This window comes from Streptomyces sp. GS7, from assembly GCF_009834125.1.
Taxonomy (GTDB): domain Bacteria; phylum Actinomycetota; class Actinomycetes; order Streptomycetales; family Streptomycetaceae; genus Streptomyces.
The window spans coordinates 8,191,124-8,248,604 of record NZ_CP047146.1 but is presented as its reverse complement, the minus strand read 5'-3'; the positions used below and the strand labels follow the sequence as shown (position 1 = coordinate 8,248,604).

General features: G+C 73.0%; 46 protein-coding genes (2 of these 46 cut by a window edge). 24 read left to right on the top strand and 22 right to left on the bottom strand.

The window, feature by feature from the left end:
- From GR130_RS35740 to GR130_RS35725, 4 genes are all read right to left on the bottom strand, one after another.
- Nucleotides 1–836: the 5' portion of a 1,4-dihydroxy-6-naphthoate synthase gene (locus GR130_RS35740; protein WP_159508543.1), read on the bottom strand. It extends 16 nt beyond the left edge of the window; the window shows 836 of its 852 coding nt (coding positions 1–836); it begins with the start codon at nucleotides 834–836; its stop codon lies beyond the left edge, outside the window.
- Nucleotides 833–1,579: a futalosine hydrolase gene (locus GR130_RS35735; protein ID WP_159508542.1), complete on the bottom strand. Its 747-nt coding sequence runs from the start codon at nucleotides 1,577–1,579 to the stop codon at nucleotides 833–835. The genes GR130_RS35740 and GR130_RS35735 overlap by 4 nt, the downstream gene beginning before the upstream one ends.
- A gap of 43 nt (nucleotides 1,580–1,622) precedes the next feature.
- Nucleotides 1,623–2,126 (bottom strand): hypothetical protein, encoded by a 504-nt coding sequence (locus GR130_RS35730; RefSeq protein WP_159508541.1) that lies wholly within the window; start codon nucleotides 2,124–2,126, stop codon nucleotides 1,623–1,625.
- Nucleotides 2,127–2,218: 92 nt separating this feature from the next.
- Nucleotides 2,219–3,601, bottom strand: coding sequence for an MFS transporter (locus GR130_RS35725; protein ID WP_159508540.1), 1,383 nt, complete (start codon nucleotides 3,599–3,601; stop codon nucleotides 2,219–2,221).
- Between the two features lie 379 nt (nucleotides 3,602–3,980).
- On the opposite strand from GR130_RS35725, the gene GR130_RS35720 reads away from it, so the two are divergent.
- The 3 genes from GR130_RS35720 to GR130_RS35710 all read left to right on the top strand — a co-directional run bounded on the left by GR130_RS35720 (nucleotide 3,981) and on the right by GR130_RS35710 (nucleotide 9,549).
- Nucleotides 3,981–4,886, top strand: a complete 906-nt coding sequence (locus tag GR130_RS35720) for a DUF3027 domain-containing protein (RefSeq protein ID WP_159508539.1) — start codon at nucleotides 3,981–3,983, stop codon at nucleotides 4,884–4,886.
- 541 nt (nucleotides 4,887–5,427) lie between these two features.
- Nucleotides 5,428–8,730, top strand: a complete 3,303-nt coding sequence (locus GR130_RS35715; protein WP_443043723.1) for a sacsin N-terminal ATP-binding-like domain-containing protein — start codon at nucleotides 5,428–5,430, stop codon at nucleotides 8,728–8,730.
- A gap of 531 nt (nucleotides 8,731–9,261) precedes the next feature.
- Nucleotides 9,262–9,549, top strand: a complete 288-nt coding sequence (locus tag GR130_RS35710) for a hypothetical protein (protein WP_159508538.1) — start codon at nucleotides 9,262–9,264, stop codon at nucleotides 9,547–9,549.
- A 163-nt stretch (nucleotides 9,550–9,712) separates the two neighbouring features.
- Here the strand turns inward: GR130_RS35710 and GR130_RS35705 are convergent, their stop codons facing one another.
- Together GR130_RS35705 and GR130_RS35700 are read right to left on the bottom strand one after the other, a co-directional pair.
- Complete coding sequence (locus tag GR130_RS35705; RefSeq protein WP_159508537.1) at nucleotides 9,713–12,130, bottom strand: HAD-IC family P-type ATPase; 2,418 nt, start codon at nucleotides 12,128–12,130, stop codon at nucleotides 9,713–9,715.
- An 81-nt stretch (nucleotides 12,131–12,211) separates the two neighbouring features.
- Complete coding sequence (locus GR130_RS35700; protein WP_159508536.1) at nucleotides 12,212–12,478, bottom strand: DUF2530 domain-containing protein; 267 nt, start codon at nucleotides 12,476–12,478, stop codon at nucleotides 12,212–12,214.
- Between the two features lie 261 nt (nucleotides 12,479–12,739).
- Here GR130_RS35700 and GR130_RS35695 point away from each other — a divergent pair, with 261 nt between their 5' ends.
- Nucleotides 12,740–14,212 carry an NCS2 family permease gene (locus GR130_RS35695; protein ID WP_159508535.1) on the top strand — a complete coding sequence of 491 codons (1,473 nt, stop codon included), beginning with the start codon at nucleotides 12,740–12,742 and terminating at the stop codon, nucleotides 14,210–14,212.
- A gap of 33 nt (nucleotides 14,213–14,245) precedes the next feature.
- Here the strand turns inward: GR130_RS35695 and GR130_RS35690 are convergent, their stop codons facing one another.
- Nucleotides 14,246–14,446 (bottom strand): ribbon-helix-helix protein, CopG family, encoded by a 201-nt coding sequence (locus GR130_RS35690; RefSeq protein WP_159508534.1) that lies wholly within the window; start codon nucleotides 14,444–14,446, stop codon nucleotides 14,246–14,248.
- A gap of 141 nt (nucleotides 14,447–14,587) precedes the next feature.
- Here GR130_RS35690 and GR130_RS35685 point away from each other — a divergent pair, with 141 nt between their 5' ends.
- The 3 genes from GR130_RS35685 to thpR all read left to right on the top strand — a co-directional run bounded on the left by GR130_RS35685 (nucleotide 14,588) and on the right by thpR (nucleotide 17,124).
- Complete coding sequence (locus tag GR130_RS35685) at nucleotides 14,588–15,025, top strand: MarR family winged helix-turn-helix transcriptional regulator (RefSeq protein ID WP_159508533.1); 438 nt, start codon at nucleotides 14,588–14,590, stop codon at nucleotides 15,023–15,025.
- A gap of 28 nt (nucleotides 15,026–15,053) precedes the next feature.
- Complete coding sequence (locus GR130_RS35680; protein ID WP_159508532.1) at nucleotides 15,054–16,490, top strand: MFS transporter; 1,437 nt, start codon at nucleotides 15,054–15,056, stop codon at nucleotides 16,488–16,490.
- A gap of 70 nt (nucleotides 16,491–16,560) precedes the next feature.
- Nucleotides 16,561–17,124, top strand: a complete 564-nt coding sequence (thpR, locus tag GR130_RS35675) for an RNA 2',3'-cyclic phosphodiesterase (RefSeq protein WP_159508531.1) — start codon at nucleotides 16,561–16,563, stop codon at nucleotides 17,122–17,124.
- Nucleotides 17,125–17,345: 221 nt separating this feature from the next.
- Here the strand turns inward: thpR and GR130_RS35670 are convergent, their stop codons facing one another.
- The 5 genes from GR130_RS35670 to GR130_RS35650 form a co-directional block, all read right to left on the bottom strand.
- Complete coding sequence (locus tag GR130_RS35670; protein WP_159508530.1) at nucleotides 17,346–18,344, bottom strand: aldo/keto reductase; 999 nt, start codon at nucleotides 18,342–18,344, stop codon at nucleotides 17,346–17,348.
- A 79-nt stretch (nucleotides 18,345–18,423) separates the two neighbouring features.
- On the bottom strand, nucleotides 18,424–19,095 hold the full coding sequence (locus GR130_RS35665) for a GDSL-type esterase/lipase family protein (RefSeq protein WP_159510433.1): 672 nt from the start codon (nucleotides 19,093–19,095) through the stop codon (nucleotides 18,424–18,426).
- 31 nt (nucleotides 19,096–19,126) lie between these two features.
- On the bottom strand, nucleotides 19,127–19,561 hold the full coding sequence (locus tag GR130_RS35660) for a PPOX class F420-dependent oxidoreductase (protein WP_159508529.1): 435 nt from the start codon (nucleotides 19,559–19,561) through the stop codon (nucleotides 19,127–19,129).
- A gap of 172 nt (nucleotides 19,562–19,733) precedes the next feature.
- Nucleotides 19,734–20,852 carry a phosphoserine transaminase gene (gene serC / locus GR130_RS35655; protein WP_159508528.1) on the bottom strand — a complete coding sequence of 373 codons (1,119 nt, stop codon included), beginning with the start codon at nucleotides 20,850–20,852 and terminating at the stop codon, nucleotides 19,734–19,736.
- Nucleotides 20,853–20,955: 103 nt separating this feature from the next.
- Nucleotides 20,956–21,936 carry a helix-turn-helix transcriptional regulator gene (locus tag GR130_RS35650; RefSeq protein ID WP_159508527.1) on the bottom strand — a complete coding sequence of 327 codons (981 nt, stop codon included), beginning with the start codon at nucleotides 21,934–21,936 and terminating at the stop codon, nucleotides 20,956–20,958.
- Nucleotides 21,937–22,082: 146 nt separating this feature from the next.
- Between GR130_RS35650 and GR130_RS35645 the strand changes: the two genes are divergently transcribed.
- The gene (locus GR130_RS35645) at nucleotides 22,083–23,528 is read left to right on the top strand and encodes an FAD-binding oxidoreductase (RefSeq protein ID WP_159508526.1); all 1,446 of its coding nucleotides are present in this window, start codon (nucleotides 22,083–22,085) and stop codon (nucleotides 23,526–23,528) included.
- 115 nt (nucleotides 23,529–23,643) lie between these two features.
- Here GR130_RS35645 and GR130_RS35640 read toward each other — a convergent pair whose 3' ends face one another.
- Entirely contained in the window at nucleotides 23,644–23,844 is a 201-nt protein-coding gene (locus GR130_RS35640) for a hypothetical protein (RefSeq protein ID WP_159508525.1), read from the bottom strand.
- Between the two features lie 94 nt (nucleotides 23,845–23,938).
- Between GR130_RS35640 and GR130_RS35635 the strand changes: the two genes are divergently transcribed.
- The gene (locus GR130_RS35635) at nucleotides 23,939–26,980 is read left to right on the top strand and encodes an FAD-binding and (Fe-S)-binding domain-containing protein (RefSeq protein WP_159508524.1); all 3,042 of its coding nucleotides are present in this window, start codon (nucleotides 23,939–23,941) and stop codon (nucleotides 26,978–26,980) included.
- On the opposite strand, the gene GR130_RS35630 is transcribed toward GR130_RS35635, so the two are convergent.
- Complete coding sequence (locus GR130_RS35630; protein WP_159508523.1) at nucleotides 26,977–27,855, bottom strand: LysR family transcriptional regulator; 879 nt, start codon at nucleotides 27,853–27,855, stop codon at nucleotides 26,977–26,979. The genes GR130_RS35635 and GR130_RS35630 overlap by 4 nt on opposite strands.
- Nucleotides 27,856–28,058: 203 nt before the next feature.
- Here GR130_RS35630 and GR130_RS35625 point away from each other — a divergent pair, with 203 nt between their 5' ends.
- The gene (locus tag GR130_RS35625; protein WP_443043787.1) at nucleotides 28,059–28,976 is read left to right on the top strand and encodes an EamA family transporter; all 918 of its coding nucleotides are present in this window, start codon (nucleotides 28,059–28,061) and stop codon (nucleotides 28,974–28,976) included.
- Between the two features lie 250 nt (nucleotides 28,977–29,226).
- Here the strand turns inward: GR130_RS35625 and GR130_RS35620 are convergent, their stop codons facing one another.
- Complete coding sequence (locus GR130_RS35620; RefSeq protein WP_159508522.1) at nucleotides 29,227–29,814, bottom strand: hypothetical protein; 588 nt, start codon at nucleotides 29,812–29,814, stop codon at nucleotides 29,227–29,229.
- 938 nt (nucleotides 29,815–30,752) lie between these two features.
- Between GR130_RS35620 and GR130_RS35615 the strand changes: the two genes are divergently transcribed.
- The 10 genes from GR130_RS35615 (at nucleotide 30,753) to GR130_RS35570 (ending at nucleotide 41,812) form a co-directional block, all read left to right on the top strand.
- The gene (locus GR130_RS35615; RefSeq protein WP_159508521.1) at nucleotides 30,753–31,025 is read left to right on the top strand and encodes a Scr1 family TA system antitoxin-like transcriptional regulator; all 273 of its coding nucleotides are present in this window, start codon (nucleotides 30,753–30,755) and stop codon (nucleotides 31,023–31,025) included.
- Nucleotides 31,026–31,027: 2 nt separating this feature from the next.
- Nucleotides 31,028–31,219 (top strand): DUF397 domain-containing protein, encoded by a 192-nt coding sequence (locus GR130_RS35610; protein WP_159508520.1) that lies wholly within the window; start codon nucleotides 31,028–31,030, stop codon nucleotides 31,217–31,219.
- A 244-nt stretch (nucleotides 31,220–31,463) separates the two neighbouring features.
- Entirely contained in the window at nucleotides 31,464–32,267 is an 804-nt protein-coding gene (locus GR130_RS35605) for a TIGR03084 family metal-binding protein (RefSeq protein WP_159508519.1), read from the top strand.
- Complete coding sequence (locus GR130_RS35600; protein ID WP_236573811.1) at nucleotides 32,264–33,973, top strand: acyclic terpene utilization AtuA family protein; 1,710 nt, start codon at nucleotides 32,264–32,266, stop codon at nucleotides 33,971–33,973. Before GR130_RS35605 ends, GR130_RS35600 begins: the two co-directional genes overlap by 4 nt.
- On the top strand, nucleotides 33,970–35,568 hold the full coding sequence (locus GR130_RS35595) for an acyl-CoA carboxylase subunit beta (RefSeq protein ID WP_159508518.1): 1,599 nt from the start codon (nucleotides 33,970–33,972) through the stop codon (nucleotides 35,566–35,568). Before GR130_RS35600 ends, GR130_RS35595 begins: the two co-directional genes overlap by 4 nt.
- A gap of 43 nt (nucleotides 35,569–35,611) precedes the next feature.
- Entirely contained in the window at nucleotides 35,612–37,516 is a 1,905-nt protein-coding gene (locus GR130_RS35590; RefSeq protein WP_201305248.1) for an acetyl/propionyl/methylcrotonyl-CoA carboxylase subunit alpha, read from the top strand.
- 50 nt (nucleotides 37,517–37,566) lie between these two features.
- The gene (locus tag GR130_RS35585; RefSeq protein ID WP_159508516.1) at nucleotides 37,567–38,754 is read left to right on the top strand and encodes an acyl-CoA dehydrogenase family protein; all 1,188 of its coding nucleotides are present in this window, start codon (nucleotides 37,567–37,569) and stop codon (nucleotides 38,752–38,754) included.
- 45 nt (nucleotides 38,755–38,799) lie between these two features.
- Entirely contained in the window at nucleotides 38,800–40,395 is a 1,596-nt protein-coding gene (locus GR130_RS35580) for a 4-coumarate--CoA ligase family protein (protein ID WP_201305092.1), read from the top strand.
- Nucleotides 40,392–41,195: an enoyl-CoA hydratase family protein gene (locus GR130_RS35575; RefSeq protein ID WP_159508515.1), complete on the top strand. Its 804-nt coding sequence runs from the start codon at nucleotides 40,392–40,394 to the stop codon at nucleotides 41,193–41,195. The genes GR130_RS35580 and GR130_RS35575 overlap by 4 nt, the downstream gene beginning before the upstream one ends.
- Nucleotides 41,183–41,812, top strand: coding sequence for a TetR/AcrR family transcriptional regulator (locus GR130_RS35570; RefSeq protein ID WP_159508514.1), 630 nt, complete (start codon nucleotides 41,183–41,185; stop codon nucleotides 41,810–41,812). Before GR130_RS35575 ends, GR130_RS35570 begins: the two co-directional genes overlap by 13 nt.
- 478 nt (nucleotides 41,813–42,290) lie before the next feature.
- Here the strand turns inward: GR130_RS35570 and GR130_RS35565 are convergent, their stop codons facing one another.
- Nucleotides 42,291–43,385, bottom strand: coding sequence for a citrate synthase 2 (locus tag GR130_RS35565; protein ID WP_201305091.1), 1,095 nt, complete (start codon nucleotides 43,383–43,385; stop codon nucleotides 42,291–42,293).
- A gap of 405 nt (nucleotides 43,386–43,790) precedes the next feature.
- Between GR130_RS35565 and pdxH the strand changes: the two genes are divergently transcribed.
- Together pdxH and GR130_RS35555 are read left to right on the top strand one after the other, a co-directional pair.
- A complete protein-coding gene (gene pdxH / locus GR130_RS35560; protein WP_236573810.1) occupies nucleotides 43,791–44,492 on the top strand; it encodes a pyridoxamine 5'-phosphate oxidase in 702 nt (233 codons plus the stop codon).
- 635 nt (nucleotides 44,493–45,127) lie between these two features.
- Nucleotides 45,128–46,489: a PAS domain-containing protein gene (locus tag GR130_RS35555; protein ID WP_443043786.1), complete on the top strand. Its 1,362-nt coding sequence runs from the start codon at nucleotides 45,128–45,130 to the stop codon at nucleotides 46,487–46,489.
- A gap of 79 nt (nucleotides 46,490–46,568) precedes the next feature.
- On the opposite strand, the gene GR130_RS35550 is transcribed toward GR130_RS35555, so the two are convergent.
- Nucleotides 46,569–47,336 (bottom strand): SIS domain-containing protein, encoded by a 768-nt coding sequence (locus tag GR130_RS35550; RefSeq protein ID WP_159508511.1) that lies wholly within the window; start codon nucleotides 47,334–47,336, stop codon nucleotides 46,569–46,571.
- A gap of 255 nt (nucleotides 47,337–47,591) precedes the next feature.
- Here GR130_RS35550 and GR130_RS35545 point away from each other — a divergent pair, with 255 nt between their 5' ends.
- Both GR130_RS35545 and GR130_RS35540 read left to right on the top strand, forming a co-directional pair.
- Nucleotides 47,592–48,284 (top strand): metal-dependent transcriptional regulator, encoded by a 693-nt coding sequence (locus GR130_RS35545; RefSeq protein ID WP_043265676.1) that lies wholly within the window; start codon nucleotides 47,592–47,594, stop codon nucleotides 48,282–48,284.
- A 553-nt stretch (nucleotides 48,285–48,837) separates the two neighbouring features.
- Nucleotides 48,838–49,713 carry an alpha/beta fold hydrolase gene (locus GR130_RS35540; protein ID WP_159508510.1) on the top strand — a complete coding sequence of 292 codons (876 nt, stop codon included), beginning with the start codon at nucleotides 48,838–48,840 and terminating at the stop codon, nucleotides 49,711–49,713.
- A gap of 701 nt (nucleotides 49,714–50,414) precedes the next feature.
- Here the strand turns inward: GR130_RS35540 and GR130_RS35535 are convergent.
- The 5 genes from GR130_RS35535 to GR130_RS35515 all read right to left on the bottom strand — a co-directional run.
- A complete protein-coding gene (locus GR130_RS35535; RefSeq protein WP_159508509.1) occupies nucleotides 50,415–51,677 on the bottom strand; it encodes a hypothetical protein in 1,263 nt (420 codons plus the stop codon).
- Nucleotides 51,667–53,943, bottom strand: a complete 2,277-nt coding sequence (locus tag GR130_RS40095) for a hypothetical protein (RefSeq protein ID WP_201305090.1) — start codon at nucleotides 53,941–53,943, stop codon at nucleotides 51,667–51,669. The genes GR130_RS35535 and GR130_RS40095 overlap by 11 nt, the downstream gene beginning before the upstream one ends.
- A gap of 609 nt (nucleotides 53,944–54,552) precedes the next feature.
- Nucleotides 54,553–56,172 (bottom strand): transporter, encoded by a 1,620-nt coding sequence (locus tag GR130_RS35525; RefSeq protein ID WP_159508508.1) that lies wholly within the window; start codon nucleotides 56,170–56,172, stop codon nucleotides 54,553–54,555.
- Entirely contained in the window at nucleotides 56,169–57,005 is an 837-nt protein-coding gene (locus tag GR130_RS35520) for an ABC transporter ATP-binding protein (protein WP_159508507.1), read from the bottom strand. Before GR130_RS35520 ends, GR130_RS35525 begins: the two co-directional genes overlap by 4 nt.
- Nucleotides 57,006–57,102: 97 nt before the next feature.
- Nucleotides 57,103–57,481, bottom strand: the 3' portion of a protein-coding gene (locus tag GR130_RS35515; RefSeq protein WP_159508506.1) for a bifunctional DNA primase/polymerase. 293 nt of this gene lie beyond the right edge of the window; the window shows 379 of its 672 coding nt (coding positions 294–672); its start codon lies beyond the right edge, outside the window; its stop codon occupies nucleotides 57,103–57,105.

Below are 57,481 nucleotides of genomic sequence, written 5' to 3'. Positions count from 1 at the left end.
GCATCGCGGCCGAGGGGCGGCACCAGCCCCTCGGCCGCGGCGCGGGTGAGCAGCCCGCGCACCGCGGCATAGCCGTCCTCGCCGAGGTCGGCGGTGAATTCGTTGACGTACAGCCCGATGTGCTGGTCGGTGACCTTCGGGTCCATCTCCTGGGCGTGCTCCAGCACGTAGGGACGGGAGGCTTCCGGGTCGTCCCAGGCCATCAGGACGGACGAGCGGATCGCCGCCGCCAGCCTGCGCAGCGCCGGCTCGCCCAGCGAGCGCTTGGCGATGATCGCGCCGAGCGGGATCGGCAGACCGGTGGTGTGCTCCCAGTGCTCGCCCATGTCGGCGAGGCAGCTCAGCCCGTAGTCCTGGTACGTGAACCGGGCTTCGTGGATGACCAGTCCGGCGTCGACCCTGCCGTCCCGGACGGCCGGCATGATCTCGTGGAACGGCAGCACCACGACCTCGCCGACCCCGCCCGGCACCTCGGCGGCGACCCACAGCCGGAACAGCAGATACGCCGTCGACCGCTCGCTGGGCACCGCCACCGTCTTGCCCGCCAGATCCGCCGCCGTCCCCGGCTCGCGGGTCAGCACCAGGGGGCCGCAGCCGCGCCCCAGCGCCCCACCGCAGGGCAGCAGCGCATAGTCGTCGAGCACCCACGGCAGCACCGCGTACGACACCTTCAGCACGTCGAACTCACCGCGCTCGGCCATGCCGTTGGTGAGGTCGATGTCGGCGAAGGTGACCGCCAGCTCCGGCGCGTCCGGGACCCGGCCGTGCGCCAGGGCGTCGAACACGAAGGTGTCGTTCGGGCACGGCGAGTAGGCGATGTTCAGCGGCCGGGTCACGGGGTCCTCCTCGGGGACGGAGCCGTCCCCGGCGCCGGTCCGGCGGCGGCCGTCAGGGCGTCGGGGAACGTACGGAAGGCGCCGGTCAGCGCGGCGAGCGCGGGACCGATCCGCCAGGCGGCGCGGTCGCGGGGGCCGACGGCGTTGGAGACCGTACGGATCTCCAGCACGGGCAGGCCGTGCGCGGCGGCGGCCTCGGCGACGCCGAACCCCTCCATCGCCTCGGCCAGCACCCCCGGGTGACGGGCCGCCAGCTCGGCGGCGCGGGCGGCGCTGCCGGTGACCGTGGAGACCGTGACGACGGGGCCGGCCGCTGCGCCGGCCGCCGCCGCGACGGCCCGGACCAGCGCCGGGTCGGGCCGGTGCGCCACGGTCCCGAAGCCGAGTTCGGTGACCGGGACGAAGCCGTCGGGGGTCTCGGCGCCCAGGTCGGCGGCGACGATCGCGTCCGCGACCACCACCGAGCCCAGCGGCGCGGCGGGTGCGAACCCGCCGCCGATGCCCGCCGAGACCACCAGCCCGTACGGCTCGCCGGCGAGTGCGGCGGCGGTCAGCGCGGTGGCCGTACCGGCGGACGCGGCGGCCGGGCCGACGCCGGCGGCCAGCACGTCCGGGGCCGGCGAACCGCCGGGCGCGCGGCGCAGCTCGTAGCCGCCGGGCAGCGTCCGGGACCCGTACGCCTCCCCGGCGCCGCACACCGCGTCGCGTTCGGCGGCCACCGCGGTGACGACCAGCACCCGCATCAGGCGGTCCCCGCCACGGGCCGCCGGTCCACGGTCAGCGCGCTCAGTCCTTGTTCTTCAGGTTGAAGTGCCAGATGGCGGTGGGGCCCTGGCCGGGGCCGACCTGGGCGACCATCAGCGTGACCTCGTCGAGGTAGCCGGTCTGGCCGGTCTGCGGGTTGGTCTGCTTGAAGAGGTCGTCCGCGTCGAAGGTGCGGTACGTCTCCGTGCTGGGCGCGCGCATGATGGGCTGCCCGCCGATCACGAACCAACCGGCCTTGGCGACCTTCGGGTCGACGCCGACGCCGACCTTCTCGCCCGGGTGCACCGTGATGGTCTCGGTGCCCTTCTTGGTGATGCAGTCCTGGAGGGCCTGCTTGTCGAGGACCTTGCCGTTGCCGTCGCAGCCGGGGGTCACCTCGGCCTTCACCGTCGTCGAACCGACGGTCACGGTCGCCAGCGATGTCGGCTGCTGGCAGGCGGAGAGGGTGAGCAGGCCCAGGGACACGGCACCGAGGGCGGCGGCGGCGCGGCGGCCCTTGCCCCGGGAGATCAACGCAGCGGTCATACGGGCAGGCTATCGGGCGCCCCCGCGCGCGCCACGCGCGGGTGCGGCGCGCCGCACCCGCGCCCGCCACACGGGGCGCCGGGCGGGGCGCCTCACACCACCCGCGGTGCCGCCCGGCCGCCCCGCCGGGCCGCGCCCAGCAGCCCCCGTACGGCCAGTGCGGCACCCAGCCCCACCAGGCCCGCGGCCACCGTCATGCCCAGCATCCCGAACAGCGGCAGCGAGATCCCGATCGCGCCGCCCACCACCCAGGACATCTGGAGCACGGTCTCTGACCGGGCGAACGCGGAGGTCCGTACCGCCTCCGGGACATCGCGCTGGATCATCGCGTCCAGCGACAGCTTCGCCAGCGCCTGGCACAGCCCCGCGGTGGCCGCCGCCGCGGTCACCACGACGATCGCCAGCACCGCGTAGAAGAGCGCCGCGACGACCATGGCGCCCAGCGCCAGCCCCAGCATCGACGCGACGATCGCCTCCGGGGCACGCGCCTTGAGCCAGGCGCCGAGCGCCGTGCCCAGGGCGTTGCCGGTGCCGGCGGCCACCGCGACCAGCCCCAGCGAGACCGCCGCGTCGAGGCCGCCCAGCGGGTGCTCGCGCAGCAGGAAGGCCAGGAAGAAGGTCAGGAAACCGGAGAGCGAACGGAGCGCGGCGTTGGCCTGGAGGCCGTGCAGCACCGACGGGCCGACCGTCCGCAGACCCGGCTTGGGCCGGGGGCCGCGCACGGGGCCCGCCGCGGCGTCCCGGGAGGCCAGCCGGGCCCGGGTCTCGCCCTTCCCGGAATCGACCTTGTGCGGCAGCGAGAACGACAGGAACGTTCCGCCCACGAACACCGCGAACGCCCCGTACAGCGGCCAGCTCGGCCCGATCAGCTCCAGCCCGGCCCCGATCGGCGCCGCCGCTCCCGTGGCCAGCAGCCCCGACAGCGTCACCCGCGAATTGGCCTTCACCAGGGAGATCCGCGGCGGCAGCAGCCGCGGCACCACGGCGCTGCGCACCACCCCGTACGCCTTCGACGACACCAGCACCCCCAGCGCCGCCGGATACAGCTCCAGCCCGCCGCCGGCCACCGCGCCGGACATCATCACGGCCAGCACCGCCCGGGCCAGCATGGAGCCGGCCATCGCCGCCCGGCGGCCGTGCGGCACCCGGTCCAGCAGCGGCCCGACCACCGGCGCGAGCAGCGCGAACGGCGCCAGCGTGACCGCCAGGTAGAGCGCCACCCGGCCCCGCGCCTCATGGGTCGGCACCGAGAAGAACACCGTCGAGGCCAGCGCGACCGTGATCATCATGTCGCCCGCGGAGTTCACCGCGTGCAGCTCGATCAGCTTGGCCAGCCCCGATTCGCCGGCGCCGTGGGCGTGGGTGGCGCGGCGCAGCCCGCGGGCCGCGCCGGTGAACGGCCGATGCAGCGCACGCCCGGCCGACCGGCCCGCCCGGCGGGCCCTCGACTCCCTCGTCGCCCTGACGGCAGCCACCCGGCAATAGTGCCCCAACCCGCCCGGGAGAGGGCGCTTCCTCCCACCCGCCGGGCGGGGCGCACGGTCCGCCAGCCGCTGCCCATGACATTTGCCGCTCCCGCCGAGGGGTCGTACACCGTTGAAGGGGTAGCGTGTGCAGAGCGCCACCGGCGGTCTGTTTCGGCCGCGTGCCTTATTGCTTTGCGATCCCGCAGAATGGAAACGCAAGAGGTGCGCTCGACCGAACGAACCAGCCGGGCGCGGACGTCGACGCGGTCCCCAGGTCCGCTCCGCCCGCCCCGGTCCCCGCCGGTCGTCCGGACAGGACCAGGACAGCTCCGGCTGGCGCGCTCGTGAGACGGCGTGGAAGAGAGAATCGATTCTTGTGAGTGCTGCGATGCGAAGCCGTACCCCTGACCGCCTGTGCGCCGAGGCGGTCGACCTCGCCCGTGCGGCGGCCGAGGAGGTCGCGATGCCCGGCATGGTCGGCGAGCACATCGACGCCGTCGCCGACGGAGATCGCGTCGTCACCCACCTCTTCGCCTGCGAGGAGCCGTCATACCGCGGCTGGCGCTGGGCCGTCACCGTCGCCCGCGCCTCCCGCGCCAAGATCGTCACCCTGGACGAGTCGGTCCTGCTGCCCGGCCCCGACGCGCTGCAGGCCCCGGAGTGGGTGCCCTGGAGCGAGCGGCTGCGCCCCGGCGACATGGGCCCCGGCGACCTGCTGCCCACGGAGGCCGAGGACCTGCGGCTGGAGGCGGGCTACAGCGGCGAGGACCAGCCGGCGCCGAACTCCGCGGTCGCCGAGGGCATGGCCGCCGAGATCGCCGACACCGAAGAGGCGGACGTCCTCCCCGGCTCGCCGGCGGCCCAGCCCGTCCCCGCGCGCGGCAGCATCGCCGCGGTCGCCGAGGAGCTGGGCATGGCCCGCGCCCGGGTTCTGTCCCGCTACGGCCTGCACGCCGCCGCGGACCGCTGGGAAGAGGCGTACGGCCCCAAGACCCCGATGGCCCAAGCGGCCCCCGCCACGTGCATGACCTGCGGCTTCCTCACGCCGCTCGCCGGCTCCCTGCGGCAGGCGTTCGGCGTCTGCGCCAACGAGTTCGCCCCCGCCGACGGCCGGGTCGTCTCCCTCTCGTACGGCTGCGGGGCGCACTCCGAGGCCGCCGTGATGCCGAAGCCGCCGAAGCCGGCGGAGCCGGTGCTCGACGAGACGGTCGTCGAGCCGATCGCCCTCCGGCCCGAGCCGGACGGCGGATCCGTGGAGGACACGGGGCCGGCGGAGGAGCTTGGCCACAGCTAGCCGCTTGCCGCTTGGGCTGGCTTCCCACGTTGTCGGGTGCGGCGCCGTGGTGGTCGCTCGCCGTCGGCGAAGGTTGTTTGAGGCGGGGCCCCTGGTGAGTGGTGGGTGACGGGTCCGGGGCCTCCGCGGTGGGTGTGCGGACTGCTTCGCTTTACGTCCGCCACCCACCCCTCCGGCCCCGCCCCCTCCCGTACGTACGCGGGACCCCGCCTCGGTGGGGGATGAGGGAGCGGCCCGGTGGGGGTGCACCCCGTCCGTGGCGTGAGCACCCGGTACCTCGCTTTTCCCTTGTCCCCACCGGGTCGGGGCCGCCTCACCGGGCGGGAGGGGGCGGGCCGGAGGGGGTGGGTTGCCGGACGTAAAGCGAAGCAGTCCGGCAACCCACCCCCGGAGGCCCGACCCCGTCACCCACCACCCGGCGAGCGGCGGGCCCGCCCGACAACCCCTTCGCCATCGGCGAGCAACCACCGCGGCGCCGCAGCCGACCACGTGGGGCGATACCGTCAGGACAGACGTCGCTTGGACGAGGGAGACGAGAAACGTGGCTGGTACGCCTTGGGTGCGAGGCACGGAGGAAGGGGCCGACCCGTTCGGTACGGCCCGGCTGCGGCGCGGCGTGCTGGACGCCTGGGCCGCCTCGCCGGCCCGGTTCCGTGAGGACGCCAACGCGGAGGAGGACCTCGCGCTCGGCGGCTACCGCGACCGGCTCGCGGTGGAGCTGGCGCAGAACGCGGCGGACGCGGCGGCCCGCGCGGGCGTCCCCGGCAGGCTGCGGCTGACCCTGCACGCGGCCAACGGCGGTGCCCCCGCCGCCCTGGTCGCCTCCAACACCGGTGCCCCGCTGGACGCCACCGGCGTGGAGTCGCTGTCGACGCTGCGCGCCTCCGCGAAGCGGGAGAGCAGTGTGGCGGCCGGTGCGGTGGGCCGGTTCGGCGTCGGGTTCGCCGCGGTGCTGTCGGTCAGTGACGAACCGGCGCTGGTGGGGCGTACCGGCGGGGTCCGCTGGTCGCTCGCCGAGGCCCGCGGGCTGACCCAGCAGGTGGCCGCGCACAGCCCCGGCCTGGGCGGTGAGCTGCGCCGTCGCGACGGGCACGTACCGCTGCTGCGGTTGCCGCTGCCCGCGGAGGGCGGCGCGCCCGAGGGGTACGACACGGCGGTGGTGCTGCCGCTGCGCGACGGTGCCGCGCAGGACCTCGCCGAGCGGCTGCTGGCCGGGATCGACGCGGCGCTGCTGCTGACGCTGCCGGGGCTGTCCGAGGTCGTCGTCGAGACGCCGGAGGGCGTACGAGTTCTGACGAGGCGTCAGGAAGCTGACCGCGTCCTGATCGAGGACAGTGAGCGCGGTGCGACCCGGTGGCGGGTGGCGAGCGACGGCGGGCCGCTGGACCCGGCGCTGCTGGCGGACCGCCCGGTCGAGGAGCGGCTGCGGCCGGCCTGGTCGGTGACCTGGGCGGTGCCGGTGGACGACGCGGGCGCGCCGGTGCGGCCGGGGACGGCGCCGGTGGTGCACGCACCGACGCCCACGGACGAGCCCCTGGGGCTTCCGGCGCTGCTGATCGCCTCGTTCCCGCTGGAGCCGACCCGGCGCCATGTCGCGCCGGGCCCGCTGGCGGACTTCCTGGTGGGCCGGGCGGCGGCCGCGTACGCGGCGCTGCTCCGCGACTGGCGGCCGGTGTCGGTCGGCACGCTCGACCTGGTGCCGGGGCCGCTGGGCAAGGGCGGCCTGGACGGCGAACTGCGGCGGCAGGTACTGGAGTTGCTGCCCCGGGTGCGCTTCCTGCCGAGCGCCGGAACGCCGGCGGACGGGATTCCGGCAGAGCCCGCGGAGGCTGCCGAGGGGCCCGTGGACCGCGAGTGGGACGCGGGCGACGGCGGCGCGGAGCGGTACGTACTGCGGGCGGTGGACGCCGAGTTGGTCGAGGGGGCGGGCGCCGCGACGGTCGCGGTGCTGGCCGAACTCTTCCCGAGCCTGCTGCCGGCCGGGCTCGAACGACGCCCTGAGCTGCGGTCGTTGGGCGTCGTGCGGGTGCCGATTGGCGAGATGATCGACCGGCTCGCCGGCGTCGAGCGGTCGCCCGAGTGGTGGTGGCGGCTCTACGACGCGCTGGCCGGCACCGACCCGGACCGGCTCAGCGGCCTGCCGGTGCCGCTGGCGGGCGCCGCGGGCCAGGGCCCCGGCGGCGCCGTGCGCACCACCATCGGCCCCCGCCAGGTGCTGCTTCCGCTGCCCGGCGGCGGCCCGGACGGCGACGGGGACGCCGCGGACCGGCACCGTACGCTGGCCCGCCTCGGGCTCAAGGTCGCGCACCCGGACGCCGTGCACCCCCTCCTGGAGAAGCTGGGCGCCACCCCCGCGGCGCCGCGCGCTGTGCTGACGACGCCTCAGGTTCGCGCGGCGGTGGAGAACTCGCTCGACGCCGACGAGGACGCCTACGACGTCTTCGAGGACGAGCTGGGCGCGGGCACCGGTGTGCCCCTGGGTGCCGAGGAACTCGCCGAAACAGTGCTGGGGTTGGTCCGGGACGCCAATCTCGGGCCCGGCGACGAGCCCTGGCTGGCCGCGCTGGCGCTGCCCGACGAGGACGGCGAGCCGGCACCCGCGGGCGAACTGGTCTTCCCGGGCAGCGCATTTGAGCGCGTCATCCGTGAGGGTGAACTTGCCGCCGTCGACGCGGAGTTGGCGCGACGCTGGGGCGAGCAGCCGCTGACCGCGGTCGGCGTGCTGGCCGATTTCGCACTGGTCCGCGCCACCGACGTCGTCCTGGACCCGGACGAGCTGGAGCCGCGCGACGGCGACTTCGCCGAGCCCGACGACGCCGGGCTGCTGGACGCGGTCGACGTCTGGTGCGAGGACATCCTCGACGCCCTGCCGGAAACCCCGGTGCCGCCGGTCGTCACCGAACTGGTCGCGGTACGCGACCTGGACCTGGTCGACGACGACGCCTGGCCGCAGGTCCTCGCCATGCTCTCCCGGCCGCCGCTGCGGGACGCCCTCACCGCTCCCGTGCGGGTCCTGCTCCCCGACGGCACCACGGAGTCCGTGCGCCCGTACACCGCCTGGTGGCTGCGCGGCCACCCGGTCCTGGACGGGCGCCGCCCCGCCGGTCTGCGCTCGGCGGGCGGGGACCCGCTGCTGGCCGGGCTGTACGAGTCCGCGGACGCCGGCGAGGTCGACGCCCAGGTGCTGCGCGCCCTCGGCGTGCGCACCTCGGTCACCGCCCTGCTCGACGAGCCCGGCGGCGCCGCCGAGCTCCTGGCCCGCCTCGCCGACCCGGAACTGGCCGTCGGCACGTCCCAACTCCACGCGCTCTACGGCATGCTGACCGACCTCGACCCCGATCAGGTGACCCTCCCCGACGAGCTGCGGGTGGTCGTCGACGGTGCGCTCCAGGTGGTCGACGCGGCCGACGCGGTGGTCGCCGACGCCCCGGACCTGATGCCGCTCGCGGCCGGCCTGCCACTGCTCCCTGTCCGCCCGGAGCGGGCCGCCGAACTGGCCGAGCTGTTCCAGGTGCGCCGGCTGAGCGAGGCGATCGCCGCCGAGGTCCGCTCGGAGGGCGTCCGGCACGACGTCCCGGAGGCGGTCCGCGCCCTCCTCGGCCCGGCCACCCCCGCCGGCTACGTCGAGCACGAGGAACTGCTGGTCGGCGACGGGCCGGACGGCACCGCCGAGCTGGACTGGCGCCGGACCCCGGACGGCACCCTGCATGCCGCGACGCTGGAGGGCGTCGCCGCGGGCCTGGCCTGGGCCGCCGGCCAGTGGCCGCGCCGCTTCGAGGTCGCGGCCCTCCTGGAGGAACCGGACCGGGGCGACGAACTGGCGCGGGCGCGCTGGTTCGACTGACCCGGCGGGCAAGCGCCCGGTCCTGTCGTCACACTCCCGTCGTCCGCCCGACGGAGTGTGACGACAGGGCCTCGCCCCGCACCTGGCCGGCGTCGGCCGCCCGACGTACCGGTGCATCGCCCCGTACAGCGCAGCCGCGGCGCTGCTTTGGGCGGGTGCGGAGGCGGGTACGGGATATCTGGCGGCGGCCTCCGTGGGGTAGCCGGGCAGCCGGGTGCAGGTATCAGGGTGCCGGTATCGGTGAATGTCGGTGAACGGCGTCCAGACATCTCCGGTCATGTCGGCCCGCTGGGGATTCGGAACCGAAAAAGCAGACATGGCCGTCGGGCCGGGTGTGGATAACTTCTGGTTGTTTCCCGGGTCTTTTGTGTGCCGCTCGGCGCCTGCGCACAATGCGGGGGGAATTCGTTTCGTGATGGTGAAGGTGCAGTTCAGAGGCCGCAAATAATCATGCGGGACGTTGCCTGGGGGTCCCTGGGCGTGCTTGCATCCAGCCAGTGCACAAGCCGCCAGAACGGCCACCCTGCCAGGGTGTTGGACGGCCTGCCGAAAAGCCGAGAAATTGTGAAGGGAAAAGCGCCAATGCGTAACGGCTTCACCCCTGAGATCGACACCGCTGAGATTTCCGACAGCGAGCTGGACAACATATCCGGTGGCCTTGCCACCCTGGGCGGCGAGATCGCCGGGCACGGCCTTGCCGCGAGCATCGGCGGCCACGGTCACCACGGCCACCACGGCCACCATGGTCACCACGGCCACCACGGGATGCACGGCGGCGAGCTCGGCGGCCTGGTGTCGGTCCGCACCATCGGTATGTGACGCAGCGTCCGCGGTAGGCGGGCCCTATAGAACCCCGGGACGTCCCGTTCCGGGGTTCTTGTGATTCCCGGGGAGTCGGACAAGTCAAAGAAGCCCGGCAGGATGTGGCTGTCCGCTGCGTCAACTCCGAGGTGCTGTAGGGAGGTTGCCGGATCGGTCCGGCCTACGCCGGGAACCGCCGACCCACCCACCGCCACACCGCCTCCAGCAGCACCGCCGCCACCGCCGCGATCGCCACCGCCGCCCACGGCATCGTCGTGCCGATCAGCCGCAGTTCGAAGAAGCGCTGGAGCCAGGGCGTCACCAGGACGATCAGGAAGCCCAGTCCCATGGTGAGGACCAGGGCGATGCGCCACCAGGTGTACGGGCGGGCGATGATCGCCAGGACCCAGAGGGCGGTGAGGAAGAGCGTCAGGGTGGCGGCGCTGGTCTGCGCGGGGAGGGCGTCCGGCCCGGTGTAGTGGACGCGGGCCAGCAGGTATGTGCCGAAGGCCGCGATACCGGCGATGAGGCCGGACGGGACGGCGTAGCGCATCACCCGGCGGACGAAGTGCGGGCGGGCGCGCTCCTTGTTGGGCGCCAGGGCGAGGAAGAAGGCGGGGACGCCGATGGTCAGGGTGGACAGCAGGGTGAGGTGGCGCGGCAGGAACGGGTACGGGATCTGCGCGCAGGCGACCAGGATGGCGAGCAGCACCGAGTAGACGGTCTTGGTCAGGAAGAGGGTCGCCACGCGGGTGATGTTGCCGATGACGCGGCGGCCCTCGGCGACGACCGAGGGGAGCGTGGCGAAGCTGTTGTCGAGCAGCACGATCTGGGCCACCGCACGGGTCGCCTCGGAGCCGGAGCCCATGGAGACGCCGATGTCCGCGTCCTTGAGGGCGAGGACGTCGTTGACGCCGTCGCCGGTCATCGCGACGTTGTGGCCGCGCGACTGGAGGACGGCGACCATGTCCCGCTTCTGCTGAGGGGTGACCCGGCCGAAGACCGCGCCCTCCTCCACGGCCGTGGCCATCGCGTCCGGGTCGTCGTGGGGGAGCTTGCGGGCGTCCACCGGCGAACCGGCGCCGGGCAGGCCCAGTTTCGCGGCCACCGCGCCCACCGAGACCGCGTTGTCACCGGAGATGACCTTGGCGTGGACGCCCTGCTCCGCGAAGTAGCGGAGGGTGTCGGGGGCGTCCGGGCGCAGCCGCTGTTCCAGGACGACCAGCGCGGCGGGGTCCACGTCGCGGGCGACGTCGGGGTGGTCCAGCGGCCGGTTCGCGCGGGCCAGCAGGAGGACCCGCAGCCCCTGGGCGTTGAGGCCGTCGATCTCGGGCAGCAGCCGGTCGCCTTCGGGAAGGAGGACGTCGGGGGCGCCGAGCAGCCAGGCCGACCGCGCGCCGCCGGGTTCGTCGAAGGCCGCGCCGCTGTACTTCCGGGCGGAGGAGAACGGGAGCGTGCCGGTGCAGCGCCAGGAGTCCAGGGGCGGGTAGGCGTCGATGATGGCCTGGAGGGAGGCGTTGGGGCGGGGTTCGGAGGCGCCGAACGCGCCCAGCACCTGCTGGATGTCGACGGGGTCGCGGCCGTCCAGCGGGCGCAGCTCGCTGACGTCCATCCCGCCCTCGGTCAGCGTGCCGGTCTTGTCCAGGCAGACGACGTCGACCCGCGCCAGCCCCTCGATGGCCGGCAGTTCCTGGACCAGGCACTGCTGACGGCCGAGCCGGATGACGCCGATCGCGAACGCGACGGAGGTCAGCAGCACCAGTCCCTCGGGAATCATCGGCACGATCCCGGCGACCATCCGGCGGACCGCCTCGTCGCCGGGCAGTCCCAGGGTGAGCAGATGGCTGAGGATGAGGCCGAGCGCGGTCGGGACCATCATCCAGGTCACGTACTTGAGGATCTGGCTGATGCCGGTCCGCAGCTCGGAGTGGACCAGCGTGAACCGGCTGGCCTCCTCGGCGAGCTGGGCCGCGTACGCCTCCCGGCCGACCTTGGTCGCGGTGAACGCGCCGCCGCCCGCGACGACGAAGCTGCCGGACATCACCGGCTCGCCCGGCTTCTTGACCACCGGGTCCGCCTCGCCGGTCAGCAGTGACTCGTCGATCTCCAGGCTGTCGCTCTCCAGCACCTCGCCGTCGACGATGACCTTGTCGCCGGGGCCGAGTTCGATGACGTCGTCGAGGACGACCTCGGAGGTGGGGATCTCGGCGGCGACCCCGTCGCGGCGCACCGTCGGCCGGGCCTCGCCGATCAGCGCCAGGCTGTCCAGGGTCTTCTTGGCGCGCAGCTCCTGGATGATGCCGATGCCGGTGTTGGCGACGATGACGAAGCCGAACAGGCCGTCCTGGAGCGGGCCGATGACCAGGATGATCGCGAAGAGCACGCCGATGATGGCGTTGAACCGCGTGAAGACGTTGGAGCGGACGATGTCCGCGGTCGAGCGGGAGGAGCGGACGGGAACGTCGTTGACCTCGCCCCTGGCCACCCGCTCGGCGACCTCCGCGGCGCTCAGCCCGCGGGGGGCCGGCACCCCGCCGCTGCCGCCGGCGGGTCCGCCGCGCTCGGGTTCCTCGACTTCGGTCTTCGCCCGGTCTGTCATGACCTAGACGTTACGTGCGTAATGACCGATTCACCCGCTGGGTGGTGAGTGGAGCTACACCCCCCGGGGGCGGGGGTGCGGTCAGCCGGCGGTCGGTGCTGCCGCCGCCGCGGCGCGCTTGATCGCCGCGTCCCGCTTGCGGACGTACCAGACGCCCAGCAGGCCGAGCCCGCCGCCGGCCAGGCAGGTCCACAGGAACCAGGTGTGGCCGTGGTCGGCGTACCAGCTGTAGAAGGGCAACTGGCCGAGGAAGAGCACGAACCAGACGACGGTGCCGCCGGTGATCGTGCCGACGACGGGACCTTCGAGGGGTGCCGGGGCCTCGCGGAGTTCGGACTTCTTCCACATGGGGCTCAGCTTACGGGGGTCGTTCCGGAGGGTGGCCCCTGCCTGCCCGGCCTGCGCGTGCGGTGTCTACGCGCGGAGATAGCGATCAACGTGTTGTTTATTCATACTGAACCTTTCTGGAACTGACCGGTTCGGATCGTTGATTCCTCCAATCTGATCCCTCCAAGCTGATCCAGTTCACTGGTTTCTGATCGCCGTCTGTGCGTGTTCCCGGCCCTCGGGCCCGCGCGCCCGCCCCGGCCCGTACGACTGAGGTCCCGCATGTCGCCCTCGACCCACACGCCGGTCGACACCCTGAACAGCCCTGGTCCGCACCCGCCGACGAGCGGGCTGGACCGCTTTTTCAAGATCTCCGAGCGGGGGTCGACCGTCGGCCGCGAACTCCGCGGCGGCCTGGCCACGTTCTTCGCGATGGCCTACATCATCGTGCTGAACCCGATCATCCTCGGCGCCGGCGTCGACAAGTTCGGGCACCACCTCAACAACGGACAGCTGGTCACCGCCACCGCCCTGATGGCGGGCCTCGGCACGATCCTGATGGGCGTGATGGGCAACGTCCCGATCGCCATCGCCGCCGGCCTCGGCATCAACGCCGTCGTCTCGCTCCAGCTCGCGCCCAAGATGAGCTGGCCGGACGCGATGGGCATGGTGGTGCTCGCCGGTCTGGTGCTGATGATCCTGGTCGCCTCGGGGCTTCGGCAGCGGGTGATGGACGCGATCCCCAACGGGCTGCGGCGGGCCATCGCGATCGGTATCGGCCTGTTCATCTCGCTGGTCGGGCTGGTCGACGCGGGCTTCGTGTCCCGCAATCCGGACGCCGCGCACACCACCGTCCCGATGGGCCTGGGCCAGGGCGGTCAGCTCAAGGGCTGGCCGGTGCTGGTGTTCGTCCTCGGCCTGGCGCTGATGTTCGTGCTGACCGTGCGCAAGACCAAGGGCGCGATCCTGATCGGGATGGTCACCATGGCCGTCGTCGCGATCGTCATCAACGCGGTGGCCACGATTCCGGACGCGTCCTGGGGGCTGGCCGTCCCGAACGTCCCGGACAAGATCGTCGGCGCGCCCGACTTCGGACTGATCGGCCACATCAGCCTCTTCGGCGGCTTCAAGGAAGTCGGCGTGCTGACCGGCTGCCTCTTCGTCTTCACCGTGCTGCTGTCCGGCTTCTTCGATGCGATGGGCACCATCATCGGCGTCGGCGAGGAGGCCGGGCTGCTGGACAACGAGACCGGCAACCTGCCGAACATGGGCCGCATCCTGATGGTGGACGGCATCGCGGTCGCGGGCGGCGGCTTCGGCTCCGCCTCTGCGAACACCTGCTTCGTGGAGTCCACCGCCGGTGTCGGCGAGGGTGCCCGCACGGGCCTGGCGAACCTGGTGACCGGCGGGCTGTTCCTGCTCGCGCTGATCTTCACGCCGCTGGCGACCGTCGTGCCCTCCCAGGCCGCGACGCCCGCGCTGCTGGTCGTCGGCTTCCTGATCACGGCCTCGAACGTCAGGGACATCGACTGGGGCGACTTCACCGTCGGCATCCCGGCGTTCCTGACGATCGTCTCGATGCCGTTCACCTACAGCATCACCAACGGCATCGGCATCGGCGTACTGGCCTTCATCCTGCTGCGGACGGCGACCGGCCGCTTCAAGGAGATCCCGTGGCTGCTGAACGCGGTCGGGCTCTGCTTCCTGGTCTACTTCCTGCTCAACCCGATCGAGCAGGTGCTGGGCGTCAGGTGATCCGGGCCTGACAGGCCCTGGGGTCGCGGCTCGTCATGACGGGCCGGCGGCCGGCCCCCAGCAGCCCAGCCGCTCGGTCTCGTCGACCGACGTCTTGAACCGTTCGTCGAAGTCATCGCGGATGAGCGTCCGGACCACATAGTCCTGGACGCTCATTCCGCGTTTTGCGGCGTGCTGCCGAATGCGCTCCAGCAGCTCCCCGTCCACGCGCAGGCTGAGCACTCTCGATCCCATACGGACACGGTCCCCGCACCAGGCGGTCAGGTGTGTCCCTTTCCGCAGCGTCCTCACTCATATGGGTGATCCGGTGAGCGATCCGTCGTGGCCGTAAACCGACGCTTTACTTAGAGAGGGTAATGAGTTATGCTAACGACCATGCCGGAACTGTCCATCGGCGACGACGCTGACGCCGTGAACGCACTGCGGTCCGCCGTCATGCGCCTGTCCCGCCGCCTCAAGCACCAGCGGGTCGACGAGTCGCTGAGCCCCACCGAGATGTCGGTGCTCGGCACCCTCGCCCGGTGCGGCCGGGCCACGCCCGGCGAACTGGCCCGCAAGGAGCATGTGCAGCCGCCGTCGATGACCCGCATCGTGGCGATGCTGGAGGCCAAGGGACTGGTCCGGCTCGAAGCACACCCCGACGACCGCCGCCAGAAGGTCGTCACCCAGACCGAACAGGCCGAGGCGATGCTCGAAGAGAGCCGCCGCAAGCGCAACGCCTGGCTCGCCGACCTGGCCTCCGGGCTGGACGCGGACGAGTGGGCGAAGGTGCGGGCCGCCGCGCCCGTACTGGAGAAACTCGCACAGTTGTAACGCACCAGGCCGAGGAGGCGAACCCACTTTGAGTACGGGATCCGGAGCACACTCCGCCCCCGCACCGAACTCCCACGACGACACGGTCACCGACGACGCGACCGCGACCGCCCCGGGCCCCACCACGGCCCCCGGTATCGCCGCAGGCCCCGCCGCCACACCGCGCAAGGGCACGTTCAGCTCGCTCCGCATACGCAACTACCGCCTCTTCGCCACCGGTCAGGTGGTCTCCAACACCGGCACCTGGATGCAGCGCATCGCCCAGGACTGGCTGGTGCTCAGCCTCACTGGCTCCTCCGGCGCCGTCGGCATCACCACCGCCCTGCAGTTCCTCCCGATGCTGCTCTTCGGCCTCTACGGCGGTGTCCTCACCGACCGCTTCGCCAAGCGCAAGCTGCTGTTCTGCACCCAGTCCGCGATGGGACTGACCGGACTGGCCCTCGCCGTCCTCACGCTCAGCGGCCATGTGCAGGTCTGGCACGTCTACTTGGTGGCCTTCCTCCTCGGGCTGGTCACCGTCGTCGACAACCCGGCCCGGCAGGCGTTCGTCTCCGAGATGGTCGGCCAGGATGAACTGCGCAACGCCGTCAGCCTCAACTCCGCCAACTTCCAGTCCGCCCGGCTCATCGGGCCGGCCGTCGCCGGTGTGCTGATCACCGCCCTCGGCAGCGGCTGGGCCTTCCTCTTCAACGGCCTCTCCTTCATCGCGCCGATCACCGGGCTGCTGATGATGCGCACCGCCGAACTCCACAAGGTCGACCGGGTCCCGCGCAGCAAGGGGCAGTTGCGGGAGGGCCTGCGCTACGTCTCCGGCCGCCCCGAGCTGATCTGGCCGATCGTCCTGGTCGGCTTCATCGGGACCTTCGGCTTCAACTTCCCGATCTGGCTGACCGCGTTCGTCTACAAGGTCTTCCACGCCGGGGCCGGTACGTACGCACTGTTCAACGGTCTGATGGCGGCCGGTTCGCTGATCGGCGCGCTGCTCGCCGCGCGGCGGGCCGGCTCCCGGCTGCGGATGCTGGTCGGCGCGGCGCTGCTCTTCGGCCTGCTGGAGATCGCCGCCGCGCTGTCCCCGTCCTTCTGGATCTTCGCGGCGCTGCTCGCGCCCATCGGGCTGGTCGGCCTGACGATCAACGTGACCGCGAACTCCAGCGTCCAGATGGCCACCGACCCGGCGATGCGCGGCCGGGTGATGAGCCTGTTCATGATGGTCTTCATGGGCGGTACGCCGCTCGGCGCGCCGGTGGTCGGCTGGGTCACCGACGCGTACGGCCCCCGGATCGGCTTCCTCGCCGGCGGCGTGGTCTCGATGGCCGCCGCGGCGCTGGTCGGCCTGGCCCTCGCCAGGGTGGGCGGACTGCGGCTGCGGATAGACCTGCGGCGCGGTCACCGGCACGTGGCGTTCGTCCCGCGGGTCGGCCCGGGGGAGACGTCCTCGGAGAAGGAGCTGGCCGCCGCGGCCTGAGCGGCCGGTGACCGGTGGGGCGGCGGCGCGGAAACCGGCCGCGCCGCCGCCGCTGGGCAACACTGGCCCCATGAGACTCTTCGCCGCCGTCCTGCCGCCCGCCCCCGCCCTCGACCAACTGGCCGCGGAAGTGGCCGTGTTGAAGCGGCTGCCGGACGCCGACCGGCTGCGCTGGACCGGACGCGACGGCTGGCACTTCACCCTCGCCTTCTACGGTGAGGTGGCCGAGGACCTGCTCCCCGGCCTCCACGAGCGGCTGGCCCGCGCCGCCCACCGGCACGACCCCTACGGGCTGCGGATCGCCGGCGGCGGCCGGTTCGGCGACCGGGTGGTGTGGGCCGGGGCGGACGGCGACCGCCCCGCGATGCGCCACCTCGCGGACTCGGCCGCGGCGGCCGGCCGCCGGGCGGGCGTACGGATGGAGGAGCACCGCCCGTACACCCCGCACCTCACCCTCGCCCGCAACCGCACCGGCGGGCTGGACCTCGCCCCGTACGCCACCGCCCTCGCCGACTTCGCGAGCAGCCCCTGGACGGTCGCCGACGTCGCCCTGGTCCGCAGCCACCCGCTGGCCCCGGGGCCCGGCAACCAGCCCCGCTACGAGGCGGTGGCGTCCTGGCGGCTGGGCGGCTGAAGGCCGCCGTCGGCCGCCGGTTAGGCTCGACGGGTGGATCCCAAAACCCGTAACCGGATCATGTCCGGTCTGCTCGCCGTACTGCTCGTCGTCGTGGTCGTGGCGGCGGCGCTGCACTGACCTGCGCCGCGGACGCGCGACAGGCGTACGGCGGCCGGTGGGCACCGGCCGCCGGCCGCCCGCTCAGCGCATCCGCGGGGCGGCACCGCTCACCAGGCGCGTCACCAGGCGAACGCCTCCGGCGACGGGCCCGGCCCCGGGAAGATCTCGTCCAGGGAGGCCAGCAGCTCCTTGGACAGGGCCAGCTCCAGGGCCCGCAGGGCGGAGGCGAGCTGGTCCGCGGTCCGCGGCCCGACGATCGGCCCGGTCACCCCGGGGCGGGTCAGCAGCCAGGCCAGCGCCACCTCGCCGGGCTCCAGCCCGTGCTTGTCGAGCAGGTCCTCGTACGCCTGGATCTGCGCCCGGGTCGCCGGGTCGGTGAGCGCGTCGGCGGCCCGGCCGCCGGTCGACCGGGCGCCGCCGCCCTCGCGCTCCTTGCGCAGCGCCCCGCCCAGCAGCCCGCCGTGCAGCGGCGACCACGGGATCACCCCCAGGCCGTAGCCCTCGGCCGCCGGGATGACCTCCATCTCGGCCCGCCGCTCCGCGAGGTTGTAGAGGCACTGCTCGCTGACCAGGCCGTACGAACCCCGGCGGGCGGCCGTCTCGTTGGCGCGGGCGAGGTGCCAGCCCGCGTGGTTGGACGAGCCCGCGTAGAGGATCTTCCCCTGCTGGACGAGGACGTCGACGGCCTGCCAGATCTCGTCCCAGGGCGTGTTCCGGTCGACGTGGTGGAACTGGTAGAGGTCGATGTGGTCGGTGCCCAGACGCCGGAGGCTGGCGTCCACCGCCCGCCGGATGTTGAGCGCCGAGAGCTTGTCGTGGTTGGGCCAGGCCGGCCCGCCGTCCGGGCCCATGTTGCCGTACACCTTCGTGGCCAGCACGGTCCGGTCCCGCCGTCCGCCGCCCTTGGCGAACCACGAGCCGATGATCTCCTCCGTGCGGCCCTTGTTCTCGCCCCATCCGTAGACGTTGGCGGTGTCGAAGAAGTTGACGCCCGCGTCCAGGGCGGCGTCCATGATGCCGTGACTCTCGGCCTCGTCGGTCTGCGGGCCGAAGTTCATCGTCCCGAGGACGAGTCGGCTGACCTTGAGTCCGGTGCGTCCGAGCTGCGTGTACTCCATGGTCGACCAGCCAAGTCGCTGGAGTGCGCTCGAAGCAAGGACGCGGGAGGGGGAGTTGCGGTCCGGACGGCCGGCCGCGCTATCCGGCGTACGGGCCGCCGACGCCCCACGCCTGGTGCATCGCGTCGGCGAACGCCCCAGCCAGCAGGTGCTCCCCGAACGCCGACGGATGCGTCCCGTCGTACGTGGCGCGGTCGATCTCCCAGCCGGCCGGCTCGGAGGCCAGCAGCAGCGGCGAGCCGGGCGCGGACAGATCGGCGACCGCCTTCGCCAGCAGCTCGTTGAAGCGGGCGCACTGCGCGCCGAAGTCCGGGTCCGCCGTGGCCCGCACGTTCGGTATCACGGGCAGCAGCACCGCCCGTATGTGCGGCGCCGCCGCCCGCGCCCCGGCCACGAAGCGCCGCACGTTCTCGGCGGTCTGCTCCGCGTTCGTGTAGAAGCCGAGGTCGATCAGGCCGAGCGAGACCAGCAGGGTGTCCGCGTCGTGCGCGCGCACCGCGTCGCCGATCAGCGGCGCCATGTGCAGCCAGCCCTCGCCCCACCCGGCGAGGTGCCGGCGGGCGTCCTGCGGGAAGTCCGGGTCGCCGTACGCGGACGAGGCGGGGGTGTCGGTGGCCGGGTCATGCAGTGTGTGGCGCGGCCCGACGATGCGGAACGGGGCGGGGCAGGACGCGTTCAGGTGCTGCCACATCCGGTAGCGCCACGTGAAATCGCCGGCGCTGCCGATCGTCATCGAGTCGCCGACGCACATGATCCTCATCCGGCCATGATGGCCGACAACGCTACCGCCGGGTACGTGACGCTGGCCACGCCTCCTCCCCCTCGATCAGCCGCAGCTCGTAGTGGAGCGTCCGCTCCCGTTTCAGCCGGTGCACCAGCGGCACCAGCAGCCCGTGGGTCAGCGGGTACTTGCGCGTCAACGACCGCTCGGCACGCCGGTATTCGCGGGTCTGCGGGTCGAGCAGCCGGGCCCGCGCCCGCAGCACCGGCCCGGTGGGCCGCCCGCGCCAGGTGGCGGCGCGGATCTCCACCTCGGGGAAGTTCCGCATCCGCCTGACCTTCCAGGCGCTGCCGAAGGTGCGGAAGTAGGCGTGGTCGCCGTCCACCGCGATGCTCACCGGCGTGCCGACGCCGGTGCCGTCCCGCTTGTACGTCGTGAGCAGGATCGTCCCCTGCCGCTCGAAGGGGGCGAGGCCGGGGATGGGAGGAATCGTCATGCCCTCCATGGAGGCACAAACGTCCCGGTTCGTCACGCCGTGGTGCGTCCGTTCGGGGACGCCGCGCCCCCGGCCCGCGCAACTGCGGTGCCGGCGGCGGGGGTTGCCGGACGACGGCGACGGGCCCCGGCGGTCGTCCGCCGGGGCCCGTCGTCAATGCGGTGCGGTGCTGCTACAGCTGGCCGATCACGTAGTCGACGCAGGCCGTCAGGGCCTCGACGTCCGACGGGTCGATCGCCGGGAACATCGCGATGCGCAGCTGGTTGCGGCCGAGCTTGCGGTAGGGCTCGGTGTCGACGATGCCGTTGGCGCGCAGCGCCTTGGCGACCGCCGCGGCGTCGATGTCGTCGTTGAAGTCGATCGTGCCGATGACCTGCGAGCGCTTCGCCGGGTCGGTGACGAACGGGGTGGCGTACTTGGAGTCCTCGGCCCAGCCGTAGAGGGTGCGCGACGAGGCGGCGGTGCGGCCGACCGCCCAGTCCAGGCCGCCCTGGCCGTTGATCCACTCCAGCTGCTCGTTGAGCAGGAAGAGGGTGGCCAGCGACGGGGTGTTGTACGTCTGGTTCTTGAGGGAGTTGTCGATCGCCGTGGGCAGCGAGAAGAACTCCGGGACGTGGCGGCCGGACGCGTGGACGGCGCGGGCGCGCTCCAGGGCGGCGGGGGAGAACACCCCGAGCCACAGGCCGCCGTCCGAGGCGAAGGACTTCTGCGGGGCGAAGTAGTAGACGTCGGTCTGGGCGATGTCGACGGGGAGGCCGCCGGCGCCGGAGGTGGCGTCGACCAGGACCAGGGCGCCCTCGTCCGCGCCGGGCACCCGGCGGATGGGGGCGGCGACACCGGTGGAGGTCTCGTTGTGGGTGAAGGCGTAGACGTCCACGCCCGCCTCGGCCCGCGGCTCCGGGTGGCTGCCCGGGTCGGCGGAGATGACGGTGGGCTCGGCGAGCCACGGCGCCAGCTTGGCGGCCTTGGCGAACTTCGAGGAGAACTCGCCGAAGGACAGGTGCTGCGACTTGTTCTCGATCAGGCCGTGCGTCGCGATGTCCCAGAACGCGGTGGAACCGCCGTTGCCGAGGACGACCTCGTAGCCCTCGGGCAGCTGGAAGAGGTCGCGCACGCCGTCGCGCACCTTGCCGACCAGGTTCTTGACCGGGGCCTGGCGGTGGGACGTGCCGAGAAGAGAGGAACCGGTGGCGGCGAGGGCGTCGAGCGCCTCCGTACGCACCTTGGAGGGGCCCGCGCCGAACCGTCCGTCGGCGGGCTTGATGTCAGCGGGGATCTGGATATCAGCCACGGAGGAAGCCTAAAGGGTCCGGCCGGGCCCGGAGGCCGCGTCCAGCGGATGAGATGACGTGCGGCCGGAGTGTGGACGGGTGGGAAAGCGGCCGGGGCGGCGCTCACGGGGCCGGGGCGTCCGCCGCGTAGAGGGCGGTGAGGTCGGCCGCGGCGCGGGCCAGGACCCGGCGGGCCTCGGGCGGGTGCAGGACTTCGAGGGTGTCGCCGAACTGGAGCAGTTGGCGGACGGCGGGGAGCACCGGGTACGCCAGCTCGATGACGGCCCAGCCGTCCCCCTCCGGGTCGTCGGTGCGCGGCGGCCCGGTCAGCGCCCCGCCCAGGATCCGTACGGCCAGATCCAGCCGGTCCGGGCGGATCCGGGCGGTGATGCGGACGTCCGCCGGCCGCTCCTCCACCTCGCGGCGCAGCACCTGCCAGACGTCCGTGAGTTCCACGCCCGGCCGGCGCCGCACCGGGGCGTCGGTGAGGGCCGCCGACGCCACCCGGTCGGCCCGGAACAGCCGCGGCCGGCCGCGCCGGTCGGCGACCAGGTACCAGGTGCCGGCCTTGGCGACCAGGCCGTACGGGTCGACGGTGTAGGTGCGCAACGCCGTCTGGCCGCCGTGCCGGTAGCGGATCCGCAGCCGCTGGTCGGTGAAGACGGCGGTGTGCAGCTCGTCCAGGTCGACGGCGGGGCGCGGCCCGCTCATCCAGCGGTCCGGGTCCACCAGGATGCGGCGGCCGGCGAGTTCGGCGGCCGGGCGGTGCGGGGCCGGCAGCGCCGCCATCACCTTGCGCAGCGCCGAGCCCAGCGCGCCGTCCAGGCCGAGGGCGGTGTGCGCGCCCTGCGCGGCCAGGATGAACAGCGCGCGGGCCTCGTCGGTGGTCATCCCCGTCACGTCCGTGCGGAAGCCGGGCAGCAGCGCGATCCCGCCGTGCCGCCCGCGTTCGGCGTAGACCGGCACACCGGCCGCCGACAGCGACTCGACGTCGCGGTAGACGGTCCGGGTGGAGACCTCCAGGCGCGTGGCGAGTTCACTGGCCGGGACCCGGCCGCGGGTCTGGAGGAGCAGCAGGATCGAGAGCAGGCGGTCGGACTTCACTCCCGGTTTATAGCCGGGCTCCGTCCCTGGTTGACAGCCGGGTTCGCGGCCCGCGCCGCCCGCTTCCGGGGGCCGTTCCCTGCCTGACGGCAGGTGTCTTCCATATATGACGGCAGGTGTCAGGTTATTGCTCCAGAGTGCGGTGCATGACGACCGAAGAGCTTCTCGCCCAGCCCCGCCCCGCCGCTGCCGCCACCGCCGACGCCCCCGCCCCGCTCGACCCCGCCGCCCTGGCCGCCCTCGTGGCGCGGGTCGGCGGCCCCGTCCTGGTCCCCGGGGACGCGGGCTACGACGCCGAGCGCTCCGGGTTCCAGGCCGCGTACCGGCACCGGCCGGCGGTCGTCGTCGGGGCGGTGGACGCCGCGGACGTCGCGGCCGCGGTCGGCTTCGCCCGCGCGCAGGGACTGCCGGTCGCCGTCCAGGCCACCGGGCACGGGCTGTCCGCCGCGACCGACGGCGGACTGCTGATCAGCACCCGGCGGATGGCCGGGGTGCGGGTGGACCCGGCGACGCGCACCGCGCGGGTCGAGGCGGGCGCCGTCTGGGGGCAGGTCGTCGAGGCGGCGGCTCCCCACGGGCTCGCGCCCCTCAACGGCTCGTCCCCCGGGGTCGGGGTCGTCTCGTACACCCTCGGCGGCGGCGTCGGGGTGCTGGCCCGCACCTACGGGTACGCCGCCGACCAGGTGCGGGCCGTCGAGCTGGTCACCGCCGACGCGCGCCGGGTGCGGGTCACCGCCGACCACGAACCCGACCTCTTCCGCGGCCTGCTCGGCGGCGGACACGGCCTGGGGGTGGTGACCGCGATGGAGTTCGGGCTGGTGCCGGTGGCCCGGCTCTACGGTGGGCAACTCGTCTTCGGCGGCGCGCAGATCGAGGACGCGCTGGAGGCGTATCTGCGCTGGACCGACACCGTCCCCGACGAGCTGACCTCGTCCCTCGCGCTGATCGTCTACCCCGACCTCCCGCAGCTGCCCGCGCCGCTGCGCGGGCGCCATCTCCTCCAGATCCGCATCGCGTACACGGGGAGCGCCGAGGAGGGCGAGCGGCTGGTGGCGCCGCTGCGCGCACTGGGCCCGGCGATCAGCGACGACCTGCGCGAGATGCCGTACGCCGAGTCGCACACCATCCACCGCGACCCGAGCGATCCGCACCCCTACAACGGCGACAACGCACTGCTCAGCGGCCTGGACGCGGCAGCGCTGCGCCGGGTGGCCGAACTGACCGGGCCGGCCGCGCCGGTGATGGTCGTGGTCCAGCTGAACCACCTGGGCGGTGCGCTGGCGACCGGGACCGCTGCGGTCGGCCACCGGGACGCGCGGTTCGCGCTGCGGCTGCTGTCGCCGCTGGGCACCGTCGACCCGGAGGCGGACCTGGCGACCGTACGGGCGGTGCACGCCGAGGCGCTGGCGGCGGTCGCGCCCTGGCGGCTCGGCCGGAGCGTGAACTTCCTCTTCGGCGCGCAGCGGGACCGGGCGGACGCGGCGGAGGTGGCGCGCAGCGCCCACGGTGCGGCGGACCGGGCGCGACTGGCCGCCCTCAAGGCCACCCACGACCCGGCGAACGTCTTCCGCTTCCACCCGTACGGGGCGTGAACTCCCCTACGCCGTCTGCCCGTACGCCGTCTGCCCGTACGCCGGCGGCCCGCATGCCCGCCGCGGGTACGTCTTCCGCCCGAACGGCCGGCCGGTGCCGACCGCCCCCGTACGGCTAGCTGAAGACGGCCGCCAGGACGAGCAGCGCCACGAGGATGGCGAGCGTCTCCCACCGGGCCGCGCGGCGCAGCGTGTCCAGCGACGACGCACTGCCGGACGACCGGTGCGGCTGCCAGGGGGAGGCATCGTCCGACGGGTGGTGAGAGGTGTGGTGGGCCGTGTGGTGGGACGTGCCACCGGATGTGTCGTCGCTCATGCGTTCCATGCTAAGCAGTGACACTGTGCTAGGCGGCGACACTGTTATCCACAGCCCTTGATCGACCCCCGCCCCTTCCGGGCACCCTGGAGTCATGGCTGATCGCACGGAGACGGACAAGCGGAACGGCGACGGATCGAGCACGGGCGGCTGGAGCGGGCGGCAGACCGACCGGGCGGACCTGGCGCGCGAACTGGCCGCGGCGGTACGGGGCGAGGTCTCGGCCACCGCCGCCGACCGGGCCCTGATGACGATGGACGCGTCCAACTACCGGCGGGTCCCGGACGCGGTGGTCGCGCCCCGGGACGCCGAGGACGTCGCGGCGGCGCTGCGGGTGTGCCGGGAGCGCGGCGTCCCCGTGGTGCCGCGCGGCGGCGGCACCAGCATCGCCGGTCAGGCGACCGGCACCGGCGTGGTCCTCGACTTCACCCGCCATCTGCGCCGGATCGTGTCGCTGGACCCCGAAGCCCGTACGGCCGTCGTCCAGCCGGGCGTCATCCTGGACGACCTGCGGGCCGCCGCCGCCCCCCACGGCCTCACCTTCGGGCCCGACCCCTCCACCCACAGCCGCTGCACCCTGGGCGGCATGATCGGCAACAACTCCTGCGGATCGCACTCGGTGGCCTGGGGCACCACCGCCGACAACGTCCACGAGCTGGAGCTGCTGACCTACGGCGGCGAAGCAGTACGGGCCGGCCGCGGCACGGACGCCGCCGGCCGCCCCACCGGACTGCCGCCCCGCCTGCGGGACGGCGTAAGGGCCCTGGTGGACGGGGAGTTGGCGCTGCTGCGGACCGGCTACCCCACCGGCCTCCCGCGCCGGATCTCCGGATACGCGCTGGACGCGCTGCTCCCGGAGGCCGGCACCGACCTCGCCCGCGCCCTCACCGGCAGCGAGGGCACCCTCGGGGTCGTCACGGAGGCCACCGTACGGCTCGTCGACACCCCGGCGGCGCGGGTGCTCGCCGTGCTCGCCTACCCCGACGAGAGCGCCGCCGCCGAGGCCGCGCACACCCTGCTGCCGCACGGGCCGCTGACCGTCGAGGGCATGGCCGCCGACCTGGTCGGCGATGCCACCGGGCTGCCGAAGGGCGGCGCCTGGCTGTTCGGGGAGATGGGCGGGGAGAGCCGGGCCGAGGCGACCGCACGGGCCGAGGAGCTGTGCCGGGCGGCCGCCGCGGACGGCGCCACCGGCCACACGGTGGTCGCCGACCCGGCCGGACAGCGCGCGCTGTGGCGCATCCGCGAGGACGCGTCCGGCACCGCGACCCGCCTCCCGGATGGCAGCGAGGCATGGCCCGGCTGGGAGGACTGCGCCGTACCGCCCGCCCGACTCGGCCCGTATCTACGGGACTTCCGCGCCCTGCTCGCCCAGCACGGGCTGCGCGGCACCCCCTACGGCCACTTCGGCGACGGCTGCATCCACGTCCGCATCGACTTCGACCTGCTGACCGCCCCCGGCATCCGCCGTTTCCGCGAATTCTCCTACGATCTCGGCGCGTTGGTGGTCGCCCACGGCGGCTCGCTCTCCGGCGAACACGGCGACGGCCAGGCCCGCGCCGAACTCCTCCCCAAGATGTACGGCGACGAACTGGTCGGCCTCTTCGGCCGGTTCAAGGACCTTTGGGACCCGGCCGCCGGCCTCAACCCCGGCATGCTGGTACGCCCCGCCCGGCTCGACGAGAACCTCCGCTTCGCCGTGCTCCCCCAGCGCCCCGTCCCGGTCGAGTTCGGCTATCCCCACGACAACGGCGACTTCTCCGCGGCCGTACGCCGCTGCGTCGGCGTCGCCAAGTGCCGGACGAGCGCGGTCGGTCCGGGCTCCGCCGACGTGATGTGCCCCTCGTTCCGCGCCACCGGTGAGGAGCAGCACTCGACCCGCGGGCGGGCCCGGCTGCTGCACGAGATGCTGGCCGGCGAGGTCGTCACGGACGGCTGGCGCTCCCCGGAAGTACGCGACGCGCTCGACCTCTGCCTGTCCTGCAAGGGCTGCCGCAGCGACTGTCCCGTGGGCGTCGACATGGCCACCTACAAGGCCGAGTTCCTGCACCACCACTACGCGGGCCGGATCCGCCCCGCCGCCCACTACGCGCTCGGCCGCCTCCCGCAGTGGCTGCGCGCCGCCGCCCCCGCCGCACCGCTCCTCAACGCCCTCGCCCGCACGCCGCTGGCCGCCGTCGCCCGGCGCGTCGCCGGGATCGCCCCCGAGCGGACGATCCCGGCCCTGGCCACCGAAACGTTCAGCCGGTGGTGGTGGAACCGGCTGAAGGCGGGGCAGGCGGGGCAAGGAGGCGGCGGCCATGCCGCCGACCGCACCGTCCTCCTCTGGCCCGACACCTTCACCAACTACCTCTCCCCGCAGGTCGGCCGCGCCGCCGTAAGCGTCCTGGAGGACGCCGGGCTGCGCCCACTGCTCCCGCCCGCCACCCCCGTCCGCCCCGCGGGCCACGCCCTCCCCCTCTCCCGGCTGCGCCGCCCCGCCCTGTGCTGCGGCCTGACCTACGTCTCCACCGGCCAGCTCGACCGCGCGCGGGCCGTCATGCGCCGCACCGTCGACGTCCTCGAACCGCTGCTGCAGGGCGGCCTCCCGCTCGTCGTCCTCGAACCGAGCTGCGCCGCCGCCCTCCGTACGGACCTGCCGGAGCTGCTCGCCGGCGACGATGACCCGCGGGCCGCCCGGCTCGCCGCCTCCGTACGGACCTTCGCCGAGGTCCTGGAGGAACGGGCCCCCGACTGGACCCCGCCCCGCCTCGACCGCCCGGTCGCCGGCCAGACCCACTGCCACCAGCACGCCGTCCTCGGCGACGCCGCCGACCGACGGCTGCGGGAACGGGCCGGGCTGAGCGGCGAGTTGAGCGGCGGCTGCTGCGGCCTGGCCGGCAACTTCGGCTTCGAGCGCGGGCATTACGACGTGTCCGTGACGTGCGCCGAGGAACAGCTCCTGCCGGCGGTGCGAGGCGCCGCCCCGGACGCGGAGATCCTCGCGGACGGCTTCTCCTGCCGCACCCAGCTCGACCAGCTCGGGGCGCGGCGGGGACGGCATCTGGCGGAGGTGCTGGCGGAGGGGTTGGTGGAGGGGTTGGCGCCTGGTGGGGAGGAGGGTCCGGAGGAGGGTGCCGCTCGCGAACTGCCCTAGGTGGCGTTCGGTGCGGTGTGGCGGCGGCCCATCACCTCGTGGGCCAGGGCCACCAGGTCCGGGATGCGCGGGTGTCCCGGGCCGTCGCGCCAGGCGATCACGACCGGGACGGGTGGGGCGTCGGTCAGCGGGACGTACGCCATCGACGGGTGCGGGTGCATCTCGGCGGTGGCCGACGTGGTGACGCCGATGGCGCGGCCGCCCGTGATCGCGGCGAGCCAGTCGTCCGTGTTGCCGATGGTGATCGTCGCGGCGGGGCGGGCCGTGGTGGGCCACAGGTCGAGGGTGGTGGTCCCGGAGACCGTGTTGAGGGCGAGGGTGCGGTCGGCGAGGTCGGTCAGGGAGAGCGCGGGGCGGCCGGCCAGCGGGTCGTCGGCGGGGAGGCCGGCCACCCGGGGCTCCGTCGTCAGCTGCTCGGTGATCAGTCCGGGGACGCGGACCTCGCCGCGCAGCAGGGCCGCGTCCACGTCGCCGCGGGCGAGGCCGGCCGTGCGGTCGTCGATGCGGAGGAGTTCGAGGGGGGTGCCCGGGTGCTTCTCGTGCCAGCGGCGGAGCAGCGCGGTGGTGTCCGTACCGGCCGCGGACCAGGCGTGGCCCAGGCGCAGCGGCCAGCCGCTACGGCGGGCGTGGCCGAGGGCCCGGTCGAAGGCGGTGACCGCGATGGCGGCCTGGTCGCGGAAGGCGAGGCCGTCCGGGGTGAGGGCGAGGTGGTGGGTGGAGCGGTCGACGAGGCGCACGCCGAGGTCCTGCTCCAGTTGCCGGAGCGTACGGGAGACGGCGGGCTGGGTCAGGTGCAGGCGTTCGGCGGCGCGGGTCACGCTGAGGGTGTCGGCGATGGCGAGAAAGCAGCGGAGATGGCGCAGCTCGATGCTCATGTGTGCGGAGCATAACAACGGGGAAAATGGCATTTCACGTGCCGGAAGGCGGGCCGTAGCGTGGGGGTGTGAACGCATCGCCCGCCGGTTCCGACGGCTCCTTCCCGGCCACGTCCGTCTCCTCTGCCTCTGTGTCTTCTTCGTCTGTGTCTTCTTCGTCCGGGGCTTCCTCCGGTTCCGCCGGTGCGATAGCCGATGGTGCGATACCGCAGCCGGTGCCGGCCTCGCCCGAGGTGCTGATCGCCGAGGTGGAGGCCGGGGCCGCGGGGCCCGCGGGGGCGCGTGCCCGGCTCGGGTCGGTGGCGCTGGTGATCGGCGGGATCGTCACGCTGCAGTTCGGGTCGTCGGTGGCGGTGCTGCTGTTCCCGCGGGTCGGTGCGCTGGGCGTCGTCACGCTGCGGCTGGTCGTGGCTTCGTTGGTGCTGCTGATCGCCTGCCGGCCGAAGGTACGCGGCTACACGCGGGGCGACTGGGCCACGGTCCTCGCCTTCGGCGTCGCACTCGTCGGCATGAACTCGCTCTTCTATCAGGCCATTGACCGCATCCCCCTGGGCGCGGCGGTCACGCTGGAATTTCTCGGTCCGCTGATCCTGTCGGTCGCCACGTCGCGGCGGCTGCTGAGCGTGCTGTGGGCGGCGCTGGCGCTGGGCGGCGTCGTGCTGCTGGGGCGTGCCGGGTTCGACGGGCTGAATCCGCTCGGGGCCGGGTGTGCGCTGGCGGCGGGCGGGCTCTGGGCCGCGTACATCCTGCTGTCGGCCCGTACCGGACAGCGGTTCCCGCAGGCCGACGGGCTGGCGCTGGCCATGACGGTCGCGGCGCTGCTCAGTCTGCCGCTCGGAGCCTTCAGCGCGGGGTCGGCGCTGCTCGACCCGGTCACGCTGGGACTGGGGGCGGCGGTGGCGCTGATGTCCTCGGTGATGCCGTACACGCTGGAGCTGCTGGCCCTGCGCAAGCTTCCCGCCTCCGGCTTCGCGGTCATGATGAGCCTGGAGCCGGCCGCGGCGGCCACCGCTGGATTCCTGGTGCTGCACCAGTCGTTGGGGTGGGTGGAGTTGGTCGCCATCGGGTTGGTGGTGGTGGCGAGTGCGGGTGCGGTGCTGAGCGGGTCTCGTCGGCGCTGAGGGGTGTTCCCGCTGGCGTTGCCTCTGTGGGGGCTGGCGTGGCCTCGGTTGCTGCCCGGTGGTGGGGGGCCGGAGGGCTGCACCGGAGTCCGTCCTCGGCGCGGGCGCATCTGGTACGTAGATGAGGACTACCCCGGCGTTCGCTCCAGGTCCTGCGGGCGCACTCCGGTACATCCCTCCGGCCCTGCGCCGTCGCCGACCGCACCCCGGTGGGGCCGTCCCACCGGGGTGCGAGCGTGTTCCGCTGTGTTCAGACCTTCTGCAGGTCCTGCTTCAGCGTCGCCAGGTCGATGCCGTTGACCGTGCCCTTCTCCTCGTACTCCTCCGACAGCACGGCCCATGCCTCGTCGGAGTACGTGGACCACCAGTCCCAGGCGATCGGCTGGACCGCGCCCCAGGTGATCGCGTAGAGGTAGTCCGCGTCGTAGCCGAGCAACGGGATCGCGTGCCCGCCCTCGATCGGCTGCTCCTGCCAGCCGGGATCCAGCGTCCACGGCTTGCCGTCGCGGAACTGCTGCTGGGCGTTGGCCGGTACCTGGATGCCGGCGTAGACGGCGCCGAAGAGCGCGATGGTCTGCCGGATCGCGTTCAGGTCGTGGACGTTCACCGGGGCGTACGCCACCACGCGGTTGCCCCACAGGCCCCCGTTCTGCCAGGTCTTGAGCACATTGGACTCGACCAGTCCGGTGTCCTGCCCGCCGGACAGCTGCAGATACTCCTGGACGACCTGCTGCTCGGTCGGGACCGTCAGGTCCTCGGTGGTCTGGGCGTTCCAGGACTGGATCGCGTGTGCGGCGGCGGCCATGGTGCAGTCGCCGTACTGGTCGTTGCCGTCCATCGGCCAGATACTGACGTTTTTCTCCCAGTAGACGGTCGGCGGCGGGGTAGGTAGCGGAACCGTCTGGTATTCCGTGAAATCCCTTATCTCGACGGGGAATTGGGGACCGAGTTTTCCGAACTTTCCGGTGGCCCGAGCCATCTTTTTCTCCAACCGCTCGTGTGTTTGCGGCGGTGCGTCCCTCGTGAGCCCTCGGGTGGCAGGTTTCGGCAGCAGTCCAGCTGGCGCAGGAAGCCGCCCGTGCCAGGCGGCGAGAAACGGTAACCGCGGGCTAGGCTCCTGTAGTTAGTCACCATTTTCCCGTCTGCCACCCGGCCCGCAACTGGGGCACCGGCACGGTGGATAGCGGCCCGGAGCGTCGTCGATGACCTGCCAGGGGTCGTCGCTTCGTACGACGACCTGGCGGATCGGGATACGGTCACCGACCGCCGAAACCCGGTATACCGAGAGTGTCATCCGGCGGGGGCTGATCTTCACGGCTTCCGTCCCCGTGTTTCCGTCCGTTCCCGAATCCATGCGGCGAGTCGGAATGCTTCGGTTGCGGATACCCCGCCGAGCTGAACGTGCGCCCGGTTCGTTACGGGAAAGTCGCCCCGGAGGGAGGGGAAAGTGAACCCTGCGGAGGTGAGCGCGGCCGCCAACTCCTGTGCGGCGACTCGACCTTGGGCCAATGGGCTGTCCCCGGATGAGGGCTTTTTCTGGTTCATGGCCCCTATGGTCGGCGTCCGCGCCTAGCCTGCACAGTAATGGCGCGCATACGGACAGTGTTCGTAGCTGTACCTGAGGAGGCATGGTGAATACAGACGGTGGTGGGGAGCGGGCGTCGGTGGCGCTGCGTGTGTTCGGCGGGCAGCTGAAGCTCTTCAGGGAGCTGGCCGAACTGAGTCGGGAAGAGCTGGGGAGGCGGCTTGGGTACGCGTCTCACACGATGGGAGCAGATGGCGACGGTCTTGGAGCGGCTACAGCTGCGCAACGTCTCGCTCCAGGTCATGCCGACAGACGCTGCGGAACACCCGTGCATCGACGGTCCATTGGTCTTGGTGGAGATGCCCGAGCTGCGCATGCTGGGCTATGTGGAGGGGCACGCGAGGAGCCAGCTCGTCTCTGACCGAAAGGAGGTCGGAGACCTGATGAGGCGCTATGGAATGATCCGTACGCAGGCCCTGTCCACCGGGGAATCCATCAAATTCATCGAGAAGTTGGCAGGGTAGGCATGAGCAGCGAACTGACCTGGCGAAAGTCGAGCTACAGCGGCTCGGCCGGCGGTGAATGTGTCGAGGTTGCGGTCGGTCCCGGCACCGCTCACGTGCATATACGCGACTCGAAGCGCACGGCGGGCCCGCGCCTCTCCGTGCTGCCCGCCGCCTGGTCCGCCTTCCTCCGCCACGTCGCCTCGGCGGAGTGAGGTACCCCCGCCCGGGCGGGGAAGCTGAACCGGGCGAGGGAGTTCAACGGGGGCTCCGGCGACGGAGGTTCACGCTGTGCAACGGCTGGGCCAACCGGATGACACGGTGATCTCTGGCAAAAAATCATGCATGCGTGCTTGATTGTTTCTGGGCGCGCTGCCACCCTCGGAACCCGCACCGCAGCACTCAACGCGCCCTTCCCTCAGGGGACATGGGCTATGGCGTCGACGAGGAGAGCGCAGGATGGCCGATCCGCGGGAGGTTCGGGAGGTCCTTGAGGACCTGCGGGCCGAGGGTGAGGAGCTGGACGGGCTGGTGGCGGGGCTCCCGGAAGAGGAGTGGGGGCGGGCGACGCCGGCCGCCGGGTGGACCATCGCGCACCAGATCGCGCACCTCGCGTGGACGGATGAGCGGGCGGTGCAGTCCGCCGTGGATCCGGGCGGGTTCGCGGAGGAGGTGCGGACGGCGCTTGCCTCGCCGGAGACCTTTGTGGACGAAGGGGCGGAGCGTGGGGCCCGATTGGCTCCTGCCGAGTTGCTGGACCGGTGGCGGGCGGGGCGTGCGGAGTTGCAGCGGGTGCTGGCCGCGCAGCCGGCGGGCGCCAAACTCCCGTGGTACGGACCGCCGATGAGCGTGGCGTCGGTCGCCACGGGCCGATTGATGGAGACCTGGGCGCACGGGCAGGACGTGGCGGATGCGCTGGGTGCGCGGCGGGTGCCGACGGCGCGGTTGCGGCATGTGGCGCGGATCGGGGTGCGGGCCAGGGACTACGCGTATGCGGTGCGCGGGCTGACGCCGCCGGCAGAGGAGTTCCGGGTGGAGTTGGCCGCCCCTGACGGGGAGGTGTGGACGTTCGGGCCGGAGGGCGCGGCGCAGCGGGTGACCGGGACGGCGCTGGACTTCTGCCTGCTGGTGACGCAGCGGGTACATCGGGACGATGTCTCCGTCGTGGCGACGGGGGCGGATGCGGACCGGTGGCTGGACATCGCGCAGTCCTTCGCCGGGCCGGCGGGGCCGGGGCGGGCGCCGGGCGGGGTGCGGCGATGACGGAGCCGGGGGTGGCGGAGCCGCTGCGGATCGGGAACGCGTCCGGGTTCTACGGCGACCGGTTCGACGCCGTACGGGAGATGCTGACCGGTGGGCCGCTGGACGTGCTGACCGGGGACTATCTCGCCGAGCTGACGATGCTGATCCTCGGCCGGGACCGGCTGAAGGATCCGCGCCTGGGGTACGCCAAGACGTTTCTGCGGCAGCTGGAGGAGGGTCTCGGGCTCGCCGTCGAGCGGGGTGTGAAGATCGTTGCGAATGCGGGTGGGCTGAACCCGGCCGGACTGGCGGAGTCCGTACGGGAGTTGGGGGAGCGGGTCGGGGTTTCGGTGCGGGTCGCGCATGTCGAGGGCGATGACGTGGCGGGCCGGGGGTGGGGCGAGGGGGTGCTCACCGCCAACGCGTACCTCGGTGGGGCGGGGATCGCGGAGTGTCTGCGGGCCGGTGCGGACGTGGTGGTGTCCGGGCGGGTGACGGACGCGGCGCTGGTCACCGGGCCGGCCGCGGCGCACTTCGGCTGGGGGCCGGACGACTACGACCGGCTGGCGGGCGCGGTCGTCGCGGGGCATGTGCTGGAGTGCGGGACGCAGGCGACGGGTGGGAACTACGCGTTCTTCGGGGAGCACGATGTGCGGCGGCCCGGGTTTCCGCTGGCCGAGATCCATGCGGACGGCAGCGCCGTGATCACCAAGCACCCCGGGACCGGGGGCGCCGTCACCGTCGGTACCGTCACCGCCCAGCTGTTGTACGAGACCGGCGGGCCGCGCTACTTGGGGCCCGATGTGACGGCGCGGCTGGACAGCGTACGGCTGACGCAGGACGGTCCGGACCGGGTGCGGATCGGTGACGTACGGGGCGAGGCGCCGCCCCCGACGCTGAAGGTGGGGCTGACCCGTATGGGCGGCTGGCGCAACGAGGTCGTGTTCGTGCTCACCGGGCTCGACATCGAGGCCAAGGCGGCGCTGGTGCGGGGGCAGTTCGAGGATGCGCTGGAGCGGGCCGGGCGCCGTCCGGCGCAGGTGCGGTGGACGCTCGCGCGGACGGATCACGCCGACGCGGGCGTCCAGGAGGAGGCGAGCGCGCTGCTGCGGCTCGTCGTACGGGATCCGGATCCCGAGGCCGTCGGGCGGGCGGTCAGCGGCGCGGCGGTGGAACTGGCGCTGGCCAGTTATCCCGGGTTCCATGTGACGGCGCCGCCCGGCAAGGGCTCGCCGTACGGGGTCTTCGCGGCGGAGTACGTCGCGGCGGCGGAGGTGCCGCAGGTGGCGGTGCTGCCGGACGGGCGGCGGGTGGAGATTCCGGCGGCGGGGTCGGTGCGCGTGGTGGACGGCCCGTCCCTCGTGGGGGAGTTGCCCGTTCCGCTGCCGACCGGGCCCACCCGGCGGGCTCCTCTGGGGGCGGTGGCGGGGGCCCGGAGTGGTGACAAGGGCGGCTCGGCGAATGTGGGGGTGTGGGTCCGTACGGACGCCGCCTGGCGGTGGCTGGCGCATGAGCTGACGGTGGAGCGGTTCCGGCAACTGCTCCCGGAGACAGCCGAGTTGGTCGTTGAACGGCATGTGCTGGGGAATCTTCGGGCGCTGAATTTCACGGTGGAGGGGCTGCTGGGGGAGGGCGTCGCCTCGCAGGCGCGGTTCGATCCGCAGGCCAAGGCGCTGGGGGAGTGGCTGCGCTCCCGCCATCTGGAGATACCGGAGGAATTGTTGTGACCGTCCTCGGGAGTGCGCTGGATACGGCCGGCGCCGAGTACGCCGAGCGGCGTGCGGCGATGCTGGAGAAGCTGGGGGAGGTGGCGGCCGAGCACGCCAGGGCGGTCGCGGGGGGCGGGGAGAAGTACGTCGACCGGCACCGCAGGAGGGGGAAGCTGCTCGCCCGGGAGCGGATCGAGCTGCTGCTGGACCCCGATACGCCCTTTCTGGAGCTGTCGCCGCTGGCGGGCTGGGGGAGCGAATACGCGGTGGGCGCCTCGCTGGTCACCGGGATCGGGGTGGTCGAGGGCGTGGAGTGCCTGATCACCGCCAACGACCCGACCGTACGCGGCGGGGCGAGCAATCCGTGGACGCTGAAGAAGGCCCTGCGGGCGAACGAGATCGCGTGTGCCAATCGGCTGCCGGTGGTCAGTCTGGTGGAATCGGGCGGTGCCGATCTGCCGAGCCAGAAGGAGATCTTCATTCCGGGCGGGGCGCTGTTCAAGGACCTGACGCGGCTGTCGGCGGCGGGGATTCCGACGGTGGCCGTGGTGTTCGGGAATTCCACGGCCGGTGGTGCCTATGTACCGGGGATGTCGGACCACGTGATCATGGTGAAGGAGCGGGCCAAGGTCTTTCTCGGCGGGCCGCCGCTGGTGAAGATGGCGACCGGGGAGGAGAGCGACGACGAGTCGCTGGGCGGTGCCGAGATGCACGCCCGGACCTCCGGGCTCGCGGACTACTTCGCGGTGGACGAGCCGGATGCGCTGCGGCAGGCGCGGCGGGTCATGGCGCGGCTCAACTGGCGCAAGGCGCAGGGTGATCCGGGGCCGGTGGCGCCGCCGAAGTACGACGAGGAGGAGCTGCTGGGGATCGTCCCCGGCGACCTCAGGGCGCCGTTCGATCCGCGTGAGGTCATCGCCCGGATCGTGGACGGCTCGGATTTCGACGAGTTCAAACCGCTGTACGGGGCCAGTCTGGCCACCGGTTGGGCGGAGTTGCACGGCTATCCGGTCGGGATCCTCGCCAACGCGCAGGGGGTGCTTTTCAGCGCGGAGTCCCAAAAGGCGGCGCAGTTCGTCCAGTTGGCGAACCAGCGGGATATTCCGTTGCTGTTCCTGCACAACACCACGGGTTATATGGTCGGCAAGGAGTACGAGCAGGGCGGGATCATCAAGCACGGCGCGATGATGATCAATGCGGTGTCGAATTCGCGGGTGCCGCATCTGTCCGTGCTGATGGGTGCCTCGTACGGGGCCGGGCACTACGGGATGTGCGGGCGGGCGTACGACCCCCGGTTCCTGTTCGCCTGGCCGAGCGCCAAATCCGCCGTGATGGGGCCGCAGCAGCTGGCCGGCGTGCTGTCCATCGTGGCGCGCGCCTCGGCGGCGGCGAAGGGGCAGCCGTACGACCAGGAGGCGGATGCGGGGCTGCGCGCCATGGTGGAGCAGCAGATCGAGTCCGAGTCGCTGCCGATGTTCCTGTCCGGGCGGCTGTACGACGACGGCGTCATCGACCCGCGCGACACCCGTACCGTCCTCGGCCTGTGTCTGTCCGCCCTCCACACCGCGCCGGTCGAGGGCGCGCGGGGCGGCTTCGGCGTCTTCCGGATGTGAGGTTCCGATGAGAGTGGTCGATTCTGCGGTGGAGGGGCGCACGGTGATCCGTTCGGTGCTGGTGGCCAACCGGGGGGAGATCGCCCGCCGGGTCTTCCGTACCTGCCGCGAACTGGGCATCGCGACCGTCGCGGTGCACTCCGACGCGGACGCGGACGCCCCGCACGTACGGGAGGCGGACACGGCGGTGCGGCTTCCCGGCGATGCGCCGGCCGACACGTATCTGCGCGGCGATCTGATCGTGAAGGCGGCGCTGGCGGCCGGGGCGGACGCCGTCCACCCGGGGTACGGGTTCCTGTCCGAGAGCGAGGAGTTCGCCGCCACGGTGGCGGACGCGGGCCTGTGCTGGATCGGGCCGCCGCCCGCCGCCATCGCGGCGATGGCCTCCAAGACCCGCGCCAAGGAGCTGATGGCGGCGGCCGGGGTGCCGCTGCTCGCCCCCGTCGACCCGTCCTCCGCCACCGCCGACGAGCTGCCGCTGCTGGTGAAGGCGGCGGCCGGGGGCGGTGGGCGCGGGATGCGGGTTGTGCGCGAACTGGGCGCCCTGGAGGGGGAGTTGGCGTCGGCGCGGGCGGAGGCCGCGGCGGCCTTCGGGGACGGGGAGGTCTTCGTCGAGCCGTATGTGGAGGGCGGGCGGCACGTCGAGGTGCAGGTCCTCGCCGATGCGCACGGCGCGGTGTGGACGCTCGGCACCCGCGACTGCTCGCTCCAGCGGCGCCACCAGAAGGTCATCGAGGAGGCCCCGGCCCCCGGACTGCCCGACGCGCTGCGCGACACCCTGCACCGGGCCGCCGCCCAGGCAGCGCGCGCCATCGGCTACCGGGGCGCGGGAACCGTCGAGTTCCTGGTCTCGGCCGACGGGCGCGCCTACTTCCTGGAGATGAACACCCGGCTCCAGGTGGAGCACCCGGTCACCGAGGAGATCTACCGGATCGACCTGGTGGCCCTCCAGCTGAGCATCGCGGAGGGCCGGCCGCTGCCCGCCGAACTTCCCGAGCCGCACGGGCACGCCGTGGAGGCGCGGCTCTACGCGGAGGACCCGGCGGCCGGCTGGCAGCCGCAGACCGGGACCGTGCACCGGCTGGCGCTGCCGGACGGCGTACGGCTGGACTCCGGCGTCACCGACGGGGACACCGTCACCGTCCACTACGACCCGATGCTGGCCAAGGTGATCGCCTGGGCGCCGACCCGCCAGGAGGCCGTACGGAAGCTGGCGGGCGCCCTGGAGCGGGCCCGCATCCACGGGCCGGTCACCAACCGGGACCTGCTGGTGCGGACGTTGCGGCACCCGGAGTTCGCCGGCGCCACCGGACTGGACACCGGCTTCTACGACCGCCACCTCGCCGCCCTCACCGCGCCCGAGCCGGCCGGCGACGCGGTGTACGCGCTGGCCGCGGCCCTCGCCGACGCGCACGGCCGCTCCCGCTTCGGGGGCTTCCGCAACGTCCCGTCCGGCCCGCAGGTCAAGACCTATGCGCGGGCCGGTGACGGGCACCCGGCGTATCCGGTCCGCTACCGGCTCGGGCGCGACGGCCTGGACGCCGAGGACTTCCCCGGCGTCCGGCTCCGCTCCCTGGCGCCGGACGCGGTGGTGCTCGAAGTCGACGGCCTGCGGCGGCGGTTCACCGTCGCCCGCTACGGCGACCGGGTCCATGTCGACGCGCCGTCCGGTGCCCGCGCCTTCACCGCGCTGCCCCGCTTCCCCGACCCCGCCGCCCGTACGGAGCCCGGCTCGCTGCTCGCCCCGATGCCCGGCACCGTCGTACGGATCGCGGACGGCCTCGCCGAGGGGGACCGGGTCGCGGCCGGCCAGCCGCTGCTGTGGCTGGAGGCCATGAAGATGGAGCACAAGATCACCGCGCCCGCGGCCGGCACCCTCACGTCCCTGCCCGCCCGTACGGGGCAGCAGGTCGAGGTCGGTGCGCTGCTCGCCGTCGTCACCGACTGACGCGGCCGCCGTACCCGCACGTCCCTCACCCACCGCCACAAGGAGCCGGCATGAGCACCGTCCCGAGCAAGGCCGCGAGCAACCCTGTGATCGAGTCCGAGGAACACCGCGCGCTGCGCGCCGCCGTGGCGGCGCTCGGCAAACGCTACGGCCGGGAGTACTTCGCCCGGGTCGTCGCCGACGGCGAACACCCCGACGAACTCTGGGCCGAGGCCGCCAAGTCGGGCTACCTCGGCGTCAACCTGCCCGAGGAGTACGGCGGCGGGGGCGGCGGAATCGTCGAACTCTCCCTCGTGCTGGAGGAGCTGGGGGCGGCCGGCTGCCCGCTGCTGATGCTGGTGGTCTCCCCGGCGATCTGCGGCACGGTCATCGCCCGGTTCGGCACCGAGGAGCAGAAGCGCACCTGGCTGCCGGGGCTGGCCGACGGCAGCCGCACGATGGCCTTCGGCATCACCGAACCGGACGCCGGGTCCAACTCGCACCGGATCACCACCACCGCCCGCAGGGACGGCGGAGGCTGGATCCTCAACGGGCGGAAGGTCTTCATCTCCGGCGTCGACATCGCCGACGCGACGCTGATCGTCGGCCGCACCGAGGACGCCCGGACCGGGAAGCTCAAGCCCTGCCTGTTCATCGTTCCGCGCGACACCCCCGGCTTCGGGCGCAGCCCGATACCGATGGAACTGGCCGCCCCGGAGAAGCAGTTCGAGCTGACCCTCGACGAGGTGCGGCTGCCCGCCGGCGCCCTGGTCGGCGACGAGGACGCCGGGCTGCTCCAGCTGTTCGCCGGCCTCAACCCCGAGCGCATCATGACCGCCGCGTTCGCCCTCGGAATGGGCCGCTACGCCCTCGGCCGGGCCGTCGACTACGCCCGCACCCGCCAGGTCTGGAAGGAGCCCATCGGCGCCCACCAGGCCCTCGCGCACCCGCTCGCCCAGTCCCACATCGAACTGGAGCTGGCCGGGCTGATGATGCGGAAGGCGGCGCTCCTGTACGACGCGGGCGACGACCTGGCCGCCGGCGAGGCCGCCAACATGGCCAAGTACGCGGCGGCCGAGGCCGCGGTCCACGCCGTCGACCAGGCCGTGCACACCCTGGGCGGCAACGGCCTGACCCGCGAATACGGGCTCGCGTCGCTGATCACCGCCGCCAGGGTGGCGCGGATCGCCCCGGTCAGCCGGGAGATGATCCTCAACTTCGTCTCGCACCGGTCGCTGGGGCTGCCCAGGTCGTACTGAGACCGGACCTGTCCGCCCCGGACCCACCGAAGGAAAGGCCCCGGCATGGATTCCCACGTGTACCGCAGCGCGTACGCCGACGTCGCTCCCGTGGAGCTGCCCATCCACGAGGCCGTCCTCGGGCGGGCGGCGGAGTACGGAGAGCGGCCCGCACTGATCGACGGCGTCGACGGCAGCACCGTCAGCTACGCCCGACTCGACCGGCACAGCCGCCGTATCGCGGCCGGCCTCGCCGCGTCCGGGCTCCGCAAGGGCGACGTGCTGGCCCTGCACAGCCCCAACTCCGTGGCCTTTCCCGCCGTCTTCTACGCCGCCTCGCGGTGCGGGGCGGCGGTCACCACCGTCCATCCGCTGGCCACGGAGGAGGAGTTCGCCCGGCAGTTACGGGATTCCGGCGCCCGCTGGATCGTGACCGTGGCGTCGCTGCTGGAGGCCGCGCGCGGCGCCGCCCGGAAGGCCGGGGGCATCGCCGACATCCTCGTCTGCGACCGGGCCGAGGGCCATCGCTCGATCGGCGACCTGCTCGCCGCCGACGCCCCCGAGCCCCCGGCGGCCCTCGACCTCGACCCCACCACGGACCTCGCCGCGCTCCCGTACTCCTCCGGGACCACCGGCACCCCCAAGGGCGTGATGCTCACCCACCGCAGCATCGCCACCAACCTGGCCCAGCTCGCCCCACTGATGTCCAACGGACCCGGCGACCGGATCCTGGCGGTCCTGCCCTTCTTCCACATCTACGGGCTGACCGCCCTGATGAACGCCCCGCTGCGCAACGGCGCCACCGTCGTGGTGCTGCCCCGCTTCGACCTGCGGCAGTTCCTGGCCGCGATAGCCGACCACCGCATCACCGAGGTGTACGCGGCGCCCCCGATCGTCCTCGCACTGGCCAGGCACCCGATGGTCGACGACTACGACCTGTCCTCCCTCCGGCGCCTCGTCTGCGCCGCCGCCCCGCTGGACGCCGGGCTGGCCGCCGCCTGCGCCCGCCGGCTCGGCCTGCCCGCGGTCCTCCAGGCGTACGGGATGACCGAACTCTCCCCGGCCACCCACGTGGTGCCCGCCTCCGCCACCGCCCCGCCCCCGGGGGCCGTCGGCACACTGCTCCCCAACACCCGGATGCGCATCGTGTCCCTGGAGACCGGCGCGGACCTGGGGCCCGGCGAGAGCGGCGAAATCCTCATCCAGGGACCGCAGATGATGAAGGGCTACCTCGGGCGGCCCGCGGAGACCGACGCGATGATCGACCCCGAGGGCTGGCTGCACACCGGCGACATCGGACGGGCGGACGCGGACGGCTGGCTGTATGTCGTCGACCGCGTCAAGGAGTTGATCAAATACAAGGGGTACCAGGTCGCGCCCGCCGACCTCGAAGCGCTGCTGCTCGCCCACGAAGGCATCGCGGACGCGGCCGTCATCGGCGTCACCGACGAGGACGGCAACGAGGTCCCCAAGGCGTTCGTGGTGCGCCGGCAGGGGGCCGCGCTCACCGCGGACGAGGTCATCGCCTACGTTGCCGGTCGGGTTGCCCCGTACAAGAAGGTGCGCCGCGTGGAATTCCTGGACAGCGTGCCGCGCGCCACCACCGGAAAGATCCTGCGCCGCGAACTGCGCGCCAGGGAGAGGAGTTCGACGGCCCGATGACCGACGCACCGCCCGCGCCCGCCGGCGCGGCCCCCGCGACACCCCTGGTGGCGCGCTCCCACGAGCACGGGATCGCCACCCTCACCCTCGACTCCCCGCACAACCGCAACGCGCTCTCCGCCCGCCTGGTGGCCGAACTGCACCAGGGCCTCGCGGACGCGGCGGCGGACGACACCGTGCGCGCCGTGCTCCTCGCCCACACCGGCGGCACGTTCTGCGCCGGAGCGGACCTGACCGAGGCCACCTCCGGCGCCGCCACGGACGGCCCGCTGGGGCTCGCCCGGCTGCTGCGGGCCATCGTGGAGCTGCCCAAACCGGTCGTCGCCCGCGTGACCGGCCACGTACGGGCGGGCGGGCTCGGCCTGCTCGGCGCCTGCGACATCGCGGTGGCCGGTCCGCACGCCACCTTCGCCTTCACCGAGGCGCGGCTCGGACTCGCCCCCGCGGTCATCTCGCTGCCGCTGCTGCCACGCCTGGACGCCCGCGCCGCCGGCCGCTACTACCTGACGGGCGAGAAGTTCGGCCCCGCGGAGGCCGCCAGGATCGGCCTGCTCACCCTCGCCACCACCGACTCCGCCGACATCGATGCGGCACTGGCGCCCCTCCTGGACGCCCTGCGCAAGGGCTCCCCCCAGGGGCTGGCCGAGTCGAAGAAGCTGGTGACGGCAGGGGTGCTGGCCGCCTTCGACCGGGACACCGAGGCGCTCGCCGAGCAGTCCGCGCGGCTCTTCGCCTCCGCCGAGGCGCGCGAGGGCATGACCGCCTTCCTGGAACGACGGGCCCCCGAATGGGCGCGCTGACCCCGGCGCGCGGCCCCAAGGAGCCCCAGCAGGAACGCAGCCGCGCCACCCGCCTCAAACTGCTGGAGGCGGCCGTCTCCTGCCTGGCCGAGCGGGGCTGGAGCGGCAGCACGGTCTCCGTCGTGGCCGAACGGGCGGGCGTCTCGCGCGGCGCCGCCCAGCACCACTTCCGTACCCGCGAGGACCTGTTCACCGCGGCCGTCGAGCACGTCGCCGAGAAGCGGCAGGGCGCGGTGAAGGCCATGGCGCACAACCTGCCGCCCGCCGGCTCCATCGCCCGCACCCGGATCATCGTCGAGGAACTGGTGGGCCTCTACACGGGACCGCTGTTCCGGGCCGCGCTCCACCTCTGGGTGGCCGCCTCGGACGAGGAGCAACTCCGCTCCCGGGTCACCGCGCTGGAGGCCCGCGTGGGCCGCGAGGCGCACCGTACGGCGGTGGCCCTGCTGGAGGCCGACGAGTCCGTCCCCGGCGTCCGGGAAACCGTCCAGGGCCTCCTCGACATGGCCCGCGGGCTCGGCCTGGCCAACCTGCTGACGGACGACTCGGCGCGGCGGGCCGGCGTGGTCGCCCAGTGGGCGAAGCTGATCGACGACGTCTTGTCCCGAGGGACGTAGCCGGTCCGCTGCGCTTTGCCTGCTCCCCACGTTGCCGGGTGCGGCGCCGTTTCGCCTGCGGCGGGCGGGGCCGCTGCGCGGGGCTGTCGGGTGCGGTGGCGGTCCTGCGGGGCAGGGTGTCCGGACTGCTTCGCTTTACGTCCGGACACCCTGCCCCTCCGGCCCGCCCCCTCCCGTGAGTGGGTGAGAAAAGGCGAGTGGGGCGCGCGTAAGTGGGACTGTGCCGGTTCATGGGTGGAGGGAAACCGTCACCGGACCACTCGGCCCATCCCCCACCCACCGTCTTTCTCCTCCCCCCACGGGAGGGGGTGGGCCGGAGGGGGTGGTGTGCAGGACGTAAAGCGAAGCAGTCCTGCACACCACCCCCGGAGGACCACCACCGCACCCGAAAGCCCCGCGCAGCGGACAACACCCCGCGCCGAAGGCGCAAGCACGCGAACCCCCACGGCGGGAAAGCCGAAAACGTGGGAAGCAACCGCTATGCGGACTGGTAGCCGTCGATAGAGCGCGGGCTGCGCGGGCCAGGACCCACGTAGCGGGCCGACGGCCGGACCAGTCGGCCCGTCCGCTTCTGCTCCAGGATGTGCGCGCTCCAGCCCGCCGTACGGGCGCAGGTGAACATGGACGTGAACATGTGCGCCGGGACCTCGGCGAAGTCCAGGACGATGGCCGCCCAGAACTCGACGTTGGTGGCCAGCACCCGGTCGGGGCGGCGGTTGTGCAGCTCCTCCAGGGCGGCCTTCTCCAGTGCCTCGGCGACCTCGAAGCGCGGCGCGCCCAGTTCCTTGGCGGTGCGCCGCAGCACGCGGGCCCGCGGGTCCTCGGCACGGTAGACGCGGTGGCCGAAGCCCATCAGCCGCTCGCCGTTGTCCAGCGCCTGCCGGACGTAGGCCGCCGCGTCGCCGGTCCGCTCGATCTCCTCGATCATGCCGAGGACCCGGGACGGCGCGCCGCCGTGCAGCGGGCCGGACATGGCGCCGACCGCGCCGGAGAGCGAGGCGGCCACGTCCGCGCCGGTGGAGGCGATGACCCGGGCGGTGAAGGTGGAGGCGTTCATGCCGTGCTCGGCGGCCGACGTCCAGTAGGCGTCGACGGCCTTGACGTGCTTGGGGTCGGGCTCGCCGCGCCAGCGCTTCATGAAGCGCTCCACGACCGTCTCGGCCTTGTCGATCTCCCGCTGCGGCACCATCGGCAGGCCCTGCCCGCGGGCCGACTGGGCGACGTAGGACAGCGCCATGACGGCGGCGCGGGCGAGGTTGTCGCGGGCGGTCCGCTCGTCGATGTCGAGCAGCGGTTTCAGGCCCCATACGGGCGCGAGCATGGCGAGCGCGGACTGCACGTCGACCCGGATGTCACCCGAGTGCACCGGGATCGGGAAGGGCTCGGCGGGCGGCAGCCCCGGCTTGAACGCCCCGTCGACCAGCAGCCCCCAGACGTTCTCGAAGGACACGTGCCCGACGAGGTCTTCGATGTCCACCCCGCGGTAACGGAGCGCGCCGCCTTCCTTGTCGGGTTCGGCGATCTCCGTCTCGAACGCGACGACTCCCTCAAGCCCGGGAACGAAGTCGGACATCAGGCGGCTCCTCAAGATGGGGACGGCAGACGGGCGGAACCGGCTGCCGTGCGGTCGAGTCAAGTTCGGCGCCGGTGCGGTTACGCGGCTGTGTCGGGCAGCTCGCGGTCCGTACCGGTCACCCCGGTGATGCCCCGCCGGGGCAGGGGCCACGCGGCGGTTCTGCCCGCGGGGGGTCGGTCCGCGGACGGGGCCGCCGCGAGTGGTGCGCCGCAGCGGCCTGAGGACGGACACGATAACTCCCGATGTCCGGAGGCCACAGTGGGCCGGGCCATGATTTTGGCGGGTTCATCAGCTGCGAGGAAGGGTGACGTCCGGCACACTGGTCAATTCGCCGACGGGAGGGTTACGCACCGGCGACGAGGGGCAGACTTCCAGCCCACCCGGCTGCCCGGCGTGGCGCGGATGCTGCAAGATGAGGCCGTGCATCCCGCCGACATGCCTTCCGCCGAGACCCCCGATCCGTCTTCCATGCGCGCGCATTACCGCCATGAGGGACTTGCCGAGTCCGACCTCGCCGCGAGCCCTTACGACGAGTTCGCGCGCTGGTTCAAGGACGCGGCAGCAGCCGGTCTGCACGAGCCGAACGCGATGGTCGTCTCGACGGCGGACGCGGCCGGCCGGCCCAGCTCAAGGACCGTGCTCCTCAAGGCATTCGACGAGCGCGGCTTTGTGTTCTTCACCAACTACACCAGCCGAAAAGGCCGCGAACTGGCCGAAAACCCCTATATTTCGCTGCTGTTCCCCTGGCACCCGCTCGCCCGCCAGGTCATCGTGACCGGCACCGCCGAGCGCATCGGCCGCGACGAGACCGCCGCCTACTTCCGCACCCGCCCGCACGGCTCCCAACTGGGCGCCTGGGCCAGCGACCAGTCCGCACCGGTCGCCTCGCGCGACGAACTGGAGCGGGCCTACGAGGAGTTGGCGGCCCGCTATCCCGAGGGCGAGCAGGTCCCGGCGCCGCCGCACTGGGGCGGCTACCGGATCACCGCCGAGACGATCGAGTTCTGGCAGGGCCGGCTCAACCGCCTCCACGACCGGCTGCGGTACGTCCGCGAGGGAGCGCCCGAGGCCGGGCAGTGGCGGGTGGAGCGCCTGGCGCCCTGACGGCGGCGGGGGCGGTCCGTAGCGGTCGGCCCCTGCGGCTTGGGCCGCCCGTACCCGCGGTCCGGTCCGGGAACGCAGACGACCCGCGGGCTGTTTCCTCCGCGCTCGGTGGCGCGAAGGGCCGGTCGGACGAACCGGCAGCCCGCGGGTCGGGTGACTGCTGGGAATTGGCCGGCTGCGCATCTGCAGTATGCGCTGGTCCGGCGCTGCACTTCGGTGAAGCGACGGGCCGCTAGCCCGCAGCCACCTCACGCGTCCGGTGCGAAATCATCTGCCGAACCACCTCCCTTCTCGTGTACCCCACACGTTAGGAAGCCGCCGGCCGCCGCACAACCGAATTTTCCGGTGGCGTGTGCCAGGGTCGGCGATTTCCTCGAATCGGGTGTGGGCCACGTCACGTTCCAGTTGAATGCTCCCAGGTGGAGCACGTGCGACCGCGTTCGTAAGGGGTACCAGTGACTGCCTCGTCCGCTTCTTCTGCCTCGTCGGCCTCCTCGTCGCAGCGGCACGCCGCGACCGGGCCGGACGGCTCCCAGGGGGCAGCCGCCGCATATCCGCCGGCCGGCGCGGAGGGAGCCCCCGACCGGCCTCCGGACAACGACGACTCCGCTCTGCTCGCCGCCCTCCTGGACGGTATGGACGCCGCCCTGGTGGCCTTCACCTCGGACGGCACGGTCACCCACTGGAACCACGAGGCCGAGCGCATCCTGGGCTGGACCGCCGACGAGGCGGTCGGCCGTAGGGGGCTGGCGGGCTGGGCGGTCCGCAAGGAGGACGCCGACGGGATCGAGGCGGCGCTGGCCGCCGCGATGCGCTCCCCGAGCCGCCAGGTCCACGAGTTCGCCCTGCTGACCAAGGACGGCCACCGTGTCCTGGTCCGTACCCAGTCGTCCGCGGTCCGCCGCCCCGACGGCGGGGTCGCCGGGGCCTACTGCGCGTTCAGCGAGGTGCACGCCCAGATAGACCTGGAGCGGGCGATCGCGCTCAGCGAGGCGCTCTTCGAGGAGGCGTCCTGGGGCGTGGTGCTGATCGACGCCGATCTGCGGCCCGCGGTCGTCAACGCGCACGCCGCCCGCACCCTTGGAGTGGGACGTACCGCACTGCTGGGCCGCCCGCTGGGTGATCTGCTGGTGCAGGGCGTCGAGGAGCTGGAGAGCGCGCTGCAGCACGTTCTCGCCGAGGGCGCGCCGCCGGCCGTCGCCGAACTGTGGGTGACGCTGCGCGAGGGGGAGGCCGAACTCCCGCGCCGGTGCTGGCGAAGCGGCTTCGTCCGGCTGGCCTCGCCGCTGGCGGAGGAGCCGGTTCCGCTGGGCGTCGCCTGGCTCTTCCAGGACGTCACGGACACCAAGCGGGCCGAACAGGACAACTCCCTGCTGCGCTTCCGCGCCCACCAGCTCCACCGGGCGGGGCGGGCCGCCGCGGAGTGCCCGGACCCGGCCGAGGCCGCCGCCGTCCACCTCGATTTCGCGCTGGCGGGCTTCGCCGACCACGCCCTGGTCGACCTCGCCAGGACACCGGCGCCGGCTCCGTACGGCGCGGTGGACGCGGACGCCGAGTGGGATGCGGACCGGGCGCCCTTGGAGGAGGGCGCGGGGGAGTCCCACCCGGGAGGTACGGGCGGCCCGCCGCGGCTGGTGCGGGCGCTCGCCTCCCCGGCCGGTTCGCCCGGCCCCTCGGAGGCGGTCCCGCCGACCGGCATCCCGGTGGCCTACGTACCGGGCCACCCGGCCCTCCAGGCGTACGCGCGGCGCGGCTCGGTGCGGACCAGCGCCGGCCCGGCCCCCGCCGACGGCTGGGCCGCTGCCCGCACCTGGCCGGACGGCACCGTGCACGGCCTGTGCGTGGTGCTCCGCAGCCGGGGCCGCACCCTCGGCGTCGCGACGTTCCTGCGGGTGCCGTCGCGGCGCCCGTTCGACCGCGCCGACGCGGACTACGCCGAGGAGGTCGCCTCACGTGTCGCCGCCGCCCTGGACCTGGCGGGCGCCGCGAGGGCCTAGGGGCTGGCCGACGGGCCAGGAACGGCAAGGCCCTGGAGTCTCGACGGGCACCGAGGGCGCGGGCGGTGTACGGGGCCGCTCAGTGCCGGTAGAAGATCCGGTCCGCGTACTCCCGCATCACCCGGCCGTTCCATTCGTGCCCGCCGTCGACGTTCCCGGAGCGCAGCAGCGGCGGCTCGACGCCCCGCTCGGCGAGGGTGCCGGCGGCCGTCGCCACCACCGCCTGCATGATCGCGCTGGTGACGACCGTGGAGGCGGGCGCGAACGGCGCCTCGATGCCGGGCAGGGTCAGCTCCGCGTCGCCGACCGGGATCCGGCTGTCCAGGACGATGTCGCAGTGGTCCTTGAGGTAGGTCCCCGAGGAGTGCCGGGACTTGGTCTCCTCCGCGTACGCCACCGACGTCAGGCCGACGACCTTGATGCCGAGCGCCTGCGCGTTGATCGCCATCTCGACCGGGAGCGCGTTGCGCCCGGAGAGCGAGATGATCACCAGTACGTCGCCGGCCTCCAGCGGGCTGGTGTCCAGGACGGCCGCGGCCAGCCCGTCCACCCGCTCCAGCGCGCTGCCGAGCGTCGCGGGCCGTACGTCCACCCCGACGACGCCCGGTACGGACAGCAGGTTCATGACCGCGAGGCCGCCCGCCCGGTAGACGGTGTCCTGGGCGGGCAGCGAGGAGTGGCCGGCCCCGAAGGAGAAGATCCGGCCGCCCGCCTCCACGGTGTCGGCGATCAGCCGCCCAGCCGCGGTGATCCGGTCCCCCTCCGCGTCGCGGACCTGCCGCAGCAGATCGATGGCGGCGTCGAAGTACCTGTCGGCCAGCCCCTCGCTCCGGTCGCTCTCAGCCATTCCCGCCGGCCCCTCTCGTCGGTCGTCGTCGCGTCTTCGCCGGTTTCCGCCGGGTCGTTCGGCGGGTTGTTCGCCGCATCGCGGATCAGTGGCGCGGATCACGTTGCGGTCTGGACCAGTGCGCTGTCAATACGCCGGTCAGTGCACCGGTTCGCCGTCCGGCACGGTCCGCTGCGCGGACGGGTAGGCACCGATGTCAGTGGGATGCGTCAGAATTGGATGCAGGGCCACCGCACGACATATCGAGGGGCACGCATGTCCGGATTGATCGACACCACGGAGATGTATCTCCGCACCATCCTCGAACTGGAAGAGGAGGGTGTGGTCCCCATGCGCGCCCGCATCGCGGAGCGGCTCGAACAGAGCGGCCCGACGGTCAGCCAGACGGTGGCGCGCATGGAGCGAGACGGCCTGCTGACGGTTGCGGGCGACCGGCATCTGGAGCTGACGGAGGAGGGCCGGCGGCTGGCGACGCGGGTGATGCGCAAGCACCGCCTCGCCGAGTGCCTGCTCGTCGATGTCATCGGGCTGGAGTGGGAGCAGGTGCACGCCGAGGCGTGCCGCTGGGAGCACGTGATGAGCGAGGCGGTCGAGCGCCGCGTCGTGGAGCTGCTGCGGCACCCGACGGAGTCCCCGTACGGCAACCCCATCCCGGGGCTGGAGGAGCTGGGCGAGAAGGCCGAGGCCGACCCGTTCCTGGACGCGGGCATGGTGAGCCTGATGGATCTGGACGCCGGGGCCGACGGCAAGACGGTCGTGGTGCGCCGGATCGGCGAGCCCATCCAGGCCGACGCCCAGCTGATGTACACCCTGCGGCGGGCCGGTGTGCAGCCGGGCGCGGTGGTCAGCGTGACGGAGTCCCCGGCCGGTGTGCTGGTCGGCAGCAGCGGCGAGGCCGCCGAGCTGGACGCCGAGATCGCAGGCCACGTCTTCGTCGCCAAGCGCTGACCGGCCGGCCGGGTAGCCGACGCTCTGGGTGGACCGGCGCTTTTCCGCTTTTTCGCACGCCCTTCCGAAGATCCCCGCGAGCCCGCTGAGCTGCGCCGATGCGCGGTGCGGCGGGCTCGTCAACGTCCGGCGCGTTGAATGAAGTTGTGCGAATCAGTGCGGTACGGCCGGTCTCGTGTCACCCTGGCGCAGACGCATGGCCATGCGTCGTCACTCACGCGTGATGCGCTGACGGCCTAGGGGGCTCGGATGCGTCCACTGAGTCCGATCGAGGACGGTCAGGGCCCCGGCGCTGCGAGCAGCCGGGGCCCTGCCTCCCCATGTCCCCCCGCCAAGACCCGGAGCCCCGAGCTCCCAGGGTCTTTCCCCACGGGCCCCCTTCCCGGTAGGGCCCGCCTCCCGGCAGATGTCTCCCCGTGGTGGGCGCGGCCAATCCCTGAGCAAGGTCACTCGAAAGTGGGGTGTTGGGCGCGGCAGCGGTCCGTTCGAATACAGGTTCGATAGTGTGAGGCGTACGGGGCTGGCCAGGGGACGATTGGGGGTGCCAGGACAGATGGTGCGGCGTATCAACGTGACGGGGTCCGGCGGCGTGCGGCTCGCCGCCTGGGAGTTCACCGACCCGCCCAAGAGCGGTGGCGGGTCGGAGGGGAGTGAGCGCGGCCCGGGGGTGCTGCTGCTCCACGGTCTGATGGGGCGGGCGTCCCATTGGGCGGAGACCGCGCGCCGGCTGAGCGCGGGGCACCGCCCGGTCGCCCTGGACCAGCGCGGCCACGGCCGCAGCGAGAAGCCCGCCGAGGGTCCGTTCGACCGCGGGGCGTATGTCGACGACGCCATCGCCGCCATTGAGCAGCTGGGACTGGCCCCGGTCGCCCTGGTCGGCCATGCCATGGGTGCGCTGACGGCGTGGCAGTTGGCGGCCCGGCGTCCCGATCTGGTCGGTGCGCTGGTGATCTGCGATATGCGTGCCTCGGCGCTGGGCGCGGCCTCGCAGCGGGAGTGGATGGAGTGGTTCCGCTCCTGGCCGGTGCCGTTCGCGACCCTCGCGGACGTCCGGCGGTGGTTCGGCGAGGACGATCCGATCCTGGAGCGGCCCCGGCCGGCCCGGGGGGAGTTCTTCGCCGAGGTGATGGCCGAGCGCGCCGACGGCTGGCGTCCGGTCTTCTCCCGTCGCCAGATGCTCAGCGCCCGCGAGACCTGGGTGCATGACGCGCACTGGGAGGAGCTCGCGCAGGTGCAGTGCCCCGCCCTCGTGGTGCGCGGCCTGGACGCCGAACTGGGCCGCGCCGAGGCCCAGGAGATGGTCCGGGTCCTGCCGCGCGGGGAGTACGCCGAAATCCCCGACGCCGGGCATCTGCTGCCCTGGGAGCAGCCGGACGCCTGGTGTCGCGTGATCGAGCCGTTTCTGCGGACGGCGGCGGCCCGTTCCTGACCCGGCGGACAGGCCCCGGCCCGGCTGCGGCGCCCCGAGGGCGCGGCCCGTGTGGCAGGGCTCCGCGGGAGCCCTGCCACACGGGCGAGCGGTATCGGTAACCGCCGTACCGTCAGCCGGCGTTGTCGAACTTCCAGATGAACGGGTGGGGGCGCCCTCGTCGCCCCAGTGGACCTCCAGGGCCTTGGCGCCCTTGGGGATCATGTAGGTCGTGCAGATGACGTGGCTCTGGCCGACCTTCCGGTTCTCGATGTCGACCGGGTCCTCGCAGCCGGGCAGCTTGTGGGGGGCGCCGATGAGCACGCCACCGCGCTGGCCGTCCGCGGAGATTTCGGCGCAGATATCCGCCTTCGCCGGGCCCTTGATGATGACGGGCCCCTTGTTCGCGTACTTCACGAACGCGGTGGCGGCGACCAGGCCCTTGGCGTCCTTCGGGTCCCGGACCATTCTCTGCGCCTCGGCCTCGGTTCCGACGTGAACCTTCCGCGCCGCGACCTCATAAGTGACTTTTCCGGACTCTTCCTTGTACTGTCCGGTGCCGCTCTGACCCGGCTTCAGCGCATTCCCGGCAGCCGGAGCGGTCGCGCCCTTATCCGCCTTCGCCGCGGAATCGGCGGAACTCTTCTGCTGGTCCGGGCTCCAGACCAGAGGATTCGCACGGTGAGCTGTCGCCGTCCGGGTGAGGGGAGTTGCGTCGATCGTCAGCCCAACGTCCGGGTGAAATCGCCCCGTTGGACATGCGCGGCCAACGAGTCCCCCGACAGCAGCGACCCGTAACCCGTCGCCGCCCAGAGACTCTTCTCGGCGGGCACCTCGAAGTACGGGACGAGGTGGCCGTCCAGACGCTCCGTCAGCACCGCGGGGGCGCGGCGGGCGCGTACGGCGCGGAGGCACGTGTCGCAGGCGGCGACCCGGAGCTGCTCGCGGCGGCCCAGGGGGCGCCAGGGTATACGGCGCACGGCCGGGCCGTGCAGCGGATGGAAGAAGCACAGCGGGAGGGTGGCCGGAGCCGTGGAGAGCGCCGCACGGCCCTCGGCGATCAGAGCGAACACGCCTGCCAGGTCCGTGACTCCGCGGGCGCGGTCCAGGACCGTACCGGCCGCGGAGTAGGCGTCCAGGGCCCGCTCGACCGCCGCCGGATCGCCCTCGGCAGCGCGCGCCTCCTCGCCCAGCCGCACCACCTCCTCGGTGGCCCGGTCGCGGAGCCCGTCCTCGTCCGCCTTGTGGGCGGCGGCGAAAACGGACCGCGGCATCGCGAACGGCGTGGCGAGATCGCGCAGCCGCGAGCGGCGCCGCAGCAGCAGCCAGGCCGCGGCCAGCACCAGCAGCGGACCGGCGACCAGTGCCACGATCCGTACCACCGGCGAACCACCGTGCGCGGCGGGCTTCTTCGCCGTCCCGCTGCCCGACGACGTGCCGTAGCGGGCGGTGAGCCGGTCGTAGACCTTGTCGCCGTCGCCGGCCTTGATGATGTCTATCGCACGGGAGATGCGCTTCGTCAGCCCCGCGCCCTTCATGGCGTCGTCGAAGAAGATCGAGGCGGCGGCACGCCCCGCCTGGTGGGCGTTGGAGGGCCACTCGTCGGCGGCGATGTCGTCCGGATAGCTCCCGGGCGTGATGAGGATGGCCGGCCCGCCGCCCATCCTGTCGTGCACCACCTGGGCGAGCTGCTCCGACTTGCCACCCCAGCTGTCGCCCTCGACCAGCGGTACCAGCACGACCTTGATCGGCAGACGGGTCTGCTGGATCTGGGTCACCAGCCTGCGCTGGTCGTCCGGCCCGACCGCCGACGAGAGGGACGGGTCGACATAGACGGGGGAGGTGCGCAGCGCGTCGGCGATCTTCTGCCCGGGGCTCTCGGCGGCCGTCCCCGGAGCCGCGGCGCAGAACAGCAGCGCGACGGACGCGGCACCGACGGCGAGGGCGGACCGCAGCGGACGGCGGCAACGAGGGTCACTGGACACCGAAGTACTCCCGTACGTCGCGGGTGAGTTGATCTATTCGGGCGCCGTCGGCGAGCGTGGCCAACGGGCCCGGAAGGGTGGAGTACGGGGCGTAGCCCTGGCGCCCGTAGCCGTCGGAACCGCGCAGCCGCAGCACCGCACCGGGCCTCTCCCGGCACGCCGCGCACACCGGCAGCGACACCGGCTTGCCACCGCCGGCCGGGCGCTTCCGCTCCCGCGCGGTGGCCGCGCCGTGCAGCGGATTGCGGTAGCAGACGTACTCCGCGGCGGCCGGATCCTGAACGGCGGCCCTGCCGACCCGCGCCAGCGTGATCGCGCAGGCGAGCCCGACCGGAGTGGCATCGGCGTCGATCCGGCCGTCGCTGTCGCCGTCGATCAGCAGCGCGGCGGCATCCAGGCACTCCCACGCCCGGCGCCGGGACTCCTCCGCCATCGCGGTCGGCTCCAGGGTGGTGGTGAGGGCGGCGACCTCCTGCCGGGCCGTACGCCGCAACCACGCCGACGTGGGCTCCGCCGGTGCCCCGGACGGCGCACCGGCACCCGCCGGCCGGCGGAGCCCGGTCAGCCACCGGACGATCGCCCACACCGCCACCACCAGACCGAAGAACAGCAGGGCGGCGAGGGAGCCGCTGAACAGCCCCGGAGCGAAGTCGCCGGTGAAGAGTCCGGGCAGCTTCTGCGCCGCCACCGGATCGGCCGCCGGTGACGGCGCGTCCGGCGAGCCCGCGGTCTTGGACACCGGGGCCTTGTCGAGGTACGTGAGCAGCTTGCTCAGCCGCGGGCCGAGCGTCGAGCCGTCGCCCGCGCCGTACTGGAGGTCGTGCGGGCGGTCGAAGAGGTATGCGGCGTCCACAGGGGTGCCGTAGTTGACGATGTCGAGGGAGCCGGACGTCGGGTTGGCGAACACGAAGAGGGCGTTGCGCCGCAGCCGGTCGTGCAGCGACTTCGCCAGCAGTTCCGTACGGCCGCCGGACTCGTCGTCCATGGACGTGGGCAGGGCGGCGACCAGCGTCGGGACATGCAGCGCGCCCAACTGGTCGTGCAGTCTGCTGCGTTGGGCAGTGTCGAGAGGGGACGGGCTCTCGGGGTCGACATAGAGCGGATCGTGCCGCAGACCGTCGGCTACCCGGTCTGCGCGGGCTCGCATATCGGCGGCCGTGGGAACGGAGCCGTCGCCCGAGGTCGTGTCGTGGAACACCAGTGACGCGCCGAAGGCCAGCAGCCCGGCCAGCACCAGCGCACCCAGCCCGAGAGGGAACGACCGCTCAGGTGCGAAGGACCGCTTGCGAGGGCGGGAGGCGGTGTGGCCGGGGCGACTGACGGCCTTGGGGGCGCTGGGCTTCCTGCTTCTGGGTTTCGTGCTGCTGGGTTTCGTGTTGCCGGTCTTGGTGGTGCCTCGTGTCGTAGCGCCGGCCTTGGCGGCACCGGCATTCTTCGGCTCGCCCGCCTTGGCGGAACTCACCTTCGTGCCGGGTGACTTGGTGGCGGCGTACTTCTTCCCGCGGTCGGCGCCGCCGGGGTCGCCGGAACTGCCGGAGCCGCTGGAACCACTGGATCCACCGGGTCCGGTCGGACCGTCGGCGCGGCTGGCGCGGCGGCGACGCATCGCATAGTTCGAGATCAGCAGCGCGGCGAGCGGTACTCCGGCGACCACGGTGCCGGTGAGAAAGCTCTGGTTCTGACGGTCGACCGAGTCGGTGTGCAACTTGGGCGGCTCGTGAGAGTTGTACGCCCCGCCGTATTCGTCCCGGCCCTTCTCGGCGCGTTCATGCGCCTGCCCCGAGGTGAGCACGTCGACGAAGCGCTGGAACGATTCGCGGGGCGTGGCGTCATGAGGCATTTCGTACATCGTGGCCGTGCGGGCGTCGTCGGCACCAGGCACGCTCACGCCGTACGCCTGGACGTTGTCCAAACCCAGCTCGGACACGGAGACATACAGCCCCTTGCGCCCCAGCCGGTCGTGGATCTGGGCGAGCAGACCGGAATCCAGGGCGCCGACGGAGGTGTAGGGGAGGATGACCACGTACGTGGGAACGCCGAGCCGCCGGGCCTCCTTGGCGAAGGCGGGTGCCGTCGAACGTGGCACCACGCGGGGCAGTTCGTCGCTGATATAGACCGGATTGTTCCGGAGCTGCTGGGCGAGATAGGCGGCTTGGGTCGGGGTGTCCGACGCAACGGGCGCGGCGTGCACTGCCCCAGCGGCGAAGAGCACCGCCAACCATCCCGTCACCAGCACGATTCCGGCGCGCAGCACCGCCCCCACCACCCCTCGTTCGTGTTGTCGCCACGACGCTACAGCTCCCGCACGTCGGCCGGTGAACCCTGTGGATAACTTCCCGGCAAAGCCCGTGAGCTGGGGGTCGGCGGGGCGGCGGCCGGGACTGGCGCTTCCCCCGCCCCCTCCCCCTCTCCCTCTTCGGGGGAGGGGGCGGGGGGTGGGTTCGGGGGTGGGGGGAGAGCAGCACCACGTACGAGGGTGAGGCAGATCAACAGCGCGAGGCCCAGGGAGAGGGTGAGCAGACCGGGCACGTCCGGCCGGCGGGTGGGCTGCGGGGTGTCCCGCGGGAAGCGGCGGGAGTCTGGGGGGGGAGGGCGGTCAGGCAGATCGGGACGTTGATGCCGATCGGGACGTTGATGAGGAAGATCCAACGCCAGGAGACCTGGCCGAAGTCCCGGGACGTGGGCGGATGGGGGTGCCGGCCGGGTCGGCCTGCCGACACCCCGAACCCCAGGGGCCTCAACCGAACTTGATGTCAGGGAGAACGAAGGACAACAAGCAGAACAAGCAGAACAAGCAGAACAAGCAGGCCAAGGAGACCAAGGTCAACAAGCAGACCAAGGAGAACGAGGAGCAGGCGCCTGAGCGCCCGCAGCCTCACCCCTTGCTGACCGCCGCCAGGATCTCCGGGAGCCGGGCCACCACCCGGGGAGCGGCCAGGCGCAGCCCCAGGGCCGCGATGCCGAGCCCGTACACCGCGCCGGCCGGCAGCAGGACCCACAACAGGCTCTGCATGCCCGCTATATGGAGCCAGACGGTCAGCGCGATCACCGGGAGGCACAGCACGGCGGCCGTCAGGAAGCCGCCGAAGAGGCTGATCCAGGCGATGCCGGCCTGGCCGGGCGCGACGTTCTTGTTGCCCTCCGAGGGGATCGAGTACGGGAAGAGCGCCGAGGCCATCGCTCCCGTGGCCAGCAGAGCGCCCAGGAGGGCCAGTGAGAGGCCGTAGACCTGCGGGAAGGCCGACCAGGGGCCGACGAGGGCCGCGGTGCCGAGCACGACCAGGGTGACGTATGGGACGGCCACGAGCGCCAGCGTCAGCGCGCGGGCCCGCAGTTCCTGATGGGCGTCCCGCGCACTGGAGATCGTCGAGGCCACCATCCAGAACGCCGAGGTGTCCTGCCCGAACTGGTTGTACATCATCATCCCGAGCAGCGCGGACGACGAGAAGGCGGTGTAGATGCTGCCGTTGCCCTGGACGGCCGAGATGACGGGAACCAGCAGGCCGAAGCCGAGCGCCGACGCCCAGGACATCTTCGACTTCGGGTCGCGCCAGGCGTAGCGCAGCGAACGCAGCATGACCGTGCCCGTACGGCCGCCGGGCAGTAGCCGCGCGAGGCCGCGCTCCCCGCTGCCGGAGCGGCGGGCGCCGTCCTTGTCCGCGGTCTGGAGGGTGGAGGAGTCCGGCGCCGTCATCAGGGTCGTCAGTGTGCGCTGCCACCACCACAGGAGCAGGGCCAGGGCCGCCACGGTCAGGGCGAGGCCGGCCGCAGCGCGCCCGTAGGCGGCGTGGCCGGCGTCGTCGACCGCGCTGATCGCGGAGGCGGGCGGCACCCAGCGCAGGACGTTGCCCAGCGGTTCCAGCATGGACAGGCCGTCCGGGCTGCCCAGTCGGCGGGCGGCGAGGTTGACGGCCTGGGCGCCGATCGCGATGAACAGGCCGCTGAGCACGGCGAGATCGCGGCCCCGGCGGCTGGTCAGCAGCCGCACCGAGGCGGTGGCGACGGCCCGCGCCAGGGTGACGCAGACCAGTACCACCAGGACGACGGCCAGTACGCCGACGGCCGCGCCGGCCGCGCCGTGCGCGACCGAGACGACCGAGCCGGTGACCAGCGCGAGCGTGAAGAGCGGGCCGACGCCGACCAGGGACGCCACCAGCAGCGAGCGGACCAGCGGGCGCGGTCGCAGCGGCAGCATGACCAGCCGGGTCGGGTCGAGGGTCTCGTCACCCGAGGGGAAGAACAGCGGCATCACCGCCCAGGCGAGGGTGAGGATCCCGGTGAGCAGGACGGTGAGCGCGCCGGCATGGGCGTTGCCGCGCAGCGCGATCAGCCCGACCACGAGACCGGCGGCGAACACCAGCGCGCCGACGAAGGAGATGACATACGCGGCGGTGCGCCCGGCGGACTGGCGCAGGCCGTTGCGCAGCAGCGTCAGCTTGAGCCGTATGAAGACGGCGGTCGGCGACGCGGGGGCGGGGGCGGCTGCGGTGCTCATCGGGCGCCGCCGCCCAGCCAGTCGAGGTTCTTCCCGGCGCCGCGGTTCGCGCCGACCAGCTCCAGGAAGGCGTTCTGCAACGAGGGTGCGTCGCCGCGCACTTCGGCGATGGACCCCTGTGCCCGGATGCGCCCGGCGGCCATCACCGCGACCCAGTCACACAGGGACTCGACCAGCTCCATCACATGGCTGGAGAAGATCACCGTCGCCCCGGAGGAGGTGTAGCGCTCCAGGACGCCGCGGATGGTCTGCGCCGACACCGGGTCGACACCTTCGAACGGCTCGTCCAGGAAGAGGATTTCGGGGTTGTGCAGCAGGGCTGCGGCCAGCCCGATCTTCTTGCGCATACCCGTGGAGTAGTCCACGACGAGCTTGTGCTGCGAGCCGGACAGGTCGAGGACGTCCAGCAGCTGGTCGGCCCGCTTGTCCACCTCGTTCCCCGGAAGGCCGCGCAACCTGCCTATGTAGCCGAGGAGTTCGCGGCCCGACAGCCGCTCGAAGAGGCGCAGCCCCTCGGGCAGGACGCCGATCCGGGACTTCACGGCCACCGGGTCGCGCCAGACGTCGTGCCCGCCGATCTCGACCAGCCCGGAGTCCGGCCGCAGCAGGCCCGTCACCATGGACAGGGTGGTGGTCTTGCCCGCGCCGTTGGGGCCGACCAGGCCGATGAAGTGGCCCGCCGGCAGCGTCAGATCGATGCCGTGGACGGCGGTCTGCTCGCCGAACTTCTTCCACAGGCCCTCGATGCGGACGGCGGGCGGGCCGCCCGCGACGCTGCCCGGGGTCGTGACCGACCCGTCCCGTTCGTGCATTTCTTCCGGTTCGCTGGCCACGGCCTGCCCTTCGACGTCCCCGCGCAGGGGCCCGGTCGTGACCCCCGTCCGTGTCCACGATACGGGCAGGCTCCGACACCCCGACGGGGGCTGTGGATCAGCGGCTCCGGGCCGCCGCCGCATCCCGCGCGCAGGCGTACGCCAGCGGGCTGATCAGCTCCTCCGCGTCGGGCAGCCAGCGGTTGCTGGCGGTGGGGCGGCGCGCCCACTGCACCGAGCCGTGCGGCCCCATGCGGGTCGGCGGGGCTGCGATGTACTCGCCCTCGCCGCGGCAGATCAGGTCCAGGGCGGCCGGTGCCCAGCCCAGGTTCCGCACCATGTCGGGCACCTTCGCCGCGGCGCCGGGCAGTACGAGGAAGAGCATCCGGCGGTCGGGGGTGCGGGTCACCGGGCCGAGGGTCAGCCCCATCCGCTCCATACGGGCCAGCGCCAGGCACCCGGCGGTCTCGGGAACGTCGAGCGCCTCGAACGTCCGG

Coding starts and splice junctions, on each gene's coding strand:
- pdxH (WP_236573810.1), top strand. CDS start 43,791: ATGCTGCAAGATGAGGCCGTGCATCCCGCCGACATGCCTTCCGCCGAG.
- GR130_RS35540 (WP_159508510.1), top strand. CDS start 48,838: ATGGTGCGGCGTATCAACGTGACGGGGTCCGGCGGCGTGCGGCTCGCC.
- GR130_RS35630 (WP_159508523.1), bottom strand. CDS start 27,855: ATGAGCATCGAGCTGCGCCATCTCCGCTGCTTTCTCGCCATCGCCGAC.
- GR130_RS35665 (WP_159510433.1), bottom strand. CDS start 19,095: ATGTGCGTCGGCGACTCGATGACGATCGGCAGCGCCGGCGATTTCACG.
- GR130_RS35690 (WP_159508534.1), bottom strand. CDS start 14,446: ATGGGATCGAGAGTGCTCAGCCTGCGCGTGGACGGGGAGCTGCTGGAG.
- GR130_RS35600 (WP_236573811.1), top strand. CDS start 32,264: ATGACGGAGCCGGGGGTGGCGGAGCCGCTGCGGATCGGGAACGCGTCC.
- GR130_RS35700 (WP_159508536.1), bottom strand. CDS start 12,478: ATGTGGAAGAAGTCCGAACTCCGCGAGGCCCCGGCACCCCTCGAAGGT.
- GR130_RS35720 (WP_159508539.1), top strand. CDS start 3,981: ATGCGAAGCCGTACCCCTGACCGCCTGTGCGCCGAGGCGGTCGACCTC.
- GR130_RS35565 (WP_201305091.1), bottom strand. CDS start 43,385: ATGTCCGACTTCGTTCCCGGGCTTGAGGGAGTCGTCGCGTTCGAGACG.
- GR130_RS35585 (WP_159508516.1), top strand. CDS start 37,567: ATGAGCACCGTCCCGAGCAAGGCCGCGAGCAACCCTGTGATCGAGTCC.
- GR130_RS35635 (WP_159508524.1), top strand. CDS start 23,939: ATGGCTGATCGCACGGAGACGGACAAGCGGAACGGCGACGGATCGAGC.
- GR130_RS35525 (WP_159508508.1), bottom strand. CDS start 56,172: ATGAGCACCGCAGCCGCCCCCGCCCCCGCGTCGCCGACCGCCGTCTTC.
- GR130_RS35660 (WP_159508529.1), bottom strand. CDS start 19,561: ATGACGATTCCTCCCATCCCCGGCCTCGCCCCCTTCGAGCGGCAGGGG.
- GR130_RS35545 (WP_043265676.1), top strand. CDS start 47,592: ATGTCCGGATTGATCGACACCACGGAGATGTATCTCCGCACCATCCTC.
- GR130_RS35670 (WP_159508530.1), bottom strand. CDS start 18,344: ATGGAGTACACGCAGCTCGGACGCACCGGACTCAAGGTCAGCCGACTC.
- GR130_RS35580 (WP_201305092.1), top strand. CDS start 38,800: ATGGATTCCCACGTGTACCGCAGCGCGTACGCCGACGTCGCTCCCGTG.
- GR130_RS35605 (WP_159508519.1), top strand. CDS start 31,464: ATGGCCGATCCGCGGGAGGTTCGGGAGGTCCTTGAGGACCTGCGGGCC.
- GR130_RS35555 (WP_443043786.1), top strand. CDS start 45,128: ATGGACGCCGCCCTGGTGGCCTTCACCTCGGACGGCACGGTCACCCAC.
- GR130_RS35735 (WP_159508542.1), bottom strand. CDS start 1,579: ATGCGGGTGCTGGTCGTCACCGCGGTGGCCGCCGAACGCGACGCGGTG.
- GR130_RS35615 (WP_159508521.1), top strand. CDS start 30,753: ATGGCGACGGTCTTGGAGCGGCTACAGCTGCGCAACGTCTCGCTCCAG.
- GR130_RS35620 (WP_159508522.1), bottom strand. CDS start 29,814: ATGGACGGCAACGACCAGTACGGCGACTGCACCATGGCCGCCGCCGCA.
- GR130_RS35610 (WP_159508520.1), top strand. CDS start 31,028: ATGAGCAGCGAACTGACCTGGCGAAAGTCGAGCTACAGCGGCTCGGCC.
- GR130_RS35550 (WP_159508511.1), bottom strand. CDS start 47,336: ATGGCTGAGAGCGACCGGAGCGAGGGGCTGGCCGACAGGTACTTCGAC.
- GR130_RS35570 (WP_159508514.1), top strand. CDS start 41,183: ATGGGCGCGCTGACCCCGGCGCGCGGCCCCAAGGAGCCCCAGCAGGAA.
- GR130_RS35730 (WP_159508541.1), bottom strand. CDS start 2,126: ATGACCGCTGCGTTGATCTCCCGGGGCAAGGGCCGCCGCGCCGCCGCC.
- GR130_RS35695 (WP_159508535.1), top strand. CDS start 12,740: ATGTCGCCCTCGACCCACACGCCGGTCGACACCCTGAACAGCCCTGGT.
- GR130_RS35705 (WP_159508537.1), bottom strand. CDS start 12,130: ATGACAGACCGGGCGAAGACCGAAGTCGAGGAACCCGAGCGCGGCGGA.
- GR130_RS35575 (WP_159508515.1), top strand. CDS start 40,392: ATGACCGACGCACCGCCCGCGCCCGCCGGCGCGGCCCCCGCGACACCC.
- GR130_RS35645 (WP_159508526.1), top strand. CDS start 22,083: ATGACGACCGAAGAGCTTCTCGCCCAGCCCCGCCCCGCCGCTGCCGCC.
- GR130_RS35685 (WP_159508533.1), top strand. CDS start 14,588: ATGCCGGAACTGTCCATCGGCGACGACGCTGACGCCGTGAACGCACTG.
- thpR (WP_159508531.1), top strand. CDS start 16,561: ATGAGACTCTTCGCCGCCGTCCTGCCGCCCGCCCCCGCCCTCGACCAA.
- GR130_RS35640 (WP_159508525.1), bottom strand. CDS start 23,844: ATGAGCGACGACACATCCGGTGGCACGTCCCACCACACGGCCCACCAC.